The organism is Salmonella sp. SG203, assembly GCF_013350575.1.
Classification (GTDB): Bacteria; Pseudomonadota; Gammaproteobacteria; order Enterobacterales; family Enterobacteriaceae; genus Salmonella; species Salmonella enterica.
In genome coordinates this window covers 1-57,671 of the sequence record NZ_SNMT01000006.1, presented here as the reverse complement: position 1 = coordinate 57,671, position 57,671 = coordinate 1, and the positions used below count along the sequence as shown (strand labels likewise).

Annotated in this window: 49 protein-coding genes and 4 pseudogenes (1 of these 53 running past the window's edge); 15 read left to right on the top strand and 38 right to left on the bottom strand. The window is 51.8% G+C overall.

Annotation, left to right across the window (positions count from 1 at the left end; genetic code table 11):
- The 19 genes from wcaL to HV477_RS10760 form a co-directional block, all read right to left on the bottom strand.
- A protein-coding gene (wcaL, locus tag HV477_RS10850; protein WP_175064957.1) for a colanic acid biosynthesis glycosyltransferase WcaL crosses the window boundary here: on the bottom strand, nucleotides 1-315 show its 5' end (the start). The gene continues 906 nt to the left of window position 1, outside the view; only the first 315 of its 1,221 coding nucleotides appear in the window; its start codon is at nucleotides 313-315; the stop codon falls past the left edge of the window.
- Nucleotides 312-1,592: a colanic acid biosynthesis pyruvyl transferase WcaK gene (gene wcaK, locus HV477_RS10845; protein WP_000770901.1), complete on the bottom strand. Its 1,281-nt coding sequence runs from the start codon at nucleotides 1,590-1,592 to the stop codon at nucleotides 312-314. The genes wcaL and wcaK overlap by 4 nt, the downstream gene beginning before the upstream one ends.
- A gap of 21 nt (nucleotides 1,593-1,613) precedes the next feature.
- Nucleotides 1,614-3,092 (bottom strand): colanic acid undecaprenyl disphosphate flippase WzxC, encoded by a 1,479-nt coding sequence (gene wzxC / locus HV477_RS10840; RefSeq protein ID WP_000058681.1) that lies wholly within the window; start codon nucleotides 3,090-3,092, stop codon nucleotides 1,614-1,616.
- A 132-nt stretch (nucleotides 3,093-3,224) separates the two neighbouring features.
- Nucleotides 3,225-4,619, bottom strand: a complete 1,395-nt coding sequence (gene wcaJ, locus HV477_RS10835) for an undecaprenyl-phosphate glucose phosphotransferase (protein ID WP_000183155.1) — start codon at nucleotides 4,617-4,619, stop codon at nucleotides 3,225-3,227.
- Between the two features lie 53 nt (nucleotides 4,620-4,672).
- The gene (gene cpsG, locus HV477_RS10830; protein WP_175064956.1) at nucleotides 4,673-6,043 is read right to left on the bottom strand and encodes a colanic acid biosynthesis phosphomannomutase CpsG; all 1,371 of its coding nucleotides are present in this window, start codon (nucleotides 6,041-6,043) and stop codon (nucleotides 4,673-4,675) included.
- A gap of 110 nt (nucleotides 6,044-6,153) precedes the next feature.
- A complete protein-coding gene (gene cpsB / locus HV477_RS10825) occupies nucleotides 6,154-7,596 on the bottom strand; it encodes a mannose-1-phosphate guanyltransferase (protein WP_079899071.1) in 1,443 nt (480 codons plus the stop codon).
- Nucleotides 7,593-8,816: a colanic acid biosynthesis fucosyltransferase WcaI gene (gene wcaI, locus HV477_RS10820; protein WP_079899070.1), complete on the bottom strand. Its 1,224-nt coding sequence runs from the start codon at nucleotides 8,814-8,816 to the stop codon at nucleotides 7,593-7,595. Before wcaI ends, cpsB begins: the two co-directional genes overlap by 4 nt.
- Entirely contained in the window at nucleotides 8,813-9,286 is a 474-nt protein-coding gene (locus HV477_RS10815; protein ID WP_001748574.1) for a GDP-mannose mannosyl hydrolase, read from the bottom strand. Before HV477_RS10815 ends, wcaI begins: the two co-directional genes overlap by 4 nt.
- A gap of 2 nt (nucleotides 9,287-9,288) precedes the next feature.
- On the bottom strand, nucleotides 9,289-10,254 hold the full coding sequence (locus HV477_RS10810; protein WP_023261721.1) for a GDP-L-fucose synthase: 966 nt from the start codon (nucleotides 10,252-10,254) through the stop codon (nucleotides 9,289-9,291).
- A gap of 2 nt (nucleotides 10,255-10,256) precedes the next feature.
- On the bottom strand, nucleotides 10,257-11,378 hold the full coding sequence (gene gmd / locus HV477_RS10805; RefSeq protein ID WP_000048160.1) for a GDP-mannose 4,6-dehydratase: 1,122 nt from the start codon (nucleotides 11,376-11,378) through the stop codon (nucleotides 10,257-10,259).
- A 23-nt stretch (nucleotides 11,379-11,401) separates the two neighbouring features.
- Nucleotides 11,402-11,956: a colanic acid biosynthesis acetyltransferase WcaF gene (gene wcaF, locus HV477_RS10800; protein WP_079899069.1), complete on the bottom strand. Its 555-nt coding sequence runs from the start codon at nucleotides 11,954-11,956 to the stop codon at nucleotides 11,402-11,404.
- 15 nt (nucleotides 11,957-11,971) lie between these two features.
- Entirely contained in the window at nucleotides 11,972-12,718 is a 747-nt protein-coding gene (gene wcaE, locus HV477_RS10795) for a colanic acid biosynthesis glycosyltransferase WcaE (RefSeq protein WP_000480128.1), read from the bottom strand.
- Between the two features lie 12 nt (nucleotides 12,719-12,730).
- Entirely contained in the window at nucleotides 12,731-13,945 is a 1,215-nt protein-coding gene (gene wcaD / locus HV477_RS10790; RefSeq protein ID WP_000091392.1) for a colanic acid polymerase WcaD, read from the bottom strand.
- Nucleotides 13,920-15,137 (bottom strand): colanic acid biosynthesis glycosyltransferase WcaC, encoded by a 1,218-nt coding sequence (gene wcaC / locus HV477_RS10785; RefSeq protein ID WP_023206603.1) that lies wholly within the window; start codon nucleotides 15,135-15,137, stop codon nucleotides 13,920-13,922. The genes wcaD and wcaC overlap by 26 nt, the downstream gene beginning before the upstream one ends.
- Nucleotides 15,134-15,622, bottom strand: a complete 489-nt coding sequence (gene wcaB, locus HV477_RS10780; RefSeq protein ID WP_000888725.1) for a colanic acid biosynthesis acetyltransferase WcaB — start codon at nucleotides 15,620-15,622, stop codon at nucleotides 15,134-15,136. Before wcaB ends, wcaC begins: the two co-directional genes overlap by 4 nt.
- A gap of 2 nt (nucleotides 15,623-15,624) precedes the next feature.
- Nucleotides 15,625-16,467 (bottom strand): colanic acid biosynthesis glycosyltransferase WcaA, encoded by an 843-nt coding sequence (gene wcaA / locus HV477_RS10775; protein WP_000205695.1) that lies wholly within the window; start codon nucleotides 16,465-16,467, stop codon nucleotides 15,625-15,627.
- An 86-nt stretch (nucleotides 16,468-16,553) separates the two neighbouring features.
- Nucleotides 16,554-18,713: a tyrosine-protein kinase Wzc gene (wzc, locus tag HV477_RS10770; RefSeq protein ID WP_079899068.1), complete on the bottom strand. Its 2,160-nt coding sequence runs from the start codon at nucleotides 18,711-18,713 to the stop codon at nucleotides 16,554-16,556.
- On the bottom strand, nucleotides 18,710-19,159 hold the full coding sequence (gene wzb / locus HV477_RS10765; protein WP_000482224.1) for a low molecular weight protein-tyrosine-phosphatase Wzb: 450 nt from the start codon (nucleotides 19,157-19,159) through the stop codon (nucleotides 18,710-18,712). The genes wzc and wzb overlap by 4 nt, the downstream gene beginning before the upstream one ends.
- A gap of 5 nt (nucleotides 19,160-19,164) precedes the next feature.
- Nucleotides 19,165-20,304, bottom strand: coding sequence for a polysaccharide export protein (locus tag HV477_RS10760; RefSeq protein WP_000978077.1), 1,140 nt, complete (start codon nucleotides 20,302-20,304; stop codon nucleotides 19,165-19,167).
- A 675-nt stretch (nucleotides 20,305-20,979) separates the two neighbouring features.
- Here HV477_RS10760 and HV477_RS10755 point away from each other — a divergent pair.
- Entirely contained in the window at nucleotides 20,980-22,560 is a 1,581-nt protein-coding gene (locus HV477_RS10755) for a TerC family protein (protein ID WP_079899067.1), read from the top strand.
- A gap of 85 nt (nucleotides 22,561-22,645) precedes the next feature.
- Here HV477_RS10755 and asmA read toward each other — a convergent pair whose 3' ends face one another.
- The 3 genes from asmA to udk all read right to left on the bottom strand — a co-directional run bounded on the left by asmA (nucleotide 22,646) and on the right by udk (nucleotide 25,854).
- The gene (gene asmA / locus HV477_RS10750) at nucleotides 22,646-24,502 is read right to left on the bottom strand and encodes an outer membrane assembly protein AsmA (RefSeq protein WP_023224533.1); all 1,857 of its coding nucleotides are present in this window, start codon (nucleotides 24,500-24,502) and stop codon (nucleotides 22,646-22,648) included.
- Nucleotides 24,503-24,540: 38 nt separating this feature from the next.
- Entirely contained in the window at nucleotides 24,541-25,122 is a 582-nt protein-coding gene (dcd, locus tag HV477_RS10745; protein WP_001234783.1) for a dCTP deaminase, read from the bottom strand.
- Nucleotides 25,123-25,212: 90 nt separating this feature from the next.
- Nucleotides 25,213-25,854, bottom strand: coding sequence for a uridine kinase (gene udk / locus HV477_RS10740; protein WP_000132082.1), 642 nt, complete (start codon nucleotides 25,852-25,854; stop codon nucleotides 25,213-25,215).
- Nucleotides 25,855-26,184: 330 nt separating this feature from the next.
- Between udk and HV477_RS10735 the strand changes: the two genes are divergently transcribed.
- The gene (locus HV477_RS10735) at nucleotides 26,185-29,175 is read left to right on the top strand and encodes an MASE1 domain-containing protein (protein ID WP_175064955.1); all 2,991 of its coding nucleotides are present in this window, start codon (nucleotides 26,185-26,187) and stop codon (nucleotides 29,173-29,175) included.
- Here HV477_RS10735 and alkA read toward each other — a convergent pair.
- Nucleotides 29,143-30,012 (bottom strand): DNA-3-methyladenine glycosylase 2, encoded by an 870-nt coding sequence (alkA, locus tag HV477_RS10730; RefSeq protein WP_079899065.1) that lies wholly within the window; start codon nucleotides 30,010-30,012, stop codon nucleotides 29,143-29,145. The two genes, HV477_RS10735 and alkA, sit on opposite strands and share 33 nt — an antisense overlap.
- Before the next feature lie 133 nt (nucleotides 30,013-30,145).
- Between alkA and yegD the strand changes: the two genes are divergently transcribed.
- The gene (yegD, locus tag HV477_RS10725) at nucleotides 30,146-31,498 is read left to right on the top strand and encodes a molecular chaperone (protein ID WP_000469629.1); all 1,353 of its coding nucleotides are present in this window, start codon (nucleotides 30,146-30,148) and stop codon (nucleotides 31,496-31,498) included.
- A 98-nt stretch (nucleotides 31,499-31,596) separates the two neighbouring features.
- Here the strand turns inward: yegD and ibsA are convergent, their stop codons facing one another.
- Nucleotides 31,597-31,656, bottom strand: coding sequence for a type I toxin-antitoxin system Ibs family toxin (gene ibsA, locus HV477_RS10720; RefSeq protein ID WP_074430376.1), 60 nt, complete (start codon nucleotides 31,654-31,656; stop codon nucleotides 31,597-31,599).
- Nucleotides 31,657-31,938: 282 nt separating this feature from the next.
- Between ibsA and mdtA the strand changes: the two genes are divergently transcribed.
- The 10 genes from mdtA (at nucleotide 31,939) to HV477_RS10670 (ending at nucleotide 47,947) form a co-directional block, all read left to right on the top strand.
- A complete protein-coding gene (gene mdtA, locus HV477_RS10715; RefSeq protein WP_023221057.1) occupies nucleotides 31,939-33,180 on the top strand; it encodes a multidrug efflux RND transporter subunit MdtA in 1,242 nt (413 codons plus the stop codon).
- Nucleotides 33,180-36,302 carry a multidrug efflux RND transporter permease subunit MdtB gene (mdtB, locus tag HV477_RS10710; protein WP_079899064.1) on the top strand — a complete coding sequence of 1,041 codons (3,123 nt, stop codon included), beginning with the start codon at nucleotides 33,180-33,182 and terminating at the stop codon, nucleotides 36,300-36,302. Before mdtA ends, mdtB begins: the two co-directional genes overlap by 1 nt.
- A complete protein-coding gene (gene mdtC, locus HV477_RS10705; RefSeq protein ID WP_001210077.1) occupies nucleotides 36,303-39,383 on the top strand; it encodes a multidrug efflux RND transporter permease subunit MdtC in 3,081 nt (1,026 codons plus the stop codon).
- A complete protein-coding gene (locus HV477_RS10700; protein ID WP_001523543.1) occupies nucleotides 39,380-40,792 on the top strand; it encodes an MFS transporter in 1,413 nt (470 codons plus the stop codon). Before mdtC ends, HV477_RS10700 begins: the two co-directional genes overlap by 4 nt.
- A complete protein-coding gene (gene baeS, locus HV477_RS10695) occupies nucleotides 40,792-42,195 on the top strand; it encodes a two-component system sensor histidine kinase BaeS (RefSeq protein WP_000870070.1) in 1,404 nt (467 codons plus the stop codon). Before HV477_RS10700 ends, baeS begins: the two co-directional genes overlap by 1 nt.
- The gene (gene baeR, locus HV477_RS10690; RefSeq protein WP_000137854.1) at nucleotides 42,192-42,914 is read left to right on the top strand and encodes a two-component system response regulator BaeR; all 723 of its coding nucleotides are present in this window, start codon (nucleotides 42,192-42,194) and stop codon (nucleotides 42,912-42,914) included. Before baeS ends, baeR begins: the two co-directional genes overlap by 4 nt.
- A 268-nt stretch (nucleotides 42,915-43,182) precedes the next feature.
- Nucleotides 43,183-44,385, top strand: coding sequence for a PcfJ domain-containing protein (locus HV477_RS10685; protein ID WP_141023784.1), 1,203 nt, complete (start codon nucleotides 43,183-43,185; stop codon nucleotides 44,383-44,385).
- A complete protein-coding gene (locus HV477_RS10680) occupies nucleotides 44,385-45,101 on the top strand; it encodes a DUF1266 domain-containing protein (protein WP_079899062.1) in 717 nt (238 codons plus the stop codon). The genes HV477_RS10685 and HV477_RS10680 overlap by 1 nt, the downstream gene beginning before the upstream one ends.
- 10 nt (nucleotides 45,102-45,111) lie before the next feature.
- Complete coding sequence (locus tag HV477_RS10675) at nucleotides 45,112-47,223, top strand: DUF4034 domain-containing protein (RefSeq protein WP_079899061.1); 2,112 nt, start codon at nucleotides 45,112-45,114, stop codon at nucleotides 47,221-47,223.
- 4 nt (nucleotides 47,224-47,227) lie between these two features.
- The gene (locus tag HV477_RS10670; RefSeq protein WP_000586678.1) at nucleotides 47,228-47,947 is read left to right on the top strand and encodes a tetratricopeptide repeat protein; all 720 of its coding nucleotides are present in this window, start codon (nucleotides 47,228-47,230) and stop codon (nucleotides 47,945-47,947) included.
- Nucleotides 47,948-48,077: 130 nt separating this feature from the next.
- On the opposite strand, the pseudogene HV477_RS10665 reads toward HV477_RS10670, so the two are convergent.
- The 14 genes and pseudogenes from HV477_RS10665 to HV477_RS10610 all read right to left on the bottom strand — a co-directional run bounded on the left by HV477_RS10665 (nucleotide 48,078) and on the right by HV477_RS10610 (nucleotide 55,791).
- A pseudogene (locus HV477_RS10665) lies at nucleotides 48,078-48,805 on the bottom strand (hypothetical protein).
- A 108-nt stretch (nucleotides 48,806-48,913) separates the two neighbouring features.
- The gene (locus tag HV477_RS10660) at nucleotides 48,914-49,357 is read right to left on the bottom strand and encodes a hypothetical protein (protein ID WP_076737196.1); all 444 of its coding nucleotides are present in this window, start codon (nucleotides 49,355-49,357) and stop codon (nucleotides 48,914-48,916) included.
- A 115-nt stretch (nucleotides 49,358-49,472) separates the two neighbouring features.
- On the bottom strand, nucleotides 49,473-49,922 hold the full coding sequence (locus HV477_RS10655; protein WP_079899085.1) for a hypothetical protein: 450 nt from the start codon (nucleotides 49,920-49,922) through the stop codon (nucleotides 49,473-49,475).
- A 67-nt stretch (nucleotides 49,923-49,989) separates the two neighbouring features.
- Nucleotides 49,990-50,409, bottom strand: coding sequence for an XAC2610-related protein (locus tag HV477_RS10650; RefSeq protein WP_217487774.1), 420 nt, complete (start codon nucleotides 50,407-50,409; stop codon nucleotides 49,990-49,992).
- Nucleotides 50,410-50,728: 319 nt separating this feature from the next.
- On the bottom strand, nucleotides 50,729-51,181 hold the full coding sequence (locus HV477_RS10645) for a hypothetical protein (protein WP_254621654.1): 453 nt from the start codon (nucleotides 51,179-51,181) through the stop codon (nucleotides 50,729-50,731).
- Nucleotides 51,182-51,249: 68 nt separating this feature from the next.
- Entirely contained in the window at nucleotides 51,250-51,678 is a 429-nt protein-coding gene (locus HV477_RS10640; RefSeq protein WP_079899057.1) for a hypothetical protein, read from the bottom strand.
- A gap of 67 nt (nucleotides 51,679-51,745) precedes the next feature.
- A complete protein-coding gene (locus HV477_RS10635) occupies nucleotides 51,746-52,282 on the bottom strand; it encodes a hypothetical protein (RefSeq protein WP_000916515.1) in 537 nt (178 codons plus the stop codon).
- 73 nt (nucleotides 52,283-52,355) lie between these two features.
- Nucleotides 52,356-52,856 carry a contact-dependent growth inhibition system immunity protein gene (locus tag HV477_RS10630; RefSeq protein ID WP_000142760.1) on the bottom strand — a complete coding sequence of 167 codons (501 nt, stop codon included), beginning with the start codon at nucleotides 52,854-52,856 and terminating at the stop codon, nucleotides 52,356-52,358.
- Between the two features lie 130 nt (nucleotides 52,857-52,986).
- Entirely contained in the window at nucleotides 52,987-53,289 is a 303-nt protein-coding gene (locus tag HV477_RS10625; RefSeq protein ID WP_079899555.1) for a hypothetical protein, read from the bottom strand.
- 9 nt (nucleotides 53,290-53,298) lie between these two features.
- A complete protein-coding gene (locus HV477_RS10620; protein WP_001747579.1) occupies nucleotides 53,299-53,661 on the bottom strand; it encodes a DUF4329 domain-containing protein in 363 nt (120 codons plus the stop codon).
- Nucleotides 53,662-53,800: 139 nt separating this feature from the next.
- A pseudogene (locus HV477_RS28400) lies at nucleotides 53,801-53,908 on the bottom strand (hypothetical protein); the annotation flags it as partial.
- Between the two features lie 188 nt (nucleotides 53,909-54,096).
- Nucleotides 54,097-54,516, bottom strand: coding sequence for a hypothetical protein (locus HV477_RS10615; RefSeq protein ID WP_000502179.1), 420 nt, complete (start codon nucleotides 54,514-54,516; stop codon nucleotides 54,097-54,099).
- A 434-nt stretch (nucleotides 54,517-54,950) separates the two neighbouring features.
- Nucleotides 54,951-55,149, bottom strand: a pseudogene (locus HV477_RS28895) (hypothetical protein).
- Between the two features lie 24 nt (nucleotides 55,150-55,173).
- Entirely contained in the window at nucleotides 55,174-55,791 is a 618-nt protein-coding gene (locus HV477_RS10610; protein ID WP_000977163.1) for a hypothetical protein, read from the bottom strand.
- A 163-nt stretch (nucleotides 55,792-55,954) separates the two neighbouring features.
- On the opposite strand from HV477_RS10610, the gene yegQ reads away from it, so the two are divergent.
- Both yegQ and HV477_RS10600 read left to right on the top strand, forming a co-directional pair.
- The gene (gene yegQ, locus HV477_RS10605) at nucleotides 55,955-57,316 is read left to right on the top strand and encodes a tRNA 5-hydroxyuridine modification protein YegQ (protein WP_001517981.1); all 1,362 of its coding nucleotides are present in this window, start codon (nucleotides 55,955-55,957) and stop codon (nucleotides 57,314-57,316) included.
- Nucleotides 57,317-57,545: 229 nt separating this feature from the next.
- Nucleotides 57,546-57,671, top strand: a pseudogene (locus HV477_RS10600) (IS3 family transposase); the annotation flags it as partial.

Sequence of the window (57,671 nt, the reverse complement as noted above, 5' to 3'; positions counted from 1 at the left end):
AATCAAATTGCGTGATTCATCGCCATAGCGGGTAAAATTGAGCGCTTTCCAGGTCGCCGCCCGATGCAGCCCCGGCAGCGTTTTACATGCCCGGTAGCGCAGTTTCGCCAGCCGTCCCTGGGGCTCATCCTGTAACCAGCGGGTTTTCGCCGCCAGGCCATACTTCTCCCAGGCGGCGTGAGTATGTTGGGTATCGCCTTTTTGTAACGCGACAATCTCCACCTCATGGCCCATATCAATAAACGCAGTAATCTGATTCAGCACAAAGGTTTCCGATGAGAGTGGAAATTTCAGCAGAAAAAAGCTGACTTTCATTGCGCCTCCCGAATTCTGTCGAGAACGGATTTGATCATCGTGAACCCTTTCGCCCGCTCCTCGGTAACGGCGTTAGCCACTTTTGCCTTTAGCGCAGGCAATTGATTGAGCGTATCGGCCACCACGCTTTGTAATGAACCGTTCAGCAAGTGACGGATATCGATAGCCAATTCCGCCAGGCCTAGCTGCTGCATAATCCCGGCGGATTTATGTTCATAATTAATGGCGATAGCGGGCGTGCCAAAATTCATGGAGATAATGGCGGAATGCAGGCGCGTCCCGATGGTCAGTACGCAGGAGGCGAGGATCTTTCCGATTTCCACGTCATTGAGTTCGTCCATCGCGATATGGAAATGCTCTGAGTCGTTTACATACTTCGCCATCCGTAACGCAACCATCCGGTCATCGCGGTTATAGCGATCGATACTGGTGCAGGTTGACAGCGCCAGTACCTGATAACCGTCCGCAATCAGGCGATTCACGACCTGAGCAAATGCCTGCTCATAGGCCTGCTGAGTGGTGCCCAGGCGTTTATCAAACGGCTCCAGATCGCGCAACGTAATCGCGACGGTTTTGCGGCGCGCGGTGACGTCCAGCCAGTGCTGCACAGCATAACTGGCGACAAACTCGTCGTGACGGCGTTCGACTAACCAGGCGGTATCCACCCCCTGCTCCACTTTCCGGGTATCGATCTGCGCGGCGGTCATCAGATCGCGGCTGACGGTTTCACGCAGGATCAGCGCACTGGTGCGGCCAAAAACATAATTGGCGAGCTGGTTAAAGTCAGGGTTCTGGAAAGGGCCGACGCTATGTCCCACCATATAAATTGGTTTGTTCGCCATAAACGCGCACAGCGGATATTCAAAGTGAGTCAAACCATATAAGTCGACATAGTTTGAACCACCCACCTGAATGACGGCGTCATACTGCGCAATAAATTGCGCGAATTCGGCAAATTCCGGCGCGATAGCAAAATTACGCAGCGATCCTTCCTGGGCGACTTTAGACAATAAAATTTTATGCTGAAAACGACGGCGTAATACTTTTTTCACCCGACCGTTAAGCCCTGCCGCCGCCTGCTGTTTCTGGCTTAACTGATACAGCGGGTCGGCAATAATCGGGCGCCCCTGCAACCAGGCGGAACTCACCGGGAAACGGCTCATCACATCCATCTCCGCCTCTGGCGCCTGTTGACGGATGGCATCAAGCAAACCGCGCATAATGGCGCTATCACCACGGTTGCCGCATGTGTGGTTGCCTAAAATTAATAATTTCATAAATAGCCTCTTATATCCCCGTCATCCGACACGTAATAACTTTTTCAGTTTTGCACTGCCAACAAGCTGATTTTTTATTTCCATCACCAGCGCATTGCGTGAAAAAATAATCATTAAAATAAAACTCAAAATACCGACCATAACCTGTAGTGCGAATACCCCTGACAACGGTAAATAGCCGTCGACCAACTTTCCTGCGCCGTAGCTGGTAATAAATGTTGGCAATGAGAGATAAAACGGTAGCCACAGGCTGAGAATATACTGACGATAGCTGGAGCCGAGTACCGGCTTAATCATCACGAAATAGCTCAGAATGGTGTTGATGATTTGCACCACCAGGAACCCCAGCGTCACGCCAATCGCCCCCGCCAGATGGCCGCCAATGAGAATTGCCGGGATAAACAGAAACGTTTTAAAGACGTTGAACTTAAAGCTGATATCCACGCGCGCTTTTGCCATCAGCAGCGAACCAATCGGGTTGCCGACCGAGCGCAACAGCCCCACCACGCACAGCAATTGCAGGATCGGGATAATGCTGTTCCACTTCTCGCCAAACACTAACGGCACAAAATTGTTCGCCACTACCATCAGGCCCAACAGCGCGGGAAAATTGATAATTCCCACCACGGAAAGCAACTTATAGAAGTTGACGCGCAGCTTCTCGGTATCGTCCTGGATTTTGGCGAATGCCGGAAATAGCACGCGAGTAATGATGGGATTAAGCTTCGCCGGCGGCACAACCGCCACGTTGTACGCGAGGTTATATCCCCCGGCGACGCTTGCGCCGAGAATTCTCGCCAGTACCAGCGTCGATAAATTCGTGTTGATGTAATTGACGATACTGTCCGCCGTCAGCCACGCGCCAAAACGCAGGTTCGTGGACACCGATGCCAGCGAAAAATGCAGCCCCGGACGGTAAATCTTGCGGCCAAAGTAACCAAACAGCAGCGTTCGCACCGCGCTGTTCACCAGATAGCCGAGAATCGCGGTTAACGCCAGCGGCCAGTAATGGGCGCTAATCACCGTAAAGGTGAACCCCGCCAGTACGGAGGTCGTTTCGATCATGCCGATCTTATTGAACTCCAGCTCTTTTTGCATCAGCGCGCGGAACTGCTGCCCGTGAGGGATCACGATAAACGCCAGCGACAACGTTTTGATTAACGGCGCGAGATCCGGGTTATGCAAAACATGGGCAATCGCATCGCTCAGCCAAAAGACCACCGCAAATACCACAATCCCAAGCCCAACGTTTAGCCAGTAAAGCGTGGTCAGCTCCAGATGCCCAATCGTTTTACGCTGGATAATCGAGTTCGCGATGCCAAAGTCCGAGATCGTGTCGGCCAGCGCGATAATCACCAGCGAGACGGTCAACAGGCCAAACTGGTGGTTGTCGATGATCCGCGCCAGCACCGTCATCTGAATTAACCCCAGACCGATAATCACTATCGTGGCGATAGCCGACCATTTAGCGCCGCTGATCGTTTTTTGTCGTAAACTCATTCTTTTCTCCAGAACCTGTTCACAAGGCGTCATTGGCGCAGCCAGATTGAACGCGGACAGCGCGGAAAAACCGGAGCGTACACGCTGCCCTGGTTCAATATGGCAAGTAAAATAGCCTTGTGGGTCAGGTTCTTAATACGCCGCTTTATTAACAAACCCTTTAAAAATCGTCAGAAAAACGATTTTGATATCGAACCAAATACTCCATTCGCGGATGTATTCCAGGTCGAATTCCACGCGTTTTTCCATTTTCTCCAGCGTATCGGTCTCACCGCGCCAGCCATTAATTTGCGCCCAGCCGGTAATGCCCGGCTTCATCTTGTGGCGTAGCATGTAACCTTCAATCAACTGACGATACTGTTCGTTATGCGCCACCGCGTGCGGGCGAGGACCGACGATGGACATTCCGCCGGTTAAAACGTTGATAAACTGCGGCAATTCATCCAGCGAGGTACGACGCAAAAAGTTACCTACCCGGGTGACGCGCGGATCGTTTTGCGTCGCCTGGGTAACGACCTTATCGTTCTCCATCACCTTCATTGAGCGGAACTTCCAGACTTTGATCGGCTTGCCGTCCATCCCGTAGCGCGTCTGGCGGAAAATCACCGGCCCGGGCGAGCTCAATTTGACCGCCAGCGCAATGCAGCACAGTACCGGTGAGATGAGCAGCAGAATCAGCGACGCCAGCACGATATCCTCTGCCCGTTTAAGCAGACGGTTAATCCCTGACAGCGGCGTGTCATACAGCGGAACGACCGGAACGCCGCTCATCTCCTCCACGCGCGAGTGGAGAATATTAAAGGTGAACACATCGGGAATAAGGATCACCGAGCAGGTGGTGTCGGCCAGCTCGCGCACCAGTTTTTTCACCATGGCGCCGTCGCTCATTGACATGGCGATATAAACATTGTGAATTCGCGAGGCTTTCGCATCGTCAATTAACTGCTCGAAGTTCCCTGCCCAGTCAGCAGAGACGCCGCCCGGTTTGGGATCGTGATAGACGCCCACCACCTCAAAACCCAGCCACGGCTCATTACGGAAGCTATCCAGCAACGCCTGGCCCGCAGGCAAATCTCCGGCGACGGCGACCCGGCGAGTGTTATAACCACGATTGCGTAGCCAGCCCGCGCCGAAACGAATAAATGAACGGCATAACACTAAGCCCAGGCTGGACAACGCATACCAGGCCAGCCAGGTGGCGAGGCGGTTGTCAAAGTCATCATTAAACGCCACCAGACCGGCGCTGAAGATCAGGCTCAGCGTCCAGTTTTGCAGTAACAGCGTTAACTCTGTCGACATTTTGACGCCGCGCCAGGAGCGATAAAAATCGGTTATCCCGCCCAGCATTTGAAAAACAACCAGCGTAATCAGCGCCACCAACAGGTGCATGTACAGGAATGGCAGTCCACTGACTTCACAGATGAACCACAGCCCGCCAAACATGATGGTGATATCTGAAAAGCGTTGCACCATAGAGATTAACGATGCATTGGTTTTGGCTCGTTCGCGCTTTTTTAGATTTGTCATCGTTGTTCCTGTGATTGGCCCCTTACCCGCAGGCGGTAAGGGGAGATCTGACGTTACTGATTCAGCAGCGCCAGCAGAGTGCGTGTTCGCGCTTCCATCAGCGGAATATCGCCGCGTGATTCCACATTCAGGCGCACCACCGGTTCGGTGTTTGACGAGCGCAGGTTGAAACGCCAGTCGGCGAACGACATGCTGAGACCGTCCGTGCGGTCCACTGCCTGCGCCTCTTCCGCAAAGTGCGCTTCCACCCGCGCGATGGCCGCCGCCGGCTCCGCCAGCCTGCTGTTGATTTCCCCGCTCGCCGGGAACGCCGCCATCCGGTCGCGGACCAGTTCACCCAGCGACTGCCCCTTCAGGCACACCAGCTCCGCCACCAGCAGCCACGGGATCATCCCGCTGTCGCAGTAGGCAAAATCACGGAAATAGTGATGCGCGCTCATTTCCCCGCCATAAATGGCATCCTCCGTACGCATCCGCTCCTTGATAAAGGCGTGCCCGGTTTTTGACATCACCGGCGTCCCGCCCGCCGCCGTCACCACTGCCTCCGTGTTCCAGGTCAGGCGCGGGTCGTGGATAATCTTCGCCCCCGGGTGTTTTTCCAGAAACGCTTCCGCCAGCAGCCCGACGATGTAGTACCCCTCGATAAACTGCCCTTTATCATCGAACAGGAAGCAGCGGTCGAAGTCGCCGTCAAAGGCGATGCCCATGTCCGCCCCGTGTTCAATAACGGCCTTGCGGGTGTCGTCGCGACACTCCGGCAGCAACGGGTTGGGAATGCCGTTCGGGAAGGTGCCGTCCGGGGTGTTGTGGATTTTGATGAACTCCACCGGCGCGCCCAGCGCCTTCAGACGCGCTTCGATGGCGTCAATGACCGGCCCCGCCGCGCCGTTGCCGGAATTCACCACCAGCTTCAGCGGGGTGAGATTGTTAACGCTGATATACCCCAGCAGGTGGTCGATGTAGGCGTCGCGCAGGCTGATTTGTCTGTAGCTGCCGCGCGCGGCCTCGTTCACCGGCGGGAAGTCGCCCGCTTCCGCCAGACGCTGAACGTCGCGCAGACCGGTGTCGCCGCTTATCGGGCGGGCGCCCTCGCGCACCAGCTTCATACCGTTGTAGTCCATCGGATTATGGCTGGCGGTCACTTCAATACCGCCGTCCACGCCGAGGTGGAAGGTGGCGAAGTAAATCTCTTCGGTGCCGGACATACCGATATCCAGCACGTCGACGCCCGCGTCCTGTAACCCTTTCGCCAGCGCCAGCTTCAGCGCCTCGCTGGTCAGGCGCACGTCGCCGCCCAGCACGACGGTTTTCGGTTTTAAATATTCGCCGTAGGCGCGGCCAATCCGCCACGCGATATCTTCATTGAGCTCTTCGCCCAGCCTGCCGCGAATGTCGTAGGCCTTGAAACAGGTTAATTTTGTCATGTGCTTACCCTTCTTCAGGCAACAGTTAGCCCTGACCGTAAATGGCCAACATCGTTATTGTTATTCATTGCCGGATGGCGCGTTGCGCTTACCGGGCACCGTTGCAGGCGTCAGACCCGCCCGTAACGGTCCTCGAACCGCACCACGTCGTCCTCTTCGAGATACGAGCCGGAACGTACTTCAATTAAATCGAGCGGTATTTTTCCCGGATTTTCCAGGCAGTGGGTCGCCCCCAGCGGAATATAGATGGACTCGTTTTCACCGAGCAGCTTAACCTCGCCGTTGATGGTGACTCTGGCGGTCCCCGCCACCACCACCCAGTGCTCGGCGCGGTGATGGTGCATCTGCACCGACAGTCCTTCCCCCGGTTTGACGGTAATACGCTTCACCTGATAGCGCTCGCCCGCGTCGATGGAGTCGTATTTGCCCCACGGACGGTAAACCTCGCGATGCATGTGGTGCTCATGGCGTCCGTCGGCCTTGATCTTCTCCACCACCTTTTTCACGTCCTGCACCGCGTGGCGATCGGCAATCAGCACGGCGTCTTTGGTCTGCACCACCACCAGATCCTTCACGCCGACGGTGGTCACCAGGCCGGATTCGGCGTAAACGTAGCTGTTTTCCGTTTTATGGCTGATGACGTCGCCGTGGTGGACATTTCCCTCCGGGGTGTGGGCGCTGATTTCCCACAGTGAGGACCACGAGCCGACATCGTTCCAGCCCGCGTCCATTGGCATCACCACCGCGTCCGCCGTCCGCTCCATCACCGCGTAGTCAATGGACTCTTCCGGACAGGCGAGGAAGGCCTCTTCATCCACACGAATGAAATCAAGATCCGGATCGACGCCGCGCATCGCCTGTTCACAGGCGGCCAGAATATCGGGGCGGAACTTTTTCAGCTCTTCCAGATAGCGTCCGGCGCGGAACAGAAACATGCCGCTGTTCCAGTAGTAATCGCCGCTGGCGACGTAGGCTTGAGCGGTTTCCAGCCCCGGCTTCTCAACGAACTGCGCCACCTCAAAAGCCACCGCATCCGTCGCGCCCGGCACGACATCACCACGCCGGATATAGCCATAGCCGGTTTCCGGCAGATCCGGCACGATACCGAAGGTCACCAGTTTGCCCGCGTCGGCATAGGGCATGGCGCCGCGCACCGCGTCGCGGAAGGCCTCTTCATTGGCGATCGCATGATCCGCCGCCAGTACCAGCATCAGCGGATCGCAGTCCGTATGCTGGCGCGTCGCCGCCAGCGCCGCCAGCGCAATCGCCGGCGCGGTATTGCGCCCGGCGGGCTCAAGAATAATGTTCTCCGTCAGCTTATTGAGCTGGCGGAGCTGTTCGGCAACGATAAAACGGTGCTGTTCGTTGCAGATCACCACCGGGCTTTCGCACTCCACGCCGTTCAGACGGCAAATGGTGGTTTGCAGCATGGTGAGATCGCCTTTCAGGCACAGAAACTGTTTTGGATAAAGCACGCGAGAAAGCGGCCACAATCGGCTACCGGAGCCACCGGCCATCACAACCGGGTAAAGTTTTGTCTGACGCATTATCATCCCCGAATATCTGCAATAAATTGGCGTAGCACGTTCTCTTTATTGAGCGTGCGTTCGGCGTATTCACGTGCCGTCATGTTGTTTTTCGGCATGGCGAGCGCCTGGCTAATCCCGTCGACCAGCGCGTCGGTCGATTCCGGTTCCACGCAAACGGCGATGCCCGGATAACGCGCGCAAAGTTGTCCTAATTCGGTGTGCGGCTCAGCGGTAATCACCGCATTACCGCCAACCGCCAGAATGTTAGTCAGCTTGGAGGGCAGTACCGCATCCGCCGCGCCGCGCTTTTGCACCACCAGATGGCAGTCGCCCATTTTCAGCAGCGCGGGTAAGGCGTCGTAAGGCTGCAGCGGGAGGAATTTAATATTTGGCAGGCCGCGTTCGCGGGCCATGTTCTCCAGCCGCGCCTTGCCGCCCCCCTGGCCGACAATCGCAAAAATCAACGGTCGATCGCGTAATCGTTCCGCGGCGTCAATTACCTTTTCCAGCCCTTGCTTTTCGCCGATATTGCCGGAATAGAGCACAATTTTTTTGCCCTCTGGCAAGCCAAGCTGCTGACGCAAAGCCGTCACGTCAGCGTCATTAACGTCCTGAAAGCGCGCCACTTCCGACCAGTTCGGAAAAAAGAGGATTTTTTCCGCCGCGACGCCCTTTTCCCGCGCTTTATTCATCATGGAGCGAGAGATGGTCGAAACATTATCAACGTTACGCAGCGCGCTGCGTTCAAAGGCCGTCGCTAACCGCGCTACGCTGCCGCGCTTGCCTTTTCCCGCCATTCCTAAGCCGAGCATGGCGTCCACTTCGTAATCCTGAATATGCAGTACGGTACGCGCGCCGGAGAGTGTCGCCAGCAGACGCATTCCCGGCGTACAAAAGAGCGTCGGTACAACGCCGATAATCCGATCCGGCTTCCAGCGACGCTGCGCCATCAGTGGGAAAAAACTGCTCAATGCAAAGCTCCCCAGATGAAGCAGTCGTTTTAAGGTGGAGGGCTGTTTCGGCACATACAGCGGGCAGCGCCAGACGGTAGCCTCGCCCTCTTCCCGGCGATAGCGCCAGGCGGAATAGCGCTCGCCGACCTTCCACTGCGGGTAGTACGGCGGCGCAGTAATGACCCGCACCTCATGGCCTTCCCGCGCCATCCACGCCACCATTTCGCCGGTATATTTGCCGATACCGGTCAGTTCCGGTGAATAGTTAATGCCATAGACCAGGATCTTCATAGGCCCACCGCCGGCGCGTCAGGAGAGAAGTAGGCCCGACTGTTCTCATGAACATTATCGCTTGCCAGCAGCTGTTCCGGTGTCAGCCAGCGGTAACTGCCATGCTGGGTATCAGGCAGGCGTAAATCGCTCTCCGCCACGCGCAGACGAAAGCCGAGCACGATGTAGTGAGTTGAAAAATCCTCACCGGAAAAGTTGTCGTCATAGAAGTGCTGCCAGACGCCATAAAACGTCCCTGCCGCCAGCGGCAGACGCACGCCCAGTTCCGCCTGCGTCAGGCGTGCAAAGGCGGCCTCCAGCGTTTCGTCTTTGCACACCCGCCCCCCCGGCACAAACCAGTAGCCCTGCGCCGGACGGTTGAGACGCTGGCCCAGTAAAATTTCCCCCTGGCCGTTTTCCACAATGAAATCGAGGGAGATGAGGGGCGTGGTCCGCACCACGGCGGCGAAATCTTCCTGACGTAAAAACATTGTCACCCCCGGAACCGGTGCTGATTCTCAAGGAACCACTGGTAAGTACCGGCAAGCCCTGCCTCCAGTGAAATTTCGTGATACCAGCCAAGCTGATGCAGGCGCGTGACGTCGAGTAATTTACGCGGCGTGCCGTCCGGCTTCGCGGCGTCGAACACCACCCGGCCCTGGTAACCCACCACCTTTGCGATGGTCTGCGCCAGCTCGCGGATGGTGCAGTCCACGCCAGTGCCGACGTTAATGTGCGACAGCATCGGGGCAGTGTTCTCCTGCCACACCTCGCGCGCCAGCTCCATCACGTGAATACTGGCCGCCGCCATATCGTCAACGTGCAGAAATTCGCGCATCGGCGTGCCGCTGCCCCACACTACCACCTCCGGCGCGTGGCTCTGCGCGGCCTCATGAAAGCGGCGCAGCAGCGCCGGGATCACATGTGAATTGTCCGGATGGAAATTGTCATGCGGGCCGTACAGGTTGGTTGGCATCACCGAACGGTAGTCGCGACCGTACTGCCGGTTGTAGGACTCGCACAATTTAATCCCGGCGATCTTGGCGATGGCATACGGCTCGTTGGTCGGCTCCAGCGTCCCCTGCAGCAGCTCGCTTTCCGCCATCGGCTGCCTTGCCAGTTTCGGATAGATACAGGACGAACCGAGAAACAGCAGTTTGTTCACGTTGTGCAGGTGCGCGGCGTGAATAATGTTGCTCTCTATCATCATGTTTTCATAGATAAAATCCGCCGGATACGTGTTGTTGGCGACAATGCCGCCCACTTTCGCCGCCGCCAGATAAACCTGGTCGATACCCGCCCCGGCAAAGAACGCCTGTACCGCGCGCCCGTCGAGCAGATCCAGCTCATCGCGGGTGCGCAGCACCAGTTCCACGTCGCCGCGCGGCGCAAGCTGCCGTACAATGGCGGAGCCCACCATCCCGCGATGGCCCGCCACAAAAATTCGTTGCTTGTTCATTCTCAGGACTCCAGCGCGATGGCCACCTCGTAACCGTGAGATTTCAGCAGTGAGTGTTTTTTCGCGGCCTCCAGATCGTTCGCCACCATCTCGGAGACCATCTCCGACAGGGTGATTTCCGGTTTCCAGCCCAGTTTCTCATGCGCTTTGGACGGGTCGCCCAGCAGGGTTTCCACTTCCGCCGGACGGAAATAACGCGGATCAACGGCCACAATCACATCCCCCGGTTTCACGCCCGGCGCATCGTGTCCGGTAACGGATACCACGATCCCTTTCTCATTAATGCCTTCGCCTTCAAAGCGCAGTTTTATCCCCAGTTGCGCCGCCGCCAGCTCCACAAACTGGCGTACGGAATACTGCACGCCGGTGGCAATCACGAAATCTTCCGGCTGCTCCTGCTGTAACATCATCCACTGCATCCGCACGTAATCTTTCGCATGGCCCCAGTCGCGCAGCGAGTCCATATTGCCGAGATACAGGCAGGACTCCAGCCCCTGGGCGATATTGGCGATGGCGCGGGTGATCTTACGGGTGACGAAGGTTTCGCCGCGACGCGGGGACTCATGGTTAAACAGAATGCCGTTACAGGCGTAAATACCGTAGGATTCACGGTAGTTGACGGTGATCCAGTAGGCGTACAGTTTCGCCACCGCATAGGGGGAACGCGGGTAGAACGGCGTGGTCTCTTTCTGCGGGATTTCCTGCACCAGCCCGTACAGTTCAGAGGTGGAGGCCTGGTAGAACCGCGTTTTCTTTTCAAGACCGAGGAAGCGAATCGCCTCCAGCAGGCGCAGCGTGCCCATCGCATCCACATCGGCGGTATATTCCGGCGACTCAAACGACACCGCCACGTGGCTCATTGCGCCCAGGTTGTAGACCTCGTCCGGCTGCACTTCCTGTAAAATGCGGGTCAGGTTGGAGGCGTCGGTCAGGTCGCCATAATGCAGATGAAATTTTGGGTTGCAGCTGTGCGGATCCTGATAAATATGGTCCACGCGCTCGGTATTAAACGATGACGCGCGGCGCTTGATACCATGCACCTCATACCCTTTTTCCAGCAGAAATTCTGCCAGGTAAGACCCATCCTGTCCGGTTACGCCAGTAATGAGAGCGACTTTTGACATTTTCATTTCCTCAAATAGTCCCGTTAGGGAGTAACTTTCTGAACGCGCTGGCGCGTTACCACTGCGGGATTGCCCCGACAAATCGCATTTGCCGGTAATGATTTAAATACGCTGCTGCGCGCGCCGACGACGGTGCCATGACCTATCGTCACGCCGGGCGCGACAAAAACATCGGTTGCCAGCCAACATTTTTCGCCAATAACAATCGGCGCGGCGTTAATATCGAAATGGGCGCTGGTATAATCATGGCTACCGGTACACAAATACCCTTTTTGTGAAATGACCGCATGTGCGCCAATATTAATTTCACCCAACGTATATAACACAGCGTCGTCGCCTACCCAGGCATAATCGCCGACGGTTAATTTCCACGGATAGGTAATTTTTACTGACGGTCGAATAACCACATTCTTTCCAATTTTGGCGCCAAACAGACGCAGCAAAAAGGCTCGCCAGCGATACAATATTTGCGGCGACCCGGCGAATAATGTCGCCTGTACCGCCCACCATAATTGTACTTTTAGCGTATTAGCGCCGCGGAACCCTTTCGGCACCGTAAAGCCGCTAAGATCCTGCATAATAACTCCCGGTGATTAGACTTTGTTATACCGCGCTTTTGTTTTACCCGTCGTTTTCAGACGTAATAAATAGGATAATTGCGCCCAAAACCCTGGCACACGTAATATTTTTCGCTGTACGTTTTTTGCATCCTGACATAATTCCAGATTATTCGAGGTTGACACGCCGCCCATCGAAAATTCAGATACCAGTCCGTTAATTCGCCGAAAAGGATAGCCTGCTTTATAGAGACGGGCCGCCAGCGCATAATCTGAAGAGACATGATATTGCAGATCATAAGGATACTTTTTTAACGCTGCCGTCGGGAAAAATATCGCCTGATGGCTGGCTGGCAAACTATGGTAGATATAATACCCGGGTTTAGCCTTCCGGCGTATTTTATGCCCGCCGCCAAAATCCAGCAGCGCGTCGCCAATATACATCGCCTCGCCCTTTTGCCGCGCCAGTTGGCGGACAAACAGCGCGGCATCATCATGGAACGCATCACCGGAATTAAGAAACAGGGTATAGCGCCCCTGCGCCAAGGCAATGCCTTTGTTCATGGCATCATAAATACCGTGATCCTTTTCACTGATAAAACGCAGGTTAAACTCACCGTGACGTTTTTGCAGAAATTCGCGCGTGCCGTCCTCCGAACCGCCATCCACTACGATCCATTCAAATGACAGGCCCGGATCGCGCGCCAGATTGCGCAGCGAGCGCCAGGTTTTTACCACCCCTTCGTAATTGCGAAAGGCGACGGTAACGACGCTTAAAAACATGCAACCACCCCGTTATGAAATTTTTAACGCCTTGCGCAAAATGAACGGACAGACGATTAAAAAAGCATATTCCGGGCTAAATATTGAACCGGTAAAAAACAGCGACACCGGCGTAAAAAGATAGAGCTGCACCCGAAAATTACGATTATCGCCAAACGCATTTAGCGCCATTTTTAAAACTTTCCCCATATACCACAGCGTCATTAGCACTGCGAACCAGGAAAAATAAATAATCAGCAGATACAATCCATTGTCTATGGTTTTCCCGACATCCGCACCGTTAAAGATTCCGAATGATGCAACATATTCATAAAGTGAGCCAAATCTGACTACACCATCAATATGGGTCAAGGAATATCCGACCATGACTAACGGGCCCACAATACGATAATAAGAAGATGAGCCTTCCGTCCCTAAATCGCCAAGTCGTGTCGCGATATAAGGAAATGCAATAATTACCCCAACCAAAAACAGGGTTAATGAGACCAGCGCCAGTGGAAGTTTTTTCTTTATCGCATCCTTATTCAAATATTGGAACGCCCACTCCAGAAGGTAAAACAGGATAAAGGTCATTACCCCTGAAAATGATCCTGATAATATTATCCCTGCCAGAATCATAGCATCGCTTTTCGGTGTTTTGATACCAAACTGTTTGATGCTCAGCCAAATTGAGATTAGTGCCAAAGCGAAAAATGCCGGTTCAAAATAAAGCGCAGTGGTACGCTTACCGCCAAATTTTATGAAGTTCAGTACGTAGCTATTACTGTAAATGAGATATTTCGAAATTCCTTCCATAATACTGCTGCCGCCGGTAAGGATAATTTGCGCCATCTCAACCGCGGCGAGCGCGACCACTATACCCACCACCAGATAAAAAAAACGCAAAATCTTTCGGTGGTTATGCGCGGAAATGGTTTTGAATCGGATACTCCAGACCATCCCGATAATGACCACAATATAGACAAACAGCATCGTGGATGTGACATATTTACCGGCATTCAGCGACTGGCCGAACAGGAAGTTAAATGCCGTAAGCCCCGCGCCGATGCCTAAGGCGATCATCAATTTTTTTACGCTAATGCGTTCCACAAATAACAGCAGCAACAGCGGTAAAAAAGTGACGATGGTAATGGGAAAGCTTTCCCCCAGTTGGGCAATCTTGACATTGACCAGTAGGTAGATCAGCGGCAGCAGCAGATAGCTACAGATTCTGATAGAACGAGACATACTCCTCCAGCATCTGTTGACCGCTGTACGCGACGCGGCTACGCATACGAAAGGCGTCCAGCGTTGTGCCAAATACCGCCTGAGCAATCTCTGGCTTACGCCGCTGCGCCAGGCGCAGTACATCTGTAGCGGCAAAAGTCTGGCCGCCGGATTTCGCCAGCACCTCCTGCGCCGCCTCGCTGTGGGTGGCGATCACCGGTACGCCGATCGAGAGCGCTTCACACAAGATCAGCGGATAGTTATCGACCCGCGAGCTAAAGACCAGCGCATCCATCTCATTGAGTGCGCTCATTAATTTGCGCTTATCGGTTTCAAAACCGTGATTAACAACGTTTTGGCCGGTAAAAGGCGAAAATTTACCGAAGGTGTGCAGTTCAATTTTTTCGCCCAGCGCCATCATGTCGTGTACCAGACGCTGGTCAGTTTTGCCGTCGTAACGCAAGTCATGCGCCACAATGGCGATCCGCGGTTTGCCCGGATTCAGCGGCACAGGTGATAGTTGCGCGAGAATCGCCTCGGTCGCCAGATCGATACCGTTGTTAATCACCCGGCAGAGTCCCGCGCCATAAACGCTGTTAAAGGCCTCGGCCACATGCTGGCTCGGTGAAATAAACCGGCAGCCCAGCCGCAGCATATCCCGAAAGCGCTGACGTTTGCCGTCAATAAGCTGGTGCGCCCGATCCACCCTGACCGGCGGATAATTGCTTAGGGTCGGACATTTTTGGCAGCCGCTTTTCCAGCCCTCGCAACCGTCGGTGAAGGCGCAACGCCCGGTAACGCTCCAGTGATCGTGCAGCGTCCAGACCAGCGTGACGTCTGGTTTTTGCGCTTTGACTTTTTCGCAAAACGTCACGATATCCGCCAGGTTTAGCCAGTAACTGTGGAGAACATGAAAATGCAGCACCAGCGGGCCGGATGTCTGGATAACCGTGCGGTAAAGATTGTCGAGATTGCCAAACAGATCGCGATTCAGGAAACGAAATAGCGCGATATTGGCGATTGCCGTGCCGCGCGGCGTCTGTTTTATCACCTGCGGATAACGGTGATGGCTGACGCTTTTTTTTCCGCCTTTGCCATAACCATAGACAAAACGTGACGTCAGCCCTTTTTGCAGCGCCCGCAGATGGAGATCCAACGCCACTCCCGCCGCGCCGCCTTCCGCCAGCCGTACATTAAATTGCAGAATATTCATGTGCTGACCTTCACCCGTGCTTTTTCTCCCACCACCAGCGCATGGTCCGGAATACTGTCAAGCACCACGCTACCCGCGCCAATCGTGACGTGATTACCGATAGTAATATCGCCAAGCAGGATGACATTCGCCCCCAGCTCAACGCCGTTACCAATCACCGGACAAGCCAGGCTGTCCGCGCCGCGATTGCCAATGGTGACGCCGTGGCGAATGGTAAAATCGTCGCCGGCGACGACATGTTTGTTGATCACTACCGCGTAACCATGATGGATAGTGAACCGCCGACCAATGGTCGCGGCGGCCTGGATTTCATACCCGAACAGGCATTCCGTGATCACGCGATACAGCACCAGCACCGGCGCGGCCCACAGATTATTCAGCACATTCTTTTTGCGCCAGACGGAACAAAAATGAGCGATACGGTAGGCCAGCACCATGCAACAGGGGCGTAAGCTCCAGCTATTCGCGCGTAAGTCTTCCAACATCGTTATCGCCCCCGCAGCCCGGCCGCCAGGCGTTTGCTGTTACGCACGGAGAGCAACGTCAGCAACGTGCGCCAGGTCATTCGCTTATTGCGAATTTGGTACAGGGTAAAAAGCTGGTATTTTTTGCTGGCGCGATCGAATTTATCTTTGTGCTTACGATAAAAATGGAAATAGCCGGAGAACTTTTTCGGCGAAGAGGTAATCTGCATCTCGCCGTGGTTGATATGTAAAATTTGCGTCGCCTCTTCGACTTTCCACGGTTCGCCATACTCCACCACCATGCGCAGAAAAATGTCGTAGTCCTGCGCCGCCTTGAGTTCGGTATCGAACAAACACGCTTTAAAACGCCAGGCCCAGGTAAAAACCTGATTGCCAATAATATTGCGCTTGTAGAACAAGCGGCGCGAATAAGGGGATTTCGGATACAGCGGCAGGCTGGCAGGCTGAGAGTAGACCTCGCCCTCGCACACATAGTCGTTGGCATACAAAAAGGCGTGCGTAGTCAACTGGTGTTTATGGGCCAGAAACACGCTCAGACGGTTGGGCGTCCATTCATCGTCATCATCAATACCAGTAATGTAGTGCCCTTGCGCCTGCATAATGGCCTGGTTGCGTACCGCGCAGGCGCCGGTATTCCTGGCGTTATGGGTATAACGGACGCGCGGATCGTTCAGCTCCTCAACAAATTGTTGTAACTGCTGATAAGACGAGGAGCAATCATCCACGATGATCATCTCCCAGTGACGGTAGTCCTGACGTAGTACTGATTTAATCGCCCGGATAGCCAACTGCTGCCTGTTCCAGGTTGGCATATAAATTGAGATCAGCGGATTGTCTGTTGTCATGCTTATTCCCCAGATAGTTTTGCCGCATGGCGCTACGCTTGTCCGGCCTACAGTCACAGGCCGCGCCATCCGGCACGCCTTATTTTTTATTTGGAATCTGACTGGTATTCATACTCGTAATAGCCATAATCCTGGTAGCCCGTCGCTCGGCGGAAAATGGAGTTGAGAATGACGCCTTTGACCTGAATGCCATTCTGGTCAAAACGGCTCAGACTGGTTTCCACCTCTTTTAAAGTGTTGACGGCATAACGCGCCACCATCAGCGTCGTCCCGACGTGACGACCCACAATCGCGGCGTCCGTCACGGCCAGAATCGGCGGCGTGTCGATTAATACCAGGTCGTAGCGGCTGCTTGCCCAGGCGATCAGCTCGCCGAAGCGCTCGCTCATCAGCAGTTCCGATGGATTAGGCGGTACCTGACCGCGCGGAATAAGATCAAAATTAGCGATCGCCGTGGGTTTCGCGCAGGAGGCTATCTCGCCTTTGCCCGCCAGAATGTCAGATAAGCCGTCCACGTTATTGGTGCCGAGCAGTTCATGGGTGTAGCCCTTGCGCATATCGCAGTCGATCAGTAATACCCGTTTATGCGTCTGGCTGATGACGGCCGCCAGGTTGGCGCAAACAAAGGTTTTGCCGATAGAGGGGCTGACGCCTGTGAGCATGAGTACATTATTTTGCGCCTGCATCATGGCGAAATGCAGGCTGGTGCGCAGGCTGCGAATCGCCTCAATCGCCAGATCGGTCGGATTGCCCACCGCCAGCAGTTGGCTCTGCTTATAACGCTTAATCCCTTTAATGGTTTTGACGCTATCGCGCGCTTTTTGCCATTCCGACAGCGGAATACTGGCATAGACGCTGATCCCGTGCTCCTCCAGCGCCTGCGGGCTTTCGATACCGCGATTAAACAGCGAGCGCAGCAGCACACCGACAATCGATAACATTAATCCCAGAATAATGCTGCCGAGAATAATCAACGCCTTTTTCGGCTTCAGCACGCCCGGCTGGGTAATCGCCGGGTCAACGATGCGCACGTCGCCAACGGTGCTGGCTTCGGTGATTTTCAGCTCCTGCTGTTTATTAAGCAGTTGCATATAAACCTGCTGGCCGGACTCCACATCACGGGTCAAACGCACAATCTCCTGCTGGGTTTTCGGCATTGCCGTCACCCGCCCGTTCAGTTTGGCTTTTTCATCTTCCAGCGCTTTACGTTTTTCCAGCAGGGTGCGGTAAGCCGGATGCGCTTTGGTAAAGAGCTTGGAAATTTCCGCTTCTTTAAACGTCAACTCATTCAACTGGGCGTCGATATTAACCATCGAATCGAGCACCGCCTTCGCCTCCAGCGGTAAATCCACCGAGTCTTTATCCTGGCGGAAAGCGTTTAGCTTGTTTTCCGCCACATCCAGACGGCTGCGGACTTCCGGCAGTTGTTTTGCCAGAAACGCCAGGCTCTTCCCCGCCTCTTCAGATTTCCGCGCAATATCCTGTTGCAGATAGTTACGGGTAATACTGTTGAGAATGTCGCGGATCTGGTCGCGATCCTCTCCCGTGAACGTCAGGCTCAGAACGCCGGTATCTTTGCCGGTTTCCGTTACGGTGAGGTTATTTTGCAGGTTATTAATCATGCCAAGCGTTGAGAATTTACTCACCGTAAATTCTGTATCAGGACGGGCGTCAATCGCCTCTACCTGCATCGTCACGCCGTCTTTATTGAGTGGCTGGCCCACAACGCCCTGAGCGCTAAATCCGCCGTCGCTAACCAACTGATAACGTTTGTCGCCCAGCACTTTGAGGGTGAAGATCTGTCCGCTCATCGTCTCTGGTCGGGTGAATGTCGTGACTTTCACCATTTCATTGTGACGCCCCATCAGCCGCTCCCACCCGGCGCCGAACAGCGGAAAGGTGTTTTTGGTGACGGCAATATCCAGATCCAGATCGTCAACGGTCTTCCCAAGCACCAGGCGCGATCGAATGAGCTGAATTTCCGCATCGGAAGCCGGCGGCTTATTCGCTAATGCGCTGTTGATATCCTGTACCAGCGAATTACCGGCGTTTTGTTCAATCTGCACCAGCGCATCGGCGCTATAGATGGGCGTGGCGAAGAACGTATAAATTACCGCGCACAGCGCAAATATGGCCGTCGTCCCCAACACCCACCAACGCGCTTCAATCACCGTTCCGACCAGGCGCCCGATATCGATTTCATCGCTACCCGTAACCGCCGCAGATTGTTTTGCTTTTTCTGTCATGGTTTTCCCTGCTCTGCATTCAGTGCCTGCGCCCACTGGCGGGCAGACCTTTCCAGTAATGTGTACACCGCCTCAAACGCATCGCGGCTTTTGCGATACGGGTCCGGTATTTCACGCTCGCTGTCCCAGTGACCAAACAGCATTACCTTGCCGCGCATTTCCGGCGCAATGTCGCACAGGGCGGCGATGTGACGTTTCTCCATCGTCAGAATCAGGTCATATTCCCGGCACAGACGCGCGGAAATTTGCCTTGCGCAGTGATTTTCCAAAGACAGATCGTGGGCGCTCGCCACGCTCGCCGCCGCAGGATCGGCGCCTTTGCCGACCAGCGCGCCTAACCCGGCGGACGCTACCGTCAGCGAAGGATGAAAGCGTTTTAGCAAACGTTCCGCCGTCGGGGAACGGCAAACATTCCCCACACAGACCACTAAGATTTTGTTAAACATAACGATTACCAGGAATGAATGTCGCTGGCCGTATCCGTCATATAACGGACACCGCTAATGGTTGGCAGCAACTGATTGATCAGACGGTTCCAGCGAGCAACCGGCGCGGTCGTGACGTACACCACATCGTAAGGCTGAAGTCGGAATTCCGTCGCCATCACCAATGACGTGGCGTCAGACATATCAAGCTGGTAGATATTGGCGATCTTGCCGCCGCGTCCCCCCTCGCCTTTCAACGGACGAATCACAAAAATGCCGCTGGCGTTGGAGGTGGTCAGATCGATGCCTTCCGCATTGCCTAATGCTTCGGTGAGCGTCATGCCGCTGAAATCCATTTTGAGGGTGCTCTGTTTTTTCACTTCGCCCATGACAAAGACTTTCAGATCGTCATTGCGCGGCACATACAGAATGTCGCCAGGGTAGAGCAAGCGGTTCTGGCTAAGATCGCCATTTTGCATCAGCGCCTGTAGCGAAATGCGCTGTTCTTTGCCGTTGTGCGTCAACACGACATTGCGCCAGTCCGCCATATCGGTCAGGCCGCCCGCAGCGTTAATCGCATCCAGGACGGTTAGCGGTACGTTAGTAATGGCCTGCTGACCGGATTTATTCACCTGGCCGGAGATGTACGCTTTTTGCGAGCGGAAAGCGGCGATATTGACATCCACCTGCGGGTCCGCAATGTACTTCGCTAAACGCCCGGTAATATCGCTGCGAATCTCTGACAAAGTTTTACCGACGACGCTAACCTTGCCAATGTAGGGATAAAACATGGTGCCGTCCGGCTGAACCCAGTTGCCGGTATCGCTTGAGCTGCGGTACTGGCCTGCTGGCGTGGTCAATTCCGGGTGATCCCAGACGGTGACATTCAGCACATCGCCAGGCCCGACGCGATACTGATAGCTGGCGATCTCCTGGTCCAGCGACATATTCGGTTGCGCGACATTGGGCCGCGGGCGTAATTGCTCAACCAACCGTGGCGTCAGCGGATACACATTGACCATCCGGTCGAGATCAAAGTCAGCGTCTTGCTGTTTGATCACATCTTTCCCCATCGTAGACATATTGCTGCCCGGAAGTACTGTGCAACCACTTATCAAGCTGAGCGACGCCAATAATGGCATCAATTTCATTTTGGATTTCATCATTGATTATTTATCACTTTGGCAGAGTCATTATCCTGTGCAATTTAAATAGCGGCTTCGTCCGTGCACATTTACCTTGCAGTTAATAGCAGAGAAAATTAACTGGCATCATTCTGAAAAAAAAATCAATTCATCCGCAGGCTATTGACAGAATAATAAAGGCTTATATTCAGGCTTTCAGGCACGCTACCGCCCCTGGCTTCTTAGCTACCAATACACTGATTATTCTAAATTTTCGCATTCCCCTCCGATTTCATCCTCGTTCAGATAAAAATCTTCAGCGAAATAAAGGTTACGTATTAATAGTTTTCTCGATGTCGTGACAGGATATTTAAGCGCGCTATCTTAATCCTGCAAGAATTGTTGCAGCTAACCTAATGACAGGCAAGGTAACAAACCCGCCATTCTATATTTTTAAGATTAATATTAAATGAATTAACAGATGATTTTAGGATTTTATTGATGTTGACAATATTTATTTACTCCACTCCACCTGCGATATTTCCTAAATATATTCTTGACATTATTTAGTTTCTGACAGAAACATTACGGCTATTTTAAAGTTATTTTATAGCCGAGTAACAAAGATAAATTGCTCTGCGGCATTGCATTTTTCCGCCGTATTATCCATGATCGAATTGTGACAATTGTCATATTACAGAAGGTATTGCTCTTACTATGGAATGGATTGCCGATCCGTCAATCTGGGCCGGATTGGTAACGTTAATCGTTATCGAACTTGTTCTCGGCATTGATAACCTGGTCTTTATTGCCATCCTCGCTGAAAAACTACCGCCGGGGCAGCGCGACCGCGCGCGCATTACCGGCCTGATACTGGCGATGATCATGCGCCTGCTGCTGCTGGCGTCAATCTCGTGGCTGGTCACCTTGACTAAGCCGCTCTTTAGCGTACAGGCGTTAAGCTTCAGCGCCCGCGATCTGATTATGCTGTTCGGCGGCTTCTTCCTGCTCTTTAAAGCCACCATGGAGCTCAACGAACGGCTGGAAGGGAAAGATAGCGCCAACCCTACCCAGCGTAAGGGGGCGAAATTCTGGGCGGTGGTCGCGCAAATCGTGGTGCTGGACGCTATCTTTTCTCTCGACTCCGTGATTACCGCCGTGGGGATGGTCGATCACCTGGCGGTCATGATGGCGGCAGTGATAATCGCCATTAGCCTGATGCTGCTCGCCAGCAAGTCACTGACCCGATTTGTGAACAACCATCCCACCATTGTCATTTTGTGTCTTAGCTTCCTGCTAATGATCGGCTTTAGCCTGGTGGCGGAAGGGTTTGGTTTCCACATTCCGAAAGGGTATCTGTACGCGGCTATCGGCTTCTCGGTGATGATCGAGGCGCTCAACCAACTGGCTATTTTTAACCGCCGCCGTTTTCTTTCCGCTAACCATACGCTGCGCCAGCGCACAACGGAGGCCGTGATGCGGCTGATTAGCGGTAAAAAAGAGGATGCCGAACTGGATGCGGAAACCGCCGCGATGCTGGCAGACCATGACGACAGCCAGATTTTTAATCCGCAGGAGCGCAGGATGATTGAGCGGGTGCTGAATCTCAACCAGCGCACCGTAAGTAGTATCATGACGTCGCGTCACGATATCGAGCATATCGATCTCAACGCGCCGGAAGCGGAAATCCGCGCTCTGCTGGAAAAGAACCAGCATACGCGTCTGGTCGTGACGAGTGAAAATGAACAGGAAGATTTACTCGGCGTCGTCCACGTCATCGATCTGTTGCAACAATCGCTGCGCGGCGAACCGCTCAACCTGCGGGCGCTGATTCGCCAACCGCTGGTTTTCCCGGAAACATTGCCGCTGCTGCCTGCGCTGGAGCAGTTCCGTAACGCCAGAACCCATTTTGCCTTTGTCGTAGATGAGTTTGGCTCGGTTGAAGGCATTGTGACATTAAGCGATGTCATGGAGACTATCGCCGGTAATCTGCCGAATGAAGTCGAGGAAATTGACGCCCGCCACGATATTCAGAAGAACCCGGACGGTTCCTGGACAGCAAACGGCCATATGCCGCTGGAGGATTTGGTGCAGTACGTGCCGCTACCGCTGGATGAAAAACGGGAATACCATACGATTGCCGGATTATTGATGGAATATTTGCAGCGCATACCGCAAACCGGTGAAGAGGTTCAGGTGGGCGATTATTTGCTGAAAACATTGCAGGTAGAAAGCCATCGAGTGCAGAAAGTGCAGTTAATTCCGCTGCATAACGGCGAGCCAGACCAAGAGATGTAACATCTGTTCGCCTGCCCCGGCCTGCTTACCAGGCAGGCCGGAGGCGCGTTAGCCTCGCCATCCGGCTCTGCCCTTTGGCCAAAAGCTACAGCTTATTCAGCAGTTTCTTCACATCTTTACCGTTGCGGGTATCTTTATTGCGATCCGCCCAGTCATTGAGCCGACGCTTTGCCTCATCCTGTAAATGCTTACGCAATAACTGATCCACTTGCAGGGTATAGTTCAGCTCCTGCCACTTGCCATAGACGCGCAGCGGCACCGGCGTCTCTTTCAGGAAGGTGATCAGGTTGCTATCGCCGTTCCAGCCGCCCAGCACACGCAGATTAAATTGCGTATCACAGCTCTGCTTAACCAGGTCCAGCGTTCCGCTGCCGGTTAACGCCAGCATAGAAGATTGCCCGACCATGTCGTCGAGCGTCAGCGTGCCCTTATTTAGCGTCAGATCGGTCGTGAAGCGATCCAGTCGGGTCGCGTTGTCCATATTTTCCTGCGACTGCTGCGCGTCGCCGCCGCTTCGCTCTACGGCCTGCTGCACCAGTTGCTGGAAATTCATTCCTTCAAGGCGCGTATTGCTCATGTCAACATGCGCTTTTCCTTTCCAGCTATGGCGAAATGCCTCTGCGTCAATATCCGCCCCGGAGAAATCGCCAACCAGCGACATCTTACCGGTCAGGCTAATCGGATAATTGAAGGCTTTCAGGATAGTCCCAATCTCAACATGGTTGAGGCGAGGGTGGAATTCGATGCGCGGACTGGCGGTGCGGGCGTCCAGCGTGCCGGGCAGCGACATCTCTCCGTCGGCCAGTTTCCCCTGCAACTCGGTGATATCCAGCAATCCGGCCTGATTAGACATCTTCGTCGAAACCTGGGTAAAGTCCATTCCCCGCCAGCGAACTGAATCCGCCTGTAAAGCAATCTCCGCCGTAAAGCTTTGCAGCCCCTGATAAGGCGGCGCACCAACACGCGACGCGATAACTGGCCTGGTCAGGGGGAGCGTATTTTGCCCCTGCGACACCGCGCCGCCCGTCTGTGCCACGGCGCTATGATGCGGCAACAGGTTGTCCAGATTAAGCTTGCTGGACCGGAGGTCAATTTGCCATTCCGGCTGCTCCGCCAGCGTTACCTGAACATGCCCGGTCAGAGAACTGTCATTCGCCGTTAAATTTAAGTGGTTAAATGAAAGACGTTTTTGCGCTTCCTGCCACTGCGCCTGCAGTTGTCCCTGCCCCTCAATCCCCTGCGCCGGTAGATCCGCGCCCTGCAATTGCCAGCGCAGTTGCTCAATACCCGCGGTTAAATTATGCGGATAATCGGAAGCATCCACCGTTCCGCTGAACGATAAAGCAAGATCCCGCTGATCGCGGTTCACGCGTCCCGAAAAATCAAACGTGCCGCGATGCTCGGCATCTTGTTCCATATTCAGACGAATATCGCGCACCGTGACCTGATCATCATTTTCATGCTGGAAAACCAGCACACTATCGGCAACGCGCAGGCTACGAATATCAAACGACCAGCCGCGATCTTCCGCTACGTCCGGCAAGGTATTATCTTTCGGCGCGACCGGCGCATCATCACTGCGTACCGCTTCCGTTTGCGGCGTCAATTGAATCACCCCGCCTTTCAGCATCACCTGCTTAACATGAAGCTGATGACTCAACAGCGGCCATAAAGCGACATCCAGGCGCATATTGTCAGCCCGCACCAGCGGTTCGCTGGCGCCTCGCGCCGTTAGCGTCATTCGCCCGGAAAGGATGCTGAGTTGCGGCCATACGTGCCAACGCAGCGGCCCGTCCAGTTGCAACTGATATTCACTACGCGCGGCAACCTGCTGCACCATATAGGCGCGGAAATCATTCGGATTGACCAACAATACCAACGCAGAGAATCCGGCCACCAGCACGACCAGGAGAATCATCAGCGTCGTCAGAAATCGTCTCATGCTACCCTCAATGGACCGGCAGTATTGCGCCGAATGGCTCAGTCTTTATCAATCCGGCTGGCAACAGCGCCCTGCTGATCGCGATATTTGGCATCCTGACGGCGGTTATAAGGCCGCGCCGCCGGGCCGGACAGCGGCTCAAAGCTCAGCGCGCCGATGAGCATACCCGGACGCAACGCCAGCGGCAGCTTCCCGGAATTGTAAAACTCAAGCACAATGCAGCCCGACCAGCCGGGATCGATACGGTGCGCCGTCACATGCACCATCAATCCCAGACGCGCCAGCGAGGAACGACCATCCAGCCAGCCCACTAAATCCGGCGGCAGGGTAACGGATTCAAAGGTGACAGCCAGCGCCAACTCGCCCGGATGCAGATAAAATGCCTCGCCGTCCGGCAAAACGATTTCATCGCTCATCACGCGATCCAGCGCCGCGCTGACCTCATCTTTCGGCCCGCTCAGATCGATAAACGCCGCCGTATGGCCACGGAAGGTTCGAAATTTATTGCCAAGACGTACATCGACCGTCGCGCCATTAATGCGCTCTACGGGAGGTCGCGGGGTGATAGACAAACGGCCTTCATCCAGCCAGGCTTCAATATCTCGGTCGCATAAACGCATGGCACTTTCTCCTTTCGCGCATCAAGCCCTTAAATCAAGCACATCAAGGGCTAACCAGGTTATCACTGAACGGTACACAATTCGCCAGATTTATTCAAAGAACTGGCTGATTTTCGCTTTCAGAATATCAATAGCGATGCGGTTTTTACCGCCGCGCGGCACGATAATATCCGCATATTGTTTGGAAGGCTCAATAAATTGCAGGAACATCGGACGCACCGTTTTCTGATATTGCGCCATCACCGAATCCATTGAGCGACCACGCTCGTTCACATCGCGTTTGATACGGCGCATCAAACAGATATCCAGCGGCGTATCGACAAAAATAGAGAAGTTCATCTCTTCACGCAAACGCGCGTCGGTCAGTAACAGAATACCTTCAAGAATAATCACTTTCTTCGGTTCTACGCGAACCGTTTCCTGCATACGGGTATGCTCAACATAACTGTATACCGGTAATTCAATCGCCGAACCGCGCTTGAGCGCCTGAAGATGCTGAAATAGCAGGCTGTGATCCATCGCATTCGGATGGTCATAGTTAGTTTTTACGCGTTCTTCCATCGACAGATGGCTTTGATCTTTGTAATAACTGTCTTCGGGAATAACGCCAATATGTTCGTCACCCACTTGTTCACGCAATTCGCGGTAAAGGGTACTGGCAATAAGACTCTTGCCGGAAGCCGATGCGCCAGCGATACCGATAATGACGCACTGATGAGACTGATCAGTCATAAATTTAGCGACCTGATTAACCTGGATGTAAGGAAGGGGGGCGCCGAAACGCCAAACGCGGCAATTATAGGGATTTCAGCAGCGCGATACCAGTCCGGCGCTATGCCACGGTGAATTTGTTGGCGGCGCATTCGACGTCGCGACGTAAAAGCGTTCAGTTTTAACGCGGGCAGCGGTTTTATCGACCCGTCTGGAGGAGGAATACGCCGGGAGCCAGAATTTATATTCAGCCAGCGTATAAATCATTACGCGTTTATACTAGCATAATCACAGAGTAAACTGACGCGTCCGGTATTCCGCGACGTTACCGGCGATTCGGATAGAGTGGTAATGAGTAAACCATCCCAACATGTTTTCGTTACCGTCCCCCACCCGCTATTGCGTCTGGTCAGTTTAGGCCTGGTCGCGTTTGTCTTTACGCTCTTTTCGCTCGTATTATCGCGTGTCGGCACCCAACTCGCGCCGCTGTGGTTCCCCACCTCCATTATGATGGTCGCGTTTTACCGCCATGCGGGCCGTCTGTGGCCAGGGATCGCGGTCGCCTGCTCGCTCGGCAGCATCGGAGCCTCACTGACTTTATTTCCTGCCGCCTCGCTTAACTTTAGCTGGACGGCAATAAATATTATCGAGGCGGCCACTGGCGCGATACTGCTGCGAAAACTGCTCCCCAGCTACAATCCCTTACAAAATTTGAATGACTGGTTTCGTCTGGCTATCGGCAGCGCCGTGATTCCGCCGCTACTCGGCGGCCTGTTATTTTGGCTGATAGCGCCGGAAGCGGTCGCCTCGAAAGCGTTTCTGATTTGGGTATTATCGGAAGCCATCGGCGCGCTGACGCTGGTGCCGTTAGGTTTACTGTTTAAACCACACTATCTATTGCGTCATCGCGACCCGCATCTGTTGCTGGAAACGCTATTGACGCTGGTCATTACGCTGGCGCTAAGCTGGCTCGCTATGCGCTATATTCCGTGGCCGTTTACGTGCGTTATCGTCCTGTTGATGTGGAGTGCGGTGCGCCTGCCGCGAATGGAGGCGTTTTTAATTTTTTTAGCTACCGTTATCGTGGTCTCGCTCATGCTGGCCAATGACCCCACGCTGCTCGCCACGCCGAAAACCGACGTGATGGTCAATATGCCGTGGCTGCCTTTTTTAATGATCCTGCTGCCTGCCAATATGATGACGATGGTGATGTACGCGTTTCGCACGGAGCGTAAACATATCACCGAGAGCGAATCCCGCTTTCGCAACGCGATGGAGTATTCCGCCATTGGTATGGCGCTGGTCGGTACGGAGGGTCAGTGGCTACAGGTCAATAAATCTCTGAGCCATTTTCTTGGCTATAGCCAGGATGAATTACGCACGATGACATTTCAGCAATTGACCTGGCCGGAAGACCTGAATAACGACCTTGAACAGCTAAACATGCTGGTGCGCGGCGACATCAACAGCTATTCCATGGAAAAACGCTACTACACCCGCAACGGCGATGTCGTCTGGGCGCTGCTGGCCGTCTCACTGGTTCGTCATAAAGACAATAAACCTCTCTATTTTATTGCTCAGATTGAAGACATTAACGATCTCAAGCAAAGCGAGCAGGAAAACCAGCGGTTGATGGAGCGTATTACACAGGCGAACGAGGCGCTGTTTCAGGAAAAAGAACGGTTGCACATCACGCTTGACTCTATCGGAGAAGCGGTGGTGTGTATTGATGTCGCGATGAATATCACCTTTATGAACCCGATCGCCGAGAAGATGAGCGGCTGGCGGCAAGAGGATGCTTTAGGCGCGCCATTATTAACGGTTCTGCGCATTACGTCAGGTAATAAGGGGCCGCTGCTGGAGGATATTTATCGCGCCGACAGGTCGCGATCGGACATGGAACAGGAGATAGTGCTCCATCGTCATAACGGCGGCAGCTACGATATTCATTACAGTATCACGCCGCTCAGTACGCTTGACGGCGATAAGATTGGTTCGGTTCTGGTTATCCAGGACGTTACCGAATCACGAAAAATGTTACGTCAGCTCAGCTACAGCGCAACGCATGACGCCCTCACCCAACTTGCCAACCGCGCCAGTTTTGAAAAACAGCTGCAACAGCGCCTGCAAACAATACAGGAATCGCCTCAACATCATGCGCTGGTGTTTATCGATCTGGACCGTTTTAAAGCGGTTAACGACAGCGCGGGACATGCCGCCGGCGATGCCTTATTGCGCGAACTCGCGTCACTGATGCTCGGTATGCTTCGATCCGGCGATCTTCTGGCCCGTCTGGGTGGCGATGAGTTTGGCCTGTTGCTGCCGGATTGTAATAGTGACAGCGCACGCTTTATCGTGACGCGGCTTATCAACGCCGTTAATGAGTATCACTTTATGTGGGAAGGACGCCTGCATCGGATCGGCGCCAGCGCCGGGATCACAATGATAAATGAACATAACTGCCAGCTCACAGAGGTCGTGTCTCAGGCCGATATTGCCTGCTACGCCGCGAAAAATAGCGGTCGAGGCCGTCTGACCGTGTACGAACCGCAGCACGCATTAACCTCCTCAAAGGGAATGATGCCGCTGGAAGAACAGTGGCATATGATTAAAAATAACCACCTGCTGATGCTTGCCAGAAACGTCGCGCCGCCGCGTACGCCGGAGGCCACCAGCTTTTGGCTGGTCTCACTCAGGCTGTGGACCAGCGAAGGGGAAGTGATGGAAGAGCGCGCGTTCCAGGCAGGGTTAGCCGACTCCGCGCTGCATCACGCGCTTGACCGACGGGTATTCCATGAGTTTTTCCACCATGCGGCGACCGCCGTCGCCAGCAAGGGATTAAGCGTTGCGCTGCCGCTGTCCGCCGCGGGATTATACAGCGCGACCCTTATTGATGAGCTGCTGGAACAACTGGAGCATAGTCCACTGCCGCCACGGTTATTACACCTGATTATCCCGGCTGACGTTATCGTTAAGCAGGCGCAGACCGCCGCTGCGACTCTGCGAAAACTGCGGCAACGCGGCTGCCAGGTGATTCTCAGCCATGTCGGGCGCGATTTACAGCTGTTTAATTTACTGCCCCTGCATATCGTCGATTATTTACTGCTGGATAGCGACCTTATCGCCAACGTTCATGAAAGTTTAATGGATGAAATGCTGACCTCGATCATCCAGGGACACGCCCAGCATCTGGACATCAAAACGCTCGCCGGGCCGGTACAAAACCCACAGGTGCTGGATACGCTCTCCCGTATTGGCGTGGATCTAATTTATGGCGACACTATCGCCGAAGCGCAACCGCTGGATTTGTTACTGAATACCAGCTATTTCGCTATCCATTGACGGTTGCCAGCCGTGGGTATACCAGATATGCAGTAGCGCGTAGGAACGCCACGGTTTCCAGCGCTCCGCGTAGCGACGGATCTGCGCGGGCGTCATCCCGGCGAAGCGCTGCTTAATTAAGTAATCATCGGGTAAAAAGATATCTTTTGCCTGCCAACCGCGCAGGGCGAAATAGTTCGCCGTCCAGCGGCCAATTCCCGGAAACGTTTGTAAATTTTTAACGCTCTGCTCAATATCCGGCGGCGCGGCGAGCGCCAGTTTTCCCGCCAGCGTCACCTGCGCCAGATGAATCAGCGCTTCGGCGCGCCGCAGAGGCATCCCCAGAGCTTTAAGCGCCAGCGGATCGGCCAACGCCAGCGTTTCCGGACCGGGAAAACAGACATAATCGGGCGCATCCGGCAACGCCTCGCCATAGCGGCGCGCCACTTTCGCCGTCAATCTGGCCGCCATCGCGACACTCACCAGTTGCCCCAGTATCGCCCGCACGCCTTGTTCAAACGTATCAACCGATCCCGGTAAACGCAGCCCCGGTCTGTCCTCGCCCAGTGGCCCCAGCACGGCGGCAACCTGCGCGGGCTGGCAGTCAAGATCAAACAGACGCGAAACCTTCGCCAGACACGCCGGCGCGACGGGAAGTAATCCGGCGCTCACGCTAACCTGCACAGTGTGGGTGGGCAGATGGGGCCTCACGCTGACCAGTCCGCGATGCTCGCCCACCACCAGGCTGCGCGCATAAAAGCCCTCGCCTACTGTTTCCACGCCGTCCACCGCACGCGCGGCAAGAAAGCCCAACATCCACGACCAGTCGTAAGGCGGCTGCCAGCTCAGGGTAAACATACTTTTCTCCTTTATTTGACCTTTCAGCATAAACGCTAATCGCACGTAACGCCTTGCTTTCATATTCCAGTTGTCGCCGCGACGACATTTCGCTAAAGTCACGCCCCTTCTTCACTGGCATGGGGATTTTAAGGTGTTTATCGGATTTGATTACGGTACGGCAAACTGCTCGGTCGCCATTATGCGCGACGGGCATCCACAGTTGCTGACAATGGAGAATAACAGCGCATTACTGCCGTCTATGCTGTGCGCGCCGACGCGCGAAGCGGTGAGCGAGTGGCTGTATCGCCATCATGATGTGCCGGCAACGGACGAAGAAACCCAGGCGCTGCTACGCCGCGCGATACGCTACAACCGCGAGGAAGATATTGAGGTTGGCGCGCAAAGCGTACAGTTTGGTCTGGCGTCGCTGGCGCACTATATTGACGATCCCCAGGAGGTCTGGTTTGTCAAATCGCCAAAATCCTTTTTAGGCGCCAGCGGCCTGAAACCGCAGCAGGTCGCGCTGTTTGAAGATTTGGTCTGCGCCATGATGGTACATATTCGTCATACGGCGCACAGCCAATTGCCGGAGGCCATTACCCAGGCGGTGATCGGTCGCCCGATCAACTTTCAGGGACTCGGCGGCGATGACGCGAACCGCCAGGCGCAGGGTATTCTGGAGCGGGCGGCAAAACGCGCCGGTTTTCAGGAGGTGGTATTCCAGTATGAACCGGTTGCGGCGGGCCTGGACTACGAAGCTACGCTGCGGGAAGAGAAGCGTGTGCTGGTCGTGGATATTGGCGGCGGCACCACCGACTGCTCCATGCTGCTGATGGGGCCGCAGTGGCGTCAGCGCGCCGATCGTGAAAACAGCCTGTTGGGGCACAGCGGTTGCCGCGTGGGTGGAAACGATCTGGATATCGCGCTGGCCTTTAAAAATCTGATGCCTTTGCTGGGCATGGGCGGCGAAACCGAAAAAGGCATCGCCCTGCCGGTGCTGCCGTGGTGGAACGCCGTGGCGATTAACGACGTCCCGGCGCAAAGCGATTTTTACAGTAGCGCGAATGGTCGTCTGTTGAACGATTTGGTTCGCAACGCGCGTGAAGCAGACAAGGTCGCGTTGCTGCTCAAGGTCTGGCGTCAGCGGCTTAGCTACCGCCTGGTACGCTGCGCGGAAGAGAGCAAAATCGCCCTTTCCGGCCAGGCGGATGTTACGGCGAGGCTGCCATTTATCAGCGACGACCTGGCGGTCGCTATCAGCCAGCAAGGACTGGAAGCGGCGCTGGATCAACCGCTGACGCGCATTCTGGAACAGGTGCAACTGGCGCTGGACAGCGCGCAGGAAAAACCGGATGTCATCTATCTGACCGGCGGCAGCGCCCGTTCGCCATTGATTAAAAAAGCGCTTTCCGAACAGTTACCGGGCATACCCGTCGCTGGCGGCGATGATTTCGGCTCCGTCACCGCAGGACTGGCGCGCTGGGCGGAGGTCGTTTTCCGCTAAGCGCCTCGCAAGCCCAGCGCTGATGGATTGACATTATTTTTGATGTGGCTTAACGTCAGGAGTGAGGGTAAGGGAGGATTCCTCCTCCCCCTGGTGTCTTAGTAAGCCTGGAAGCTAATCACTAAGAGTATCACCAGTATGATGACTAACTTCATCATAACCCTTTCCTTATTTTGGCCCCTTCCTCGGGAGGGGCTTTCCCGTTTCAGCGTCCTGCTGAAATCGGTGGCTTACCTTCATTGCCGTGCCGCCACTTTACCGCACTCCGGCGCGTTAACGATTTTCACCGATGAGAGTTGCGTAGCGCCTCGCAAAGCGGGTCGCCATTCAGAATAATCCCGACCGTGTTCCATAATTCCTCCATTTTTCTCCCTTCCCTGCTGACTACAATAGAGGGAGCAACATTCCGCAAAACGTTTCAGGATGAGAAACTTATACCGATGAAAGGCAGTAATACTTTCCGCTGGGCAATCGCGATTGGGGTTGTAGTGGCCGCCGCCGCATTCTGGTTCTGGCATAGCCGTAGCGAAAGCCCGACCGCCGCGCCGGGCGTCGCCGCGCAAGCGCCGCATACCGCCGCCGCAGGTCGCCGCGGTATGCGCGACGGCCCTCTGGCGCCGGTACAAGCCGCGACCGCGACCACGCAGGCCGTACCGCGCTATCTGAGCGGGCTGGGTACCGTGACCGCCGCGAATACCGTTACGGTGCGTAGCCGCGTGGATGGTCAACTCATCGCCCTGCACTTTCAGGAAGGTCAGCAGGTCAACGCAGGCGATCTGCTGGCGCAAATCGATCCCAGCCAGTTTAAGGTCGCCCTGGCGCAGGCTCAGGGACAGTTGGCAAAAGATAACGCTACGCTGGCGAATGCGCGTCGTGATCTGGCGCGCTATCAGCAACTGGCAAAAACCAATCTGGTTTCCCGTCAGGAACTGGATGCGCAACAGGCGCTGGTCAACGAAACCCAGGGAACCATTAAAGCGGATGAAGCCAATGTCGCCAGCGCGCAGTTACAGCTCGACTGGAGTCGTATCACGGCCCCGGTCTCGGGACGCGTGGGTCTGAAACAGGTGGATGTCGGCAACCAGATTTCCAGCAGCGATACCGCCGGTATTGTCGTCATTACGCAAACGCACCCGATTGATCTCATTTTTACTCTGCCGGAAAGCGATATCGCGACCGTGGTTCAGGCGCAAAAAGCGGGGAAAACGCTGGCCGTAGAAGCCTGGGATCGGACTAACTCGCACAAATTAAGCGAAGGCGTGTTGCTCAGTCTGGACAACCAGATTGATCCCACGACGGGAACGATCAAAATTAAAGCGCGCTTTACCAATCAGGACGATACGCTATTCCCCAATCAATTTGTGAACGCCCGGATGCTGGTCGATACCGAACAAAATGCCGTTGTGGTGCCTGCCGCGGCGGTGCAAATGGGCAATGAGGGCCACTTTGTGTGGGTGCTGAACGACGAAAATAACGTCAGCAAGAAGCGGGTAAAAATCGGTATTCAGGATAACCGAAACGTGGTGATCAGCGCTGGCTTGTCGGCAGGCGATCGCGTCGTTACCGATGGTATTGATCGGCTGACGGAAGGCGCAAAAGTCGAGGTCGTTGAGCCGCAAACCACCGTGGCGGATGAAAAATCCCCTTCCCGCCATGAAGGTCAAAAAGGAGCGCGCGCCTGATGCAGGTATTACCTCCGGGCAGCACAGGCGGCCCCTCGCGTCTGTTTATTCTGCGCCCCGTGGCCACCACTCTGCTGATGGCGGCGATTTTACTCGCCGGGATTATCGGCTATCGCTTCCTGCCCGTCGCCGCTTTGCCGGAGGTCGACTACCCCACTATTCAGGTTGTTACGCTCTACCCTGGCGCCAGCCCGGATGTCATGACCTCCGCCGTCACCGCGCCGCTTGAGCGCCAGTTCGGCCAGATGTCAGGACTGAAGCAGATGTCGTCGCAAAGCTCCGGCGGCGCGTCGGTGGTAACGCTACAGTTTCAGTTGACGCTGCCGCTGGACGTTGCCGAGCAGGAAGTACAGGCGGCGATTAACGCAGCCACCAATTTATTGCCTTCCGACCTGCCGAATCCGCCGATTTATAGCAAAGTCAATCCGGCGGACCCGCCGATTATGACGCTTGCCGTCACCTCAAACGCGATGCCAATGACTCAGGTAGAGGACATGGTAGAAACCCGCGTGGCGCAGAAGATCTCGCAGGTCTCCGGCGTCGGACTGGTGACGCTTGCCGGCGGGCAGCGCCCTGCAGTACGCGTAAAACTGAATGCTCAGGCTGTCGCCGCGCTCGGTCTGACCAGCGAAACGGTCCGTACCGCAATTACCGGCGCCAACGTCAACTCGGCGAAAGGCAGTCTAGATGGCCCCGAACGGGCGGTGACGCTTTCTGCTAACGATCAGATGCAGTCTGCCGACGAATACCGCAGGCTTATCATCGCGTATCAAAACGGCGCGCCGGTACGGCTGGGCGATGTCGCCACCGTCGAACAGGGGGCGGAAAATAGCTGGCTCGGCGCATGGGCGAATCAAGCGCCGGCTATCGTGATGAATGTTCAACGCCAGCCTGGCGCCAATATCATTGCGACAGCGGACAGCATTCGCCAGATGCTGCCCCAGCTTACCGAAAGCCTGCCGAAATCGGTGAAGGTCACGGTCCTGTCCGATCGCACCACCAATATTCGCGCTTCCGTGCGCGATACCCAGTTTGAACTGATGCTGGCGATCGCGCTGGTCGTCATGATTATCTATCTGTTTTTACGTAATATTCCCGCCACAATTATTCCCGGCGTCGCCGTACCGCTGTCGCTTATCGGCACCTTTGCGGTGATGGTGTTTTTGGATTTTTCCATTAATAACCTGACGCTGATGGCGCTCACTATCGCCACGGGTTTCGTGGTGGACGATGCGATTGTGGTGATCGAGAACATCTCGCGCTACATCGAAAAAGGAGAAAAACCGCTGGCGGCGGCGCTCAAAGGCGCGGGCGAAATCGGCTTTACCATTATTTCCCTCACCTTTTCCCTGATTGCGGTACTGATCCCGTTGCTCTTTATGGGCGATATTGTTGGTCGACTGTTCCGCGAATTTGCGGTGACGTTGGCGGTAGCGATTTTAATCTCCGCCGTCGTCTCTTTGACGCTTACGCCCATGATGTGCGCGCGTATGCTCAGCCGGCAGTCTCTGCGTAAACAAAACCGCTTTTCCCGCGCCTGCGAGCGGATGTTTGACCGCGTGATCGCCAGCTACGGACGCGGATTAGCGAAAGTGCTCAACCATCCGTGGCTTACATTGAGCGTGGCGTTCGCCACGCTCCTGCTCAGCGTTATGCTGTGGATAGTCATTCCGAAAGGGTTCTTTCCGGTACAGGATAACGGCATTATCCAGGGGACGCTGCAGGCGCCGCAATCGTCATCGTATGCCAGTATGGCGCAACGTCAACGCCAGGTGGCGGAGCGGATATTACAGGACCCGGCGGTGCAAAGCCTGACGACTTTTGTTGGCGTAGACGGCGCTAACCCCACGCTCAATAGCGCGCGCCTGCAAATTAACCTCAAGCCGCTGGATGCGCGTGATGACCGCGTGCAGCAGGTGATCTCCCGGCTGCAAACCGCCGTGGCGACGATTCCCGGCGTGGCGCTGTATCTCCAGCCGACGCAGGATTTAACCATCGACACGCAGGTCAGCCGCACGCAGTATCAGTTTACCCTGCAGGCCACGACGCTCGATGCGCTCAGCCACTGGGTGCCAAAACTGCAGAACGCGCTACAGTCGTTACCACAGCTTTCCGAGGTAAGCAGCGACTGGCAAGATCGAGGATTAGCGGCCTGGGTGAATGTCGACCGCGACAGCGCCAGCCGTCTGGGTATCAGCATGGCGGATGTGGATAACGCGCTCTACAACGCGTTCGGACAACGCCTGATTTCAACGATTTATACCCAGGCGAACCAGTACCGCGTCGTGCTGGAACATAATACCGCCAGCATGCCGGGCCTGGCGGCGCTGGAGACGATTCGCCTGACGAGCCGCGACGGCGGCACCGTACCGCTCAGCGCGATTGCCCGCATTGAGCAGCGCTTCGCTCCGCTCTCCATCAATCATTTAGATCAGTTCCCGGTTACGACATTTTCGTTTAACGTGCCGGAGGGCTATTCGCTCGGCGATGCGGTGCAGGCGATTCTCGATACGGAAAAAACGCTCGCCCTGCCAGCAGATATTACAACGCAGTTTCAGGGTAGTACGCTCGCCTTCCAGGCGGCGCTAGGCAGCACCGTCTGGCTTATTGTCGCCGCCGTGGTGGCGATGTATATCGTGCTCGGCGTGCTGTATGAGAGTTTTATCCATCCGATCACGATTCTCTCAACGCTGCCGACGGCGGGCGTCGGCGCGCTGCTGGCGCTGATCATCGCTGGTAGCGAGCTCGATATTATCGCCATTATCGGCATTATTTTGCTGATCGGCATCGTGAAGAAAAACGCCATCATGATGATTGACTTCGCCCTCGCCGCTGAACGCGAACAGGGGATGAGTCCGCGCGACGCTATCTTCCAGGCCTGTCTGCTGCGTTTTCGACCGATTCTGATGACCACGCTGGCGGCGTTGCTCGGGGCATTGCCATTAATGTTGAGTACCGGCGTTGGCGCGGAATTACGTCGCCCGTTGGGGATCGCGATGGTGGGTGGCCTACTGGTCAGCCAGGTATTAACTCTGTTTACCACACCGGTGATTTATCTCCTGTTTGACCGCCTGTCGCTGTACGTGAAAAGTCGCTTTCCGCGCCATAAAGAGGAGGCGTAGATGCGCTTTTTCGCCCTTTTCATCTACCGCCCGGTCGCCACCATTTTGATTGCCGCCGCCATTACGCTGTGCGGCATTCTGGGCTTTCGTCTGCTGCCGGTCGCCCCGCTGCCGCAGGTCGATTTCCCGGTGATTATGGTTAGCGCCTCGCTGCCGGGCGCCTCGCCGGAAACCATGGCTTCGTCGGTGGCGACGCCGTTGGAACGTTCTTTGGGACGCATTGCAGGCGTCAATGAAATGACTTCCAGCAGCTCGCTCGGTAGTACGCGCATTATTCTCGAATTTAATTTCGATCGCGATATTAACGGCGCGGCGCGCGATGTGCAGGCCGCCATCAACGCCGCGCAAAGCTTGTTGCCAGGCGGAATGCCCAGCCGCCCAACTTATCGCAAGGCCAACCCGTCCGACGCGCCGATTATGATTTTAACGCTCACCTCGGAGAGCTGGTCACAGGGCAAACTGTATGATTTCGCCTCTACCCAACTGGCGCAAACCATCGCGCAAATTGACGGCGTCGGCGATGTTGACGTCGGCGGCAGCTCCCTGCCCGCAGTACGTGTAGGCTTAAACCCGCAGGCGCTCTTTAACCAGGGCGTCTCGCTGGATGAGGTCCGCGAAGCGATCGACAGCGCCAACGTACGCCGACCGCAAGGCGCAATTGAAGATAGCGTCCACCGCTGGCAAATCCAGACCAACGACGAACTGAAAACCGCCGCCGAATATCAGCCGCTGATTATTCACTATAACAACGGCGCGGCGGTACGCCTGGGTGACGTCGCCAGCGTCACCGACTCGGTGCAGGATGTCCGTAACGCCGGGATGACGAACGCTAAACCCGCTATTTTGTTGATGATCCGCAAGCTGCCGGAGGCCAATATTATTCAGACGGTCGACGGCATCCGGGCAAAACTGCCGGAACTGCGGGCAATGATCCCCGCCGCTATCGATTTACAAATCGCCCAGGATCGTTCGCCGACGATTCGCGCATCGCTGCAAGAGGTAGAAGAGACACTGGCTATCTCTGTTGCGCTGGTGATCCTGGTGGTGTTTTTATTCCTGCGTTCCGGGCGCGCCACGCTAATCCCCGCCGTCGCCGTTCCCGTTTCGCTCATCGGCACCTTCGCCGCCATGTATCTGTGCGGCTTCAGCCTCAACAATCTGTCGCTGATGGCGCTGACTATCGCGACCGGATTTGTCGTTGATGATGCCATTGTGGTGCTGGAAAATATCGCCCGCCATCTGGAGGCGGGAATGAAACCTTTGCAGGCGGCATTACAGGGTACGCGGGAAGTCGGGTTTACGGTCATCTCCATGAGTCTGTCGCTGGTGGCGGTATTTCTGCCGCTGCTGTTAATGGGCGGCCTGCCAGGACGATTATTACGGGAATTCGCCGTTACCCTCTCGGTGGCGATTGGCATTTCGCTGGTGGTCTCGCTCACGCTGACGCCGATGATGTGCGGCTGGATGCTTAAATCAAGCAAACCGCGCACCCAACCGCGTAAACGGGGCGTTGGCCGTCTGCTGGTCGCCTTGCAACAGGGTTACGGCACGTCATTAAAATGGGTGCTTAACCATACGCGTCTTGTCGGTGTGGTTTTTCTTGGCACCGTTGCGCTGAACATCTGGCTTTATATCGCCATCCCTAAAACATTCTTTCCGGAGCAGGACACCGGCGTGTTGATGGGCGGTATTCAGGCTGACCAAAGCATCTCTTTCCAGGCCATGCGCGGCAAGCTGCAGGATTTTATGAAAATTATTCGCGACGATCCGGCGGTGAATAATGTCACTGGTTTTACCGGCGGATCGAGGGTGAATAGCGGCATGATGTTTATTACGCTGAAGCCGCGCGGCGAACGCAAAGAGACGGCGCAGCAAATCATTGATCGACTGCGGGTCAAACTGGCAAAAGAACCTGGCGCCAGGCTGTTTCTGATGGCGGTACAGGATATTCGCGTCGGCGGGCGGCAGGCTAACGCCAGTTACCAATATACGTTGCTGTCTGACTCTCTGGCGGCGCTGCGCGAATGGGAGCCGAAAATACGCAAAGCGCTCTCGGCCCTGCCGCAACTGGCGGACGTAAACTCCGACCAGCAGGATAACGGCGCGGAGATGAACCTTATCTACGACCGCGACACCATGTCACGGCTGGGTATTGATGTTCAGGCCGCAAACAGTCTGTTAAATAATGCTTTCGGCCAGCGGCAAATTTCCACCATTTATCAGCCGATGAACCAGTATAAAGTGGTGATGGAAGTCGATCCGCGCTATAGCCAGGATATCAGCGCGCTGGAGAAAATGTTCGTTATCAACCGTGACGGAAAAGCGATTCCCCTCTCTTATTTCGCCCAATGGCGGCCCGCCAATGCGCCGCTGTCGGTGAACCATCAGGGACTTTCCGCGGCGTCCACGATTGCCTTTAACCTGCCGACCGGCACATCGTTATCGCAGGCGACAGAGGCCATTAATCGCACCATGACGCAGCTTGGCGTCCCCTCGACGGTACGCGGCAGTTTTTCCGGAACGGCGCAAGTCTTCCAGCAGACCATGAATTCACAGCTTATTTTGATAGTGGCGGCGATCGCTACCGTCTACATTGTGCTGGGGATACTGTACGAAAGCTACGTCCATCCACTGACCATTCTCTCTACTCTGCCATCGGCGGGCGTTGGGGCGCTTCTGGCGCTGGAACTCTTCAATGCCCCTTTCAGCCTAATCGCCCTGATAGGGATCATGCTATTAATTGGCATTGTGAAGAAAAACGCCATTATGATGGTCGATTTTGCGCTTGAAGCGCAACGAAGCGGCGGCCTGACGCCGGAACAAGCCATTTTCCAGGCCTGCTTGTTACGCTTCCGTCCAATAATGATGACCACGCTGGCGGCGCTGTTCGGCGCACTGCCATTGGTGTTATCTGGCGGAGACGGTTCGGAATTACGGCAGCCGCTGGGGATAACCATTGTCGGCGGTTTGGTCATGAGCCAGCTCCTGACGCTCTATACCACGCCGGTGGTGTACCTCTTTTTCGATCGTCTGCGGCTACGTTTTTCGCGTAAAAATAGCAAACCGGTAGTAGAGATATGACAGAACTTCCTGACAACACCCGCTGGCAACTCTGGATTGTGGCATTCGGCTTTTTTATGCAGTCGCTGGATACCACCATCGTCAACACTGCGCTGCCCTCCATGGCGAAAAGCCTGGGGGAAAGCCCGCTGCATATGCACATGGTAGTGGTGTCATATGTTCTTACCGTCGCCGTGATGCTCCCCGCCAGCGGCTGGCTGGCAGACAAAATCGGCGTGCGTAATATTTTCTTTGCCGCCATTGTGCTGTTCACGCTGGGTTCGCTGTTTTGCGCCCTCTCCGGTACGCTTAATCAACTGGTATTAGCGCGAGTTTTACAAGGCGTAGGCGGCGCGATGATGGTGCCGGTCGGACGCCTGACGGTCATGAAAATCGTGCCGCGCGCGCAATATATGGCGGCGATGACCTTCGTCACCCTACCGGGACAGATCGGGCCGTTACTCGGCCCCGCGCTGGGCGGGGTGCTGGTGGAATATGCTTCATGGCACTGGATCTTTCTGATCAATATCCCGGTGGGAATTGTCGGCGCTATGGCGACCTTTATGCTGATGCCAAACTACACCATAGAGACCCGGCGCTTTGATCTGCCGGGGTTCCTGCTGTTAGCTATCGGCATGGCGGTACTCACGCTGGCGCTGGACGGTAGTAAAAGCATGGGGATTTCGCCCTGGACATTAGCCGGACTTGCTGCGGGTGGCACGGCAGCCATTCTGCTCTATCTCTTCCATGCCAAAAAAAACTCAGGCGCGTTATTCAGCCTGCGATTGTTCCGCACGCCCACGTTTTCACTGGGGTTGCTGGGCAGTTTTGCCGGGCGTATCGGCAGCGGTATGCTGCCGTTTATGACGCCGGTCTTTTTGCAAATTGGTCTTGGTTTTTCACCGTTTCATGCCGGTTTGATGATGATCCCCATGGTGCTGGGCAGCATGGGAATGAAGCGGATTGTAGTGCAGATAGTTAACCGTTTTGGCTATCGTCGGGTTCTGGTGGCGACTACGCTCGGACTGGCATTGGTTAGCCTGTTGTTTATGTCGGTCGCGCTGCTCGGCTGGTATTATCTCCTGCCGCTGGTACTGCTTTTGCAGGGAATGGTGAACTCGGCGCGCTTTTCTTCCATGAACACCTTAACGCTAAAAGACCTTCCCGATACGCTGGCCAGCAGCGGCAATAGCTTATTATCGATGATTATGCAGCTCTCGATGAGTATCGGCGTCACTATTGCCGGAATGCTGCTGGGTATGTTTGGCCAACAGCATATCGGGATAGACAGTAGCGCCACACATCACGTCTTTATGTACACCTGGTTATGTATGGCGGTTATTATCGCGCTACCAGCGATAATTTTTGCCCGCGTGCCGAACGATACACAGCAAAACATGGTCATTTCACGGCGTAAAAGGAGCCTGTAATGAAAGTCTGGCGGCCCGGAATCACCGGCAAGCTGTTTCTGGCGATCTTCGCCACCTGCATCGTGCTGCTGATCAGTATGCATTGGGCCGTGCGCGTCAGTTTTGAACGCGGATTTATTGACTATATCAAACACGGCAACGAGCAGCGGCTACAAATGCTGGGCGATGCGCTGGGCGACCAGTACCAGCAACACGGCAACTGGCGTTTTTTACGCAACAACGATCGCTTCGTTTTCCAGATTTTGCGTTCATTTGAGCATGACAACGACCGCGATAAACCCGGCCCCGGTATGCCGCCGCACGGTTGGCGCACCCAATTCTGGGTCGTCGATCAAAATGGCCGGGTGCTGGTCGGCCCACGCGGTCCGGTGCCGCATGACGGTACTCGCCGTCCCATTCTGGTCAATGACGTCGAAGTCGGCGCGATTATCGCCTCTCCTGTCGAGCGGCTGACGCGCAATACGGATATTAATTTTGATATGCAGCAGCGGCGCGCCAGTTGGATGATCGTGGCGTTATCAACGTTGCTGGCCGCGCTGGCGACATTTTTGCTGGCGCGTGGCCTGCTCGCCCCGGTCAAACGGTTGGTCGAGGGTACGCACAGACTGGCGGCGGGGGATTTTACCACGCGCGTGACTCCAACCAGCGCTGATGAGCTGGGAAAACTGGCGCAGGACTTTAACCAGCTTGCCAGCACGCTGGAAAAAAACCAGCAGATGCGCCGCGACTTTATGGCGGATATTTCCCACGAACTGCGCACGCCGCTGGCGGTATTGCGCGGCGAACTTGAAGCCATTCAGGATGGCGTTCGCCAGTTCACGCCAGAATCGGTTACCTCGCTACAGGCGGAAGTCGGTACGCTTACCAAACTGGTTGACGACCTGCATCAGCTGTCGTTGTCTGACGAGGGCGCGCTGGCTTACCAAAAAACGACCGTCGATCTTGTTCCCCTGTTGGAAGTCGCTGGCGGCGCGTTCAGAGAGCGCTTTACCAGCCGGGGGCTAACGCTACATTACGCGTTGCCGGATAGTATGACCGTCTTCGGCGACCCGGATCGCCTGATGCAACTGTTTAATAATCTACTGGAAAACAGTCTGCGCTACACCGACAGCGGCGGCGGCCTGCATATTTCCGCCGAACAACGCGACAAATCATTATTCCTGACCTTTGCCGATTCTGCACCGGGCGTCAGCGATGAACAGTTACAAAAGCTTTTTGACCGTTTTTACCGCACGGAAGTGTCCCGTAACCGCGCCAGCGGCGGTTCTGGACTGGGGCTGGCAATATGCGTCAATATTGTACACGCGCATAACGGTCATCTTCACGCCGCTCATTCGCCTTTTGGCGGGGTTAGCATTACAGTAGAGTTACCGCTGGATCGCGATTTACAGAGAGAAGTATGACTGAATTACCCATTGATGAAAACACGCCGCGCATTTTGATTGTTGAAGATGAACCCAAGCTGGGACAGCTGCTTATTGACTACTTACGCGCGGCGAGTTACGCCCCCACGCTCATCAATCATGGCGACAAGGTACTGCCGTATGTGCGTCAAACGCCGCCGGATCTGATCCTGCTGGATCTGATGCTGCCGGGTACCGATGGTCTGACGCTATGCCGGGAGATTCGCCGTTTTTCCGACATCCCCATTGTGATGGTCACGGCCAAAATCGAAGAGATCGACCGGCTGCTTGGGCTGGAAATCGGCGCCGATGATTATATCTGTAAGCCTTACAGCCCGCGCGAAGTCGTGGCCCGCGTGAAAACCATTTTGCGCCGCTGTAAACCGCAGCGCGAACTCCAGCAGCAGGATGCCGAAAGCCCGTTAATGATTGATGAAAGCCGCTTTCAGGCCTCCTGGTGTGGTAAAGCGCTGGATTTAACCCCCGCTGAATTCCGTCTGCTAAAAACCTTATCGCTTGAACCGGGTAAAGTTTTTTCCCGCGAGCAGTTGTTAAACCACCTCTACGACGACTACCGTGTGGTGACCGACCGTACCATCGACAGCCATATTAAAAACCTGCGCCGTAAACTGGAATCGCTGGATGCCGAACAGTCATTTATACGCGCGGTCTACGGGGTGGGATATCGCTGGGAAGCGGATGCGTGTCGCCTGGTATAATGATTATTGGCATAACAATAACAAGGTCGTAAGACGATATTTTCCGCCAACGCTATTCTGGCGGAATTAACACACTGCCCTCTTTCCTTTGGCCGAGCGGTATCCCGAAAACCACGACGAACGCGATCGGGGACAATAAATTATTTGGCCGCTCTTTTTAGTTTACCGATATACTGTGAGTAGTTTTTTAAACTTATTGCGCATTAATTCATTAAGTGAATCTAAAAATACATAAACATAATACCAGCTTAATTATACATGGATTTTTATGACAGAAACGTCATCTCACCGCTATAAACCACGCAATATAATAAATGCGCCAAATGTAAAATCGTCTATTTTTTCCCGGAGCCAACAACGCGGCGACAGCGAAATTATCCAGCGCTGGTTAAGCAACCATTTTTATCGTTGGATCATTGGTGACTTTCCTCATGTTTATCCTGTGCGCTCCGTCGCCGATTATGCCGTTTATTTTAGCGCTGATGCAGAAATCCCCGCCTGGCTGGCGCCAAAGCTGGGTGGCGATGAGCGCTTTTACTACCTTAACGTTCAGCACCCGCAACTTGTGGCGATGGAAAGAGATTTAGTGGAATTTCTTTCGCGGCAGGAAGGAACGCGGCTGGAAACTAAACTACAGCGTATCAACTGCTTTACCGTGCTGGCAATGCGCGAAGCGGAGCATCAAAAAATGCAGCGCCTGCGTGAACAAGGTTGGTATCCCTCCAACAGCGAGGCGCTAAAACCGGTGATGACGGTGAATAACGGCGTACTGGTTGAGCTTGATGCAACAAACCCCGGCCTGCGCAGTGAGATGGCGTATGAATCCTGGCATATGCAACACTGCGTCGGAGATTTTGATAATAAAGGCGCGCTTTCCGGCGGCTACGGCGATTACTACGCCCGGCAAATGGAACAACAAAAACTTCGCCTGTTCAGCCTGCGCGACGACAATAATATTCCCCACGTCACAATAAGCCTGGTGGTTGGTAATAACGGCCTGAGTATTGATCAGATTAAAGGTAAGCAAAATCGCCATCCTATTAAGAAATATGCTAACGATGTTTTATCTCTGTTACGCCATCTGCAACCACTTCCTGAGCGCCACGCTGATTGCGAAGGGATGGGAATAGTTTATGAATCGACGCCGGAATATTCAGATTGGAAATTTATTACTCATATTCATGACCTCAATTTTCTGCTCAATGTGCTGCATGACAATTTTCATTTAATGGAACACTTCCCCACTCCCCCGGTAGCTTTACAGTGGCTGCTGCTGCACAGCGCCCCGGAGGCGCTACGCTACCTTCAGGTTGTTGATCCTAACGTGGCGACGGCTGCGGAAATGCTGTTTCCGCAGCATGAATGGCACCCTACGCTTGCCGGGAAAAACACCAGTAGCGAACCTTTCGAAATTGAAAGCCTGACGCTACAAACCACGCGCTATCTTTCTGCAACCAGGGAGGAGCGCTAATGTTCTGGATTGTTCTTATTATTGCCGCCCTATTTTTTAGCTGGCGCAACTACAAAAAAAACAAACCGCTGATTGCGGCCCGTATCGCCGAGGAGAAAGAAAAAGATCGTCTGAAGGATCTGCGTCGCGATACCCGACGGCGGCAATGGGCGCTGGCGCTAGCTGATATCCTCGCCCGGCGCAACGGGCTACCGATCAAAGGCGTTGAGCTGGTCTTCAAACTTGACGATGACAAACGCCGCTATCTGGCACAGCAGGTAAAAAAAGAGCTGGGCTTGAGCGAAAACCTCGACGGCGCGGCGTTACGCCACAAGGTTGAGGATATCTTACGCCGCTGGCCTGCGGGCATCGGCAGCTCGCCGCGCACGTTTTATCATCATCTGGCGGCCCAGGGCCAGGTCCGCGACGCGCTGGCCTTCGACTGTATGCGCACCACCTTTCTGACCCGCTGTATCGCCGGGCTCGGCTGGTGTAACGAAAACGAGGCCTGGCTGGTGCTATTGCTCAACGCCCAGCGCGCTCAGGACTGTTTTGATTCCTGGGAGGATTACGCCACCGCCTACGTTCGCGCTCGCCGGGTATGGCTCACGCTACGTGACACGCCAACAGCGCTTGCCGGACGGGATTTACAGGAAGCCACCCATTATCTGCAAGACCCTGTCAGCCGCTGGCGACAACTGCCGTGGAATGAATTCAAAATTTTCGAGCCGATTTAAAGGACTATTTATGGAACAGGATGATCGTCTGCTCAACGCTATGTTTGAGATGTGCAACCACAAAAATCCCCTCAATGACGGGCAACGCGAATGGCATATCGCCGATATTCCCGGCCTACTGCGCGAAGAACGCTATGACGAACTGGACGAACGCTACAACCAGGCGCTGACGGAGAGCTTTACCAGCCGCGAAGCGGAAAAGCGCTATTTCTTCGCCTGGAATCAAATGGACAACCCTTTTTACGATATGGACACGCTGGTTGAGGCTGGGCCACAAGGATTAGCGCTGATCAAAAACTGGCAGCGCGCCCGCCCCCGCTCCACTCACGCCTGGCTTGCCGAGGCGCAATACTGGAATCACCGTGCGTGGCTGTATCGCAGCTATGGCTGGGCGAGAGAAACCACCCGAGCGATGTGGATCTGCGCCGCCGCCTGCAACGAACGGATGGTCATCGCCGCGCTCAATGCTATCGACTGTGAACCGCGCCAGTGGATGGCGGCGGCCCTGACCAGCACCAACTCAAAAGTCTTCGGCCAGCCCGACTGGCTGGTTGAGTTCCTCGAGGGCGCGGATGTTGCCGGGCAGCCATTAATGGAGGATCTGGCTGAATATCATCGCCATTCACCGCAGGAGGTGGACGCGCTGATGGCCCATTCCGGGCTGTCGTTTGCCGACGCGGTTTGCCCAAATTTGCCGCGCCCGTCCGTGCTGCCGGAGTGCAATGACGATGCCGGGCAAAAATACTGGCTCACCGTCTGCCTGGCTATTTTCCCGACGGCATTTTACGTGCTGGATGAATATATCCCGTTTCGTATGCCGCGCTGGGGAGGGTCTCACGAGGAAATCCGCGAATTTCTGGAATCAAGCGTATGCGATCACCTTTCTGCCGCAGAACGTGAACATCTGGAGCTATTGATCTGGTGGGACGCTCACCGCGATCTGCGCATCAAAGAGGTTGACTCCCCGGCAGAACAGGAACGCATTATCGCCAAAGCCGAAGAGATTAGCCTGCGAGCGCATATCCAGGAATCTCGCCACAACGCGCTGAAGTGGCTGCGGGTCTGCTATAGCGATCTGGACGATAATGACGCGCTCTGGCGAACCCTTCAGCGTTCGATCGCGGAAAAAGTTAAGCTCAACAATTACTTCTCTGATGACACGATAAAGTTCGCCCTGCGCGATTTTCCTGACACCTGGTGGATGTATAATTTTCTCTGTCAGAATGCGCAGCAAACGGAATTCACAGTGCCGAAAATCCGTCGTGGCTACTTTCAGTACGCCGGGTTATTGGGTTTCGAAAAGGATGAGGCGCAAGGCCTCGCCTGGCTCGATAGCGTCGCCGACATTCAATATAACCATAACTGGCGGGCGGCGATTAAAAATTTCAACTGGTTCGGGCTCCCGGAACATTTTGTGCCGCTGGCAGAGCTGGGCGCACAAAGAAATATACCCGCCGCGCTAAACCTGCTGGGCCTTGAACACAATAATAAAGAGAACAACGGCCTACTACCTTACGATCCTGCCATCGCGTTAGGGTATTTTCAGCGCGCGGCGGAGATTTTGCACCGGCAGTTAGCGCTGCACGAGAGCACTCCGTACAAATTAATAGATAACGGAGGCTATACCGACTATGAAAATGACCTGCAAAATATTCATTTCAGCATTGGCGTCTGCAACCAGCGTCTGAGTAAACAGGAACCTGATACCGAAAAACGTTCCGCTTATGAAAAAGAACTGCTCGATAATCTCTGGCTGGCGCATCAGTACGGGCATAAAGAGGCCTGGGGCTTGTTCCTGCTGAATATTTTTGAAGTGAAGGATATTACGCTGGCGCATAAGCATCTGGAACTGGTGCAACAAGAAGCCAACAAAGGCACGCTACACGCTATGGTGACCCTATCGCGCCTGCATGGTAATAAACACGATCGAACGCTGTTTAATATGAAGCTAAGCGCACGCTGGGCGCATTTTGCCTTCACGCTTTACCCGGATAATGAAATCGTTATGGACTGCCTGGACCACCTGCATTTCGATTCTTTCTGGAAACGCTTTCGTTTCGCCTGGTATACCGTCCGTATCCCGAATTCAGAGCTGCCGGGACAGGTCAACTCAATGGTGTAAGGTGGTGATAATCCAAAGAAAATCTCTATTTCTTTGCGCCCTGCTTCTACTCTGCGCCACTGCCAGGGCTGAAATTACGGAGCAGCAGATCGAGGCCGACTGCGCAAAAATTCCAGTTTTGGCCAGCCAGGGCGAACAGCTTTACAAGACCCAAAAATATGCCAAAGCGCGCGACGCTTTTGAACAGCAGGCCGCATGGAGCGAAAGCTGCGCCCTTGACGACAGCGCCATCGCGACGGCCTACAACAACGTGGCGCTAACCTGGATACGCGAAGGCGAGTGGCGTAAAGCCCGCGCCTGGCTGATGCTAAGGCCGAATGATAGCAAGTCGATCTACAACCTGAAACTGATCAAAGATAAGCAATCGGCCCTGCCGCCACCGGTTTTTGCGGCGGGTGAATACTGGCGCTATGCCGGGCGCGCCTCCTGGAACGTGCTTAGCGTGAAGGCATTACCCACCCCATCACGCTATCAGGTTAATTTTCAGGGTTACTGGTTCGGTTTAATGGGGATCTACTTCGGCCCCAATATCGGCGAGTTCTCCGCAACGGTAACGCTGGAAAACGATAAAACCATCGTGGCGCTTCGGGAAGGCGATGATATTCACTGCGACATTTCGCTGGCTTTTTCTTCTGAAACCATTGATGCCAGCACCGATACGTTTGTGGACTGCGGTTTTGGCGCAAATGTCCGCGCCGACGGGCACTATCTGCGCGTTGAATAAATCTGGCGCGGAAACTGAAATTTTATGATTAACCTGAGTTCAATTGAAATTAACAATCTATTTATAATTCTCATAACGTTCCTCATTCTTTCCTGATATCCATATTACCTTAACACCTCCATTACAATTATTAATGTCGTAAGCATGGTATATTTAACGCTCGCTTCTTTTTTTACCCTGTGATACTTCATTTCTGGATATCAATTTGAACCGACCATTTTCCATTTGATATTGTTCCTTTATATAAATCTGAGGCACTTGATCTTTAAACTTTATAGTTACAAGATGACCATCTTTACTGTTCTCATACCACCTATATATAACATAACTATCAATGCTTATTGTGTAATCCTGGCAGATGACAAAATCAGAAAAACGCACGATATCTTCATAAGCAAAAAAACTACTAAGCAATAAAGCATCCACCAGGTTCCCTTTTGCATCATAACTATTTATTTGTACATTAAGCAATAACGTATCAGACTCTCCAATTTTATTATAAATTATCAATTTGTAAGTATTACCATCATGTTCAAAGTACCCTAATTCATAATAACGGACACCATCACCAATATACGGAGAAAGAAAATTCTCACCTTTTACCGGCACCTTAATTTCCTGTTGATTAAATAAGTTAGTTTTCTCTTTATATTCACTTGGTAATTTTAACTCCATTACATTATCATCGAAATTAATATCTTTATAATAACAAGCCAATTGTGCAAACTGCGTAGAATCAACAGGTAGAAGCAACGCCTTACTCTTTTGATTATTACAACCAACACTTGTTAAAATAATGCCAAACAATATGGCCGAACGCAGTAAACATAAAGAAAAAGTTAATCTATAACTATTCATAGTCGGCATTAATATTGGGTTATATGTAGAAAACTATATAATAAAATATTGTCATCATGCATTGTTGTATTTTTCTTAAAAACTCATGATATGATTGCTAAATAAGCGTCAATTATTAAGATATTGATACTGAGAAGACATGTACGGTAAAATATAAATAGTCGCATCGTGCAGTTTTTTACATAGATCTTTACTATCAATGTGGCAATGAGATGCTGAATAATCCCTCACTATTTCAACATCTTTCACATCGAGTATTTCTCCAATATGATCAACAACATAATCTCCAAGGGCTGGCTTTCTTTTGACAAGCACAGATAACTCATTCAATTCTTCCCATTTATCCACTAACAATCTGATAATTTTTTCTGACGTGCCTTCCCGGAGGTAGTCCACATCACATTGACTATGTCGGGAATAAAAGTCATCGACAGCTTTCCATGACGCAAGAGAGTCTAACGCCATATCCGCTTTATCAAAGTCTTGTTGTGAACAGTCTTCAGCATAAACATTAGAAAAAGAAAAAACTAAAACCATAATTATCCACTTCATCTAAAGTATATTCTCATCGATTGATTAATTCCATATCCAGTCTGCTCATTATGAAGAATTACACAGTCGTAATTAATGAAAAACATTCACCCAATCCCCATCAATTAATCACATGCTATTTAACCTTGAATGAGCGATATATTTCCTTATAATTATTAAATAAGGATGAATCGCCTCTACCAATAAAAACAAACATTATGTTTGTTGACAATACTATCACTGCCTGAAAGCACTGGCCTATATGATACCCAGCATCATCTTTGTACCTACATGAAACGATTGCACTCATGCCAGTAAATTTTGGCGTAATATTTACATCAGCTAAAACAGGGACGCCATCAGTAACGGCCTCCCATTCTCCATCATCATTCTTTGTAAAAAAAGAATTTTTATTCGTTGCCGCATCTGTGCATACATAAAGATAACTGAACAAATTTATATGATTTTTACTAATCAATAAACAATCATCTTTTTTATTAGCTACCCATCTGGCAGGAATATTTATCGTTGCGTTTTTAAAATGAATATTTTTATAATTTTCTTCACCATAAGTAGAACTAACCAATAAGCATCCCAAAAAGAATAAAATAAATCTCAATTAATCATCTCCTGAAATAAAAGACCACCACTTGTCACTTTAATTTATTCTCGTCAACAAAAACATTAGTAATACATCTTTGCGCCTCATTATGAGAATAATACAGACTAATAAGCTCTCTTTTCTTCTTATTAAGATTTAAATTTATAAAATCATCGCCACACGATGGTTTTATTTCTTTAAAGTCAGCCACTTTCTCAGAATAGAGAAAAACCCTATATATATCATAAATTCCCATACCATCATCTGCATACCAAATCAAAAAATCTTCTTTACCATCAAAATTATAATCACCATATTTAACATGGATATTATTTTCCGTATCGACATCATAATATCCTCTCTTTGCCACACGATCACTACCTGTAATTTCATACTCAACTTTTTTATTATCCACCCAAGTGATTGATGCTTTTATTCCCTTTGTAACATTAAATTCAAGAGAAGTAGCCAAACATATAAATGGAGAAGAAATCCCAAAAAGGATTAGAAAAAATGCTTCATATGTTTCAATTACCCCCTCCCATATCAGACAGGATTATTAAATCCTCTGCTACATGCTGCAAAAGCGACATTAAACGACTCATCATCCATGGTGTTAAAAAGCTTTCGTAAGGTCTCATTAATTACTTTGGCTATCGTTAAAACAAGAATGTGTAGATGGATGCATTCTGTGCCAATCCCCTTTTTTATTAACTTGATATCCATAAGGCACAAACATAATACCATGCTCAGTAACTTTCCGTAATAATTCCACCTCATAAGATATTTCATTATAAGTAAAAAAGAACAAAAAAATAGTCATCAGTAGGTTCCAGTGTATCTTCATTGAATTTGGTTCTAAGATACTCGTTAGAAAGTTTATGCTGCATGAAATGAAAAAATTCTTTATTATCCATCTGGCTTAATTTTGATAACTCTGAAAATTTCTTTATCGCATCTCGAATTGCAAAGTGTAATATTACAATAATCCCCGCATCATTTATATTATTAACTGGATGATGCTTAAGATTTAAAAGATAAAAATTATCTATTTTAATATATTGTGATGTGCTGAGCCATCTACTGGCATCAAACCATTTACGTTTATTCGGATAGTCGAGGTCATTTTCACTATTAGAAATAACAAGGATTGCCATTTGTTGTTGTGATTTATGCATATACCACCCACCGCCGAAAAATATAATAATAAGCATAATCACTAATGTTACTACCTTTTTATACATCTGATATATCTCATTCATTTCGGGTGAAATAGAATAGATTTGAGACTTAATTAAACATTTTATTTAAGTTAATTATTCTCATTTCCAATATTTCTTTCAGAAATTATTTTGCGTAAAAACACATTCAATTCTTTTGAATGATAAAAATCGATACAGTCATATATAACCATGTTTACAGATGCCAAATCACCATAAGCCTGTCTGGGCTTATAAAAATCCCCCGTTTTATTTTCTATAAATAAAGCTAAGACATTATCTTTATTCCGATAAAAAGCAAGACCTATATCCAAATCGATAAATCCTCTTGTATTATCTTTTAAAGGTAGCTTAGTAAAAACAACGCCCATTTTTTCATAATTTTTTTCAATACACTCAGCAAGTGAAAATTTTTTATACTCACTAAGAAGTTCTTTAGAAATGCTTTTTTCTGAATTCGCATAACCTGACGACCATCCCAGAAAAAATAGCATGAGAAATAATATAAATCTAATTTTCATAGTTTCACTTCCCAGAGATATAACACATTTATCAACACAGTCATTATGCACCAATTATCCGAGAACTTCATTTACTCAAATCTAATCGATAAATTTTATAATTTTTAGTGTCAGGCAATTTATTAAATGTTTGAGCCTCATCTCCACGGCTATCATAGATAATATACTTACCACGCCATTCCCCAACACTATTATTATTTTTAATAATAATTAACGTATGATCTTCACCAAACCAGACAGACTCTGGAATATTTCTTTCCGCAAAACAAAAGCCATTGGGTTTATAGCTTCTCTCAGCACTGGCACTCAAACCCGTTATCAAACAGCCTTTCATATAAGGAGCGCCGTAATTCAGCGCAAAAATGAGGGAGTGATGGATACATTTTGAGAGGATAATGTCCCCAGAATAGATACTACCATCAAGAAATGCGCTAACAATAACATTGTCAAAGATTAAGTATGGCGTACTACCATCAACAGTGCTCAATGAAATTAATTTAACTCTATTACCTTCCTCCAACTTACAATCTTTTATATTTTTAATATCCATAGGTAAGCAATAACAGGGAAAAAACATCAAAAAAAGCATAACCATTTTTAACATCAATCAGACCTTACAACAATTGTAAATTTATTGTCTTATTTCTATCAAACATAAATAACCTATCATCAGGCTATTAATCACAACATTCAAATGCCTGTCTCAATGCACTTCCAATTTTCTCTGGTTCGCTGGTAACAGGCAATCTAATTACATCTTTGTCATGTCCGGCCCAGCTCCACCCTTCAAGTTTAGTATGTCGAGTAGGTTGTATCTTAATAATATTATTCACGCATATAATTGAGCAATACTTCATGTTTTTAAATAATGCACGCCTGGTTCTATAATTATATTTTGCCATCAATACAGTGACCCACTCATCATACTCCACCTGTGTTTTCTCTAAAGAAAGATACTCTTCACTCTCTTCTGGGGTGTAAGTTCTGCTATTTTTTAATGCTTGTAATAATTCATGACCGATACATACATCATCCGAATCAATAGATAATAACTGACAAGGGTAATCAGGATCTGAAGAATAGCGCCCCAATCCCGAATAAGTTTCTAAACATAAAAACTTATCTGTCAGGTTAGCACCCGCGTGATACTCTTTATTTACATCAAATATAAATGTCATTTTCCTGCTCCTGTAAAAACTACAGTCACACTTTTCGTTGAACCATAGTCAATAGCTCGCTGTACTTGTTCCATTTGCTCGGGGGTAACACCAGAGAATATTCACCAATTACTCAACAATTTATATCATTTCATTTGCTATAACTTTTGTTTATTTTTTCAATTTTAAAATCTTTTTTTGAAATTATATAAATAATTTGCTCCATACCGCCACCACGGGTTTCTTCCAGATGAGATTTACAATAGAATGCGATTTTAATATTTTCATCATCATCCTGTATCATGGTATTAAATAAGCCCCAGTTTGTATGCTCTCTAAAATGTGAAAAAGCAACATTCATAGTTTTTGTTTGTACTTCATCTAAAAAAACAAGTTTTTCACTCATACATCTTAACGGAATTAGAAAAACAAATGCAAAAATAATATATTTCATTTCATTCCCTCAGTTTTTTCCAGTTCCAGGGGTAAACTTATAATATTTATTATCTGGAGTCCCCAAAAAGCCAGTATAATCAGGATTACCTATACCATCACTTGCAATCCCAGAAATTTCTTGCGGTGAAAAATGTAAAGAGTCATATGCCTCATATTGAGGTGATACTGGATTCCCCTTTAGATCAGAGTAAAAGCCATGTGTATGATAATCACCAACCTTAGTCGAGCCAAAAGGACAAGAGCTATTTGACGGAGAAAAACCAACCAAGCTTCCCTGCTTAGCTTCAGTTGCAATACATTTATTACTATAGGTTTTACAGACTAACCCGCCATATTCTCTATTCTTTATAATTGATGTGCTATTACACATTTTTATGGCAAAAAGCGCATATAGTGTGATTTATTTATCTTTAAAATACGCATATCTGCAAGACAAAAATTCACAAAAAAGCACAGAACAAAAGACAATATTGTTTTCTTTATATACTCCCCTAACCTTCAGTCCTACCAATTACTGCACAAACCATCAGCAAAAGAGAATCCGTGAATTTGTACTCGATTTTACATTGTTGTCGATAGTCAGGAATTATTGATATATAATTCAGTAAATTTAACAAATTCGTTTTAGAATGACCTTGCTTTTATGTAAACTTCATTCATCTTTCAAATCGTCTCATATAATGTTTTCATGCAAACTTTCTTGTTATACACATTGAAAACATATAACAAAAATATGTTCACGACATATCCAATTAATATTTCATACCATCATCAACTTCATCATCATAATTTATGAAATATAGAATTATTTTAGTGTGATACGTTTGAGTGGCAACCACTCACCAGGCTGAGAATATGAAAACATTTTCCCTTTTATATAATATGCTTTTCCTTTATTGCTTATCTCAAATTGCGGTGATGGATATGGACATGCATTTTCCTCGTCGCCGTTATAGTATAATGCCAAAACACCAGAATTGATTTTTAAAGAGTAGTCACCAATGCATGTTATCCCCGCATGCCAGGTTGTCATAGATAAAGAAGCACGATTATTTTTACTATCTATCTTTAAATTATATTGTAAAAAAACCTGACTCCCATCATTTAACTGCTCGCCAAGTTCCTCGACTCTAAAGTTACCATCCCATTGGGTTTGAGTCATCGCAAAAGAATTTGCGCTCCATAAGCAAGAAAAAATAAACAGATACTTTATAAAATCGCCCATACCACTAACCCCTGATTTAATATGTAGAAGGTATCAATTCAGTATTCAGCATTGTCACACTATACACAAAATCACTCAAGTTGCATCAAGGCGGCAAGGATTTGCTATTGCGCAATGCGTAAAAAACATCAAGAAAAATATATTTTTCATAATAAAATCTACTAATAAGTAGATTCAATGGATTCCATCTTATCAATACGTATTTATCATTTTCTGATCAACCTCAACCTGATTTCCTCTTAGTACTGAGTATCGTCTGCGATCGTTAATTCTACCTCTGATGATATCTCGTTAAAAAATAACGCTACCGCCATACCCTGGTTTACAAACCTGCACACCCTAAGATTACTCTCTTATCTGCATTAAGAATATCACTGTGTTTTTTTTCGGAATATATAAAGATTCCCCATAGTGGATACATAACGTGAGCCAAATTAGTCAAAGACGGGATCACTGACGCTATAATAAGTCAAATGACCTTTTGTATTTTCTTTAATGCATGTTGCCGAGGTGATTTCACCTTTATTTTTTTAGTGAATTAGTTTCATATTCAGGAAATGCTTTATTTAAATTCTGAATATTGAGGGGGTACCATAACATCCTGATAGCAGAAAGATATAAATAAGCAGCCATTTACCCTGATTAAACATATATGCCTCACGCACTACAATCTTCCGTGACCAAATCCAGCAGCGTTAAACTCCACCCTTTGCCCAAGCCATGAAGCTCGCTCAGATGAAAAATCAAACCATCACCCCATTTTTTCGGCACTGCCACCACTCGCTCTGATTGCAGCTCAAGCCGCCTGGCGTTTGCTATACGGGTATCAGACGCCTGATCCCCATTATCCGCTCCATTCACCATGCTAAACGTCAGCAGCGCATTATCAGAACCGGTATAGCTGACAAAAAAACCGGCGTGATCCCATCCCTTTTCACAAACGTACTCAACCTCCGTGTGGTGATCAAATTCGTTATCCACAGGAATATGCTCTGAAAACCAACCTACCTGCCCCAACAGGTAGTTAAAACCGGGTATCGGCTTATTAATATCAAAACTTTTCATCCACTCATAATCATGCCCAGCCCCAATTCGGTACAGCACATACATCCCGACTTTTTTATCAATCAGGGCATTAATTTTCGCGTTATCTCGCTGCTGAAAAGCGATAATCACCTGTCTCGCCGTCTCTTCAAACGATGGAGCGGCACAAACGGGATGCGCGGCCATTCCCAGCAAACTCAGCGCGATGGCCGTGCGGCTCATTTTCATCATTGGCTCCCCATTAACATCCGGTGTTCTATTAGCGCCAATATACTCTCGCAATATTTACTCGGCCTGTCCGTAAGCGTACAATGCCCGCCCTTAAAGTGAGGACTCTCCTCAAGCCGCCTCATCAGGTGAGGCGGATCTGACCTGTCATCAGAACGAGAAAATGATGTTTAAACCAGAACTTCTTTCGCCGGCGGGAACGCTGAAAAATATGCGTTACGCTTTCGCTTACGGTGCCGATGCCGTCTATGCGGGCCAACCGCGCTACTCTTTACGCGTGCGTAATAACGAATTCAATCACGAAAATTTGCAGCTTGGCATCAACGAAGCCCACGCGCTCGGAAAAAAATTCTACGTGGTGGTGAACATCGCCCCGCATAACGCCAAGCTCAAAACCTTTATCCGTGACCTGAAACCCGTCGTCGAGATGGGCCCGGATGCGCTGATCATGTCCGATCCAGGGTTGATTATGCTGGTACGCGAGCACTTCCCGGCAATGCCGATTCACCTGTCGGTACAGGCTAACGCCGTAAACTGGGCGACGGTAAAATTCTGGCAGCAGATGGGGCTGACCCGTGTGATTCTCTCCCGCGAGCTGTCGCTGGAAGAGATTGAGGAAATTCGCCAGCAGGTGCCGGATATGGAAATAGAAATTTTCGTCCACGGCGCGCTATGCATGGCCTATTCCGGCCGCTGCCTGCTTTCCGGCTACATCAATAAACGCGATCCGAACCAGGGCACCTGCACCAATGCCTGCCGTTGGGAATATAACGTGCAGGAAGGAAAAGAAGACGTTGTCGGCAACATCGTGCATAAGCACGAACCGATTCCGGTACAGAACGTTGAGCCGACGCTCGGTATCGGCGCGCCGACGGATAAAGTGTTTATGATAGAAGAGGCCCAAAGACCGGGCGAATACATGACCGCGTTCGAAGACGAGCATGGCACCTATATCATGAACTCAAAAGATTTGCGCGCTATCGCCCACGTGGAGCGCCTGACGAAAATGGGCGTCCACTCGCTGAAAATCGAAGGCCGCACCAAATCCTTTTATTACTGCGCCCGTACCGCGCAGGTCTACCGTAAGGCCATCGACGACGCCGCCGCGGGTAAACCCTTCGACCCTACGCTGCTGGAAACGTTGGAAGGTTTGGCTCATCGCGGCTATACCGAAGGTTTCCTGCGTCGCCATACGCACGACGATTACCAGAATTACGAGTACGGGTACTCCGTTTCCGAACGCCAGCAATTTGTCGGCGAGTTCACCGGCGAGCGTAAAGGCCAACTGGCGGCCGTGGCGGTGAAAAATAAATTCTCCGTTGGCGATAGTCTGGAGCTGATGACACCGCAGGGAAATATCAATTTCACCCTGGAACAGATGGAGAACGCCAAAGGCGACGCTATGCCGGTGGCACCTGGCGATGGCTATACCGTCTGGATGCCCGTCCCGCAGGACGTTACGCTGGATTACGCACTATTGATGCGTAATTTCTCAGGCGAATCAACGCGTAACCCCCATGCTAAGTAGTTAATTGCGGTTATTTTTTCATGGCGGGAAGATTCTTAGAAATTGATCACATACCGCTTCGCTCAATGCGGGTATTATTCAACGCGCTGAAAAACATAACCCATAAATGCTAGCTGTACCAGGAACCACCTCCTTGGCCTGCGTAATCTCCCTTACGCAGGCTTATTTTTTGCGTATGACCCGTCCTGAATAGCGTTGACACGTTCCAGACTTAAATCCGGAGAACGTGATGATGACTGAGTTCAAACGCACCCAACGCGATTATCCTCTATCCTTTAAAATAGCCGTCGTTGAGCAGGTCGAAAAAGGCGAGATGACCTATAAACAGGCCCAGCAGCGATATGGCATTCAGGGG

What these genes read in the sequence shown, in the direction of transcription:
- dcd (WP_001234783.1), bottom strand. Translation starts at nt 25,122, where the DNA reads ATGCGTTTATGCGACCGAGATATTGAAGCCTGGCTGGATGAAGGCCGT.
- wcaD (WP_000091392.1), bottom strand. Translation starts at nt 13,945, where the DNA reads ATGTCTCGTTCTATCAGAATCTGTAGCTATCTGCTGCTGCCGCTGATC.
- HV477_RS10815 (WP_001748574.1), bottom strand. Translation starts at nt 9,286, where the DNA reads ATGTTTTTACGTCAGGAAGATTTCGCCGCCGTGGTGCGGACCACGCCC.
- baeS (WP_000870070.1), top strand. Translation starts at nt 40,792, where the DNA reads ATGAAAGTCTGGCGGCCCGGAATCACCGGCAAGCTGTTTCTGGCGATC.
- HV477_RS10700 (WP_001523543.1), top strand. Translation starts at nt 39,380, where the DNA reads ATGACAGAACTTCCTGACAACACCCGCTGGCAACTCTGGATTGTGGCA.
- wzxC (WP_000058681.1), bottom strand. Translation starts at nt 3,092, where the DNA reads ATGAGTTTACGACAAAAAACGATCAGCGGCGCTAAATGGTCGGCTATC.
- HV477_RS10660 (WP_076737196.1), bottom strand. Translation starts at nt 49,357, where the DNA reads ATGAAGTGGATAATTATGGTTTTAGTTTTTTCTTTTTCTAATGTTTAT.
- wcaA (WP_000205695.1), bottom strand. Translation starts at nt 16,467, where the DNA reads ATGACAACAGACAATCCGCTGATCTCAATTTATATGCCAACCTGGAAC.
- HV477_RS10810 (WP_023261721.1), bottom strand. Translation starts at nt 10,254, where the DNA reads ATGAACAAGCAACGAATTTTTGTGGCGGGCCATCGCGGGATGGTGGGC.
- HV477_RS10680 (WP_079899062.1), top strand. Translation starts at nt 44,385, where the DNA reads ATGTTCTGGATTGTTCTTATTATTGCCGCCCTATTTTTTAGCTGGCGC.
- HV477_RS10760 (WP_000978077.1), bottom strand. Translation starts at nt 20,304, where the DNA reads ATGATGAAATCCAAAATGAAATTGATGCCATTATTGGCGTCGCTCAGC.
- HV477_RS10635 (WP_000916515.1), bottom strand. Translation starts at nt 52,282, where the DNA reads ATGTTAAAAATGGTTATGCTTTTTTTGATGTTTTTTCCCTGTTATTGC.
- baeR (WP_000137854.1), top strand. Translation starts at nt 42,192, where the DNA reads ATGACTGAATTACCCATTGATGAAAACACGCCGCGCATTTTGATTGTT.
- wcaE (WP_000480128.1), bottom strand. Translation starts at nt 12,718, where the DNA reads ATGTTTTTAAGCGTCGTTACCGTCGCCTTTCGCAATTACGAAGGGGTG.
- HV477_RS10685 (WP_141023784.1), top strand. Translation starts at nt 43,183, where the DNA reads ATGACAGAAACGTCATCTCACCGCTATAAACCACGCAATATAATAAAT.
- wcaJ (WP_000183155.1), bottom strand. Translation starts at nt 4,619, where the DNA reads ATGACAAATCTAAAAAAGCGCGAACGAGCCAAAACCAATGCATCGTTA.
- wzc (WP_079899068.1), bottom strand. Translation starts at nt 18,713, where the DNA reads ATGACAGAAAAAGCAAAACAATCTGCGGCGGTTACGGGTAGCGATGAA.
- wcaB (WP_000888725.1), bottom strand. Translation starts at nt 15,622, where the DNA reads ATGTTGGAAGACTTACGCGCGAATAGCTGGAGCTTACGCCCCTGTTGC.
- wcaI (WP_079899070.1), bottom strand. Translation starts at nt 8,816, where the DNA reads ATGAAGATCCTGGTCTATGGCATTAACTATTCACCGGAACTGACCGGT.
- wzb (WP_000482224.1), bottom strand. Translation starts at nt 19,159, where the DNA reads ATGTTTAACAAAATCTTAGTGGTCTGTGTGGGGAATGTTTGCCGTTCC.
- HV477_RS10645 (WP_254621654.1), bottom strand. Translation starts at nt 51,181, where the DNA reads ATGTATAAAAAGGTAGTAACATTAGTGATTATGCTTATTATTATATTT.
- HV477_RS10610 (WP_000977163.1), bottom strand. Translation starts at nt 55,791, where the DNA reads ATGATGAAAATGAGCCGCACGGCCATCGCGCTGAGTTTGCTGGGAATG.
- HV477_RS10735 (WP_175064955.1), top strand. Translation starts at nt 26,185, where the DNA reads ATGAGTAAACCATCCCAACATGTTTTCGTTACCGTCCCCCACCCGCTA.
- HV477_RS10675 (WP_079899061.1), top strand. Translation starts at nt 45,112, where the DNA reads ATGGAACAGGATGATCGTCTGCTCAACGCTATGTTTGAGATGTGCAAC.
- alkA (WP_079899065.1), bottom strand. Translation starts at nt 30,012, where the DNA reads ATGTTTACCCTGAGCTGGCAGCCGCCTTACGACTGGTCGTGGATGTTG.
- wcaC (WP_023206603.1), bottom strand. Translation starts at nt 15,137, where the DNA reads ATGAATATTCTGCAATTTAATGTACGGCTGGCGGAAGGCGGCGCGGCG.
- mdtA (WP_023221057.1), top strand. Translation starts at nt 31,939, where the DNA reads ATGAAAGGCAGTAATACTTTCCGCTGGGCAATCGCGATTGGGGTTGTA.
- yegQ (WP_001517981.1), top strand. Translation starts at nt 55,955, where the DNA reads ATGTTTAAACCAGAACTTCTTTCGCCGGCGGGAACGCTGAAAAATATG.
- wcaF (WP_079899069.1), bottom strand. Translation starts at nt 11,956, where the DNA reads ATGCAGGATCTTAGCGGCTTTACGGTGCCGAAAGGGTTCCGCGGCGCT.
- gmd (WP_000048160.1), bottom strand. Translation starts at nt 11,378, where the DNA reads ATGTCAAAAGTCGCTCTCATTACTGGCGTAACCGGACAGGATGGGTCT.
- asmA (WP_023224533.1), bottom strand. Translation starts at nt 24,502, where the DNA reads ATGAGACGATTTCTGACGACGCTGATGATTCTCCTGGTCGTGCTGGTG.
- HV477_RS10755 (WP_079899067.1), top strand. Translation starts at nt 20,980, where the DNA reads ATGGAATGGATTGCCGATCCGTCAATCTGGGCCGGATTGGTAACGTTA.
- cpsB (WP_079899071.1), bottom strand. Translation starts at nt 7,596, where the DNA reads ATGATAATGCGTCAGACAAAACTTTACCCGGTTGTGATGGCCGGTGGC.
- HV477_RS10620 (WP_001747579.1), bottom strand. Translation starts at nt 53,661, where the DNA reads ATGTGTAATAGCACATCAATTATAAAGAATAGAGAATATGGCGGGTTA.
- HV477_RS10630 (WP_000142760.1), bottom strand. Translation starts at nt 52,856, where the DNA reads ATGACATTTATATTTGATGTAAATAAAGAGTATCACGCGGGTGCTAAC.
- HV477_RS10615 (WP_000502179.1), bottom strand. Translation starts at nt 54,516, where the DNA reads ATGGGCGATTTTATAAAGTATCTGTTTATTTTTTCTTGCTTATGGAGC.
- mdtC (WP_001210077.1), top strand. Translation starts at nt 36,303, where the DNA reads ATGCGCTTTTTCGCCCTTTTCATCTACCGCCCGGTCGCCACCATTTTG.
- wcaK (WP_000770901.1), bottom strand. Translation starts at nt 1,592, where the DNA reads ATGAAATTATTAATTTTAGGCAACCACACATGCGGCAACCGTGGTGAT.
- HV477_RS10640 (WP_079899057.1), bottom strand. Translation starts at nt 51,678, where the DNA reads ATGAAAATTAGATTTATATTATTTCTCATGCTATTTTTTCTGGGATGG.
- mdtB (WP_079899064.1), top strand. Translation starts at nt 33,180, where the DNA reads ATGCAGGTATTACCTCCGGGCAGCACAGGCGGCCCCTCGCGTCTGTTT.
- HV477_RS10625 (WP_079899555.1), bottom strand. Translation starts at nt 53,289, where the DNA reads ATGAAATATATTATTTTTGCATTTGTTTTTCTAATTCCGTTAAGATGT.
- cpsG (WP_175064956.1), bottom strand. Translation starts at nt 6,043, where the DNA reads ATGACAAAATTAACCTGTTTCAAGGCCTACGACATTCGCGGCAGGCTG.
- udk (WP_000132082.1), bottom strand. Translation starts at nt 25,854, where the DNA reads ATGACTGATCAGTCTCATCAGTGCGTCATTATCGGTATCGCTGGCGCA.